We start from the raw sequence: 49,076 nt of genomic DNA, 5'->3' as shown, positions 1-49,076 counted from the left end.
TGCGGGCCCCGCACCCGCCCGGCGGGCCCCGCCGCCCCAGCGCCCTGCGCGGGGCCGCAGCGGCCTTCGAGAAGGCGAAGCAGGCCTGGGACCGCCCCCTGACGGCGTACTACGTGGTGCTCGGCAGCAGCCTGCTGATCACCGCGCTCGGCCTGGTGATGGTCTTCTCGGCCTCGCAGATCAAGGCCCTCGAATACGGCTTGCCGTCCACGTACTACTTCCGCAAACAGCTTTTCGCAGCTTTCCTGGGCACCGGCCTGCTGATCACAGCCTCGCGGTTCCCGGTCCGCCTGCACCGGGCCTTCGCGTATCCGCTGCTGCTGGGCTCGGCCTTCCTGATGTGCCTGGTCCAGGTGCCGGGGATAGGGCAGTCGGTCAACGGCAACCAGAACTGGCTCTACCTCGGCGGCCCCTTCCAGCTCCAGCCCAGCGAATTCGGCAAGCTCGCGCTCGTCCTGTGGGGCGCCGACCTGCTGGCCCGCAAGCACGCCAGGAATCTGCTAGTGCAGTGGAAGCACATGCTGGTGCCGCTGGTCCCGGTCGCCTTCATGATTCTCGGCCTGATCATGCTCGGCGGCGACATGGGCACCGCCATCATCCTCACCGCGATCCTCTTCGGTCTGCTGTGGCTGGCAGGCGCCCCGACCAGGCTCTTCGCCGGCGTGCTCAGCGTCGCCGGCGTCATCGGCATCCTGTTGATCAAGACCAGCGGCAACCGCATGGACCGGCTCGCCTGTATCGGCGCGACCGAGGTGACTCCCGGTGGCGGATGCTGGCAGGCCGTGCACGGGATCTACGCGCTCGCCTCCGGCGGCTGGTTCGGTTCCGGACTCGGCGCGAGTGTGGAAAAATGGGGCCAACTCCCCGAACCGCACACCGACTTCATCTTCGCCGTGACAGGGGAGGAACTGGGTCTGGCGGGGACGCTGTCGGTGCTCGCACTCTTCGCGGCTCTAGGCTATGCGGGTATCCGCGTGGCCGGTCGTACGGAGGACCCCTTCGTCAGGTTTGCCGCGGGAGGCGTGACGACGTGGATCACGGCCCAGGCCGTGGTCAACATCGGTGCGGTGCTAGGCCTGCTGCCGATCGCCGGAGTCCCGCTCCCGCTGTTCTCCTACGGAGGTTCGGCTCTCCTGCCGACCATGTTCGCGATCGGGCTGCTGATCTGCTTCGCGAGAAGCGAGCCCGCGGCGCGAGCGGCACTGGCCGCGCGGGGACCCGGCTTCCTCACGGGAGCCATGAAACGGACGATGAGGCGGTTCGTCAGACGGCGGCCGTCCGGAGAGCGGTGAATTTCGGTGCATGTCGTACTCGCTGGTGGGGGGACCGCCGGCCACATCGAGCCCGCGCTCGCCCTCGCCGATGCCCTGCGCAGGCAGGACCCGACCGTGGGCATCACGGCGCTCGGCACGGAGCGCGGCCTGGAGACCCGACTGGTCCCGGAACGCGGCTACGACCTGGCACTCATCCCGGCTGTCCCACTGCCGCGCAGGCCCACGCCCGAGCTGATCACCGTCCCCGGGCGGCTGCGCGGCACGATCAAGGCCGCCGAGCAGATCCTGGAGCGTACGAAGGCCGACTGCGTCGTCGGCTTCGGCGGCTACGTGGCCCTGCCGGGGTATCTCGCCGCCAAGCGCCTCGGCGTGCCGATCGTCGTCCACGAGGCCAACGCCCGTCCGGGCCTCGCCAACAAGATCGGCTCCCGCTACGCCCACGCCGTCGCGGTCTCCACGCCCGACAGCAAACTGCGCGACTCCCGGTACATCGGCATCCCGCTCCGCCGCTCCATCGCCACCCTCGACCGGGCCGCCGTCCGCCCCGAGGCCCGCGCCGCGTTCGGCCTCGACCCGAACCTGCCCACGCTGCTGGTCTCCGGCGGCTCCCAGGGCGCCCGCCGTCTCAACGAGGTCATCGCCACGGTCGCTCCGCGACTCCAGCAGTCCGGCGTCCAGATCCTGCACGCCGTCGGCCCCAAGAACGAGCTCCCCCGGGCCGACAACATGCCCGGCATGCCGCAGTACCTGCCGGTGTCCTACCTGGACCGCATGGACCTCGCCTACGCCGCCGCCGACATGATGCTCTGCCGCGCCGGGGCCATGACCGTCGCCGAGCTCTCCGCGGTCGGCCTCCCCGCGGCGTACGTCCCCCTCCCCATCGGCAACGGCGAGCAGCGTCTCAACGCCCAGCCCGTCGTCAAGGCCGGCGGCGGCGTCCTCGTCGACGACGCCGAACTCACCCCCGAATGGGTCCTCTCCAACGTCCTGCCCGTCCTCACTGACCCCCACCACCTCTACGAAATGTCCCGCGCCGCCGCGGAGTTCGGCCGCCGCGACGCGGACGAGCTTCTGGTCGGCATGGTCTACGAAGCGGTAGCCGCGCGGCGGTAGCTGAGGGGGCGGTCTCCCACCCCGCTCCTTCCCGAAACCAGGGGCTCTCCCCCAGCCCTCGGCCGGGGGGACCCCCAGTCCTCAAACGCCGGACGGGCTGATTTTGCACAACCCGGCCACGGACCCGCACCCGGCAACGAAAACGGCGTGGGCGCGGTGCGACCGTGGTGCCCACGACAAGGGCTAACCTGCCCGGCAAAGGGCAGGCACCGCACGACTCGGAGGACGCCACGTGGCCGCACCGACCACCGCCGAGCGGCAGGCATCGCCAGACAGCGACGGGCCGCCGCCAACCGTCCGCCGGAGGCGGGCCGTGCTGGCGGCGCTGATCGCGGCGACGGTGCTGGTCGCGGGCGGGACGTGGTTGTTGTACGGCTCGTCGTGGCTGCGGGTCACGCAGGTGAAAGTGATGGGCACCAGGGTGCTGACCCCGGCGGAGGTGGAAGCCGCGGCGGCGGTGCCGCTGGGGGGTCCGCTGGAGTCGGCGGACACGGTCGGGATCGCGAGCCGGCTGACGAAGCGGTTGCTCCGGATCGACCATGTGGCCGTGGAACGGTCATGGCCGCACACGATCGAGCTGAAAGTGACCGAGAGAACTCCCGCCGCCCTTGTAGAAAGTAACGGAAAGTACGTCGAAGTGGACGCGGACGGAGTCCGCTTCGCCACCATCGAAAGCATCCCGGGCGGCATCCCGCTGGTGCAATTGGCGCCGGCTCAGGGCGCCAGCTACCGCTATTTCGGGACGAAGACACTGCTGCGGTCGGCCGTGAAAGTGGCCGGTGAGCTCCCGGACGCCGTACGCCGCCAGGCGCGCGTCATCCGGGTCACTTCCTACGACGGCATCAGCGTCCGGCTGTCGGGCGGCCGGACCGTCGTGTGGGGGAGCGCGGAGAACGGCGCGGAGAAAGCCGCCGCTCTCACGGCGCTGATGAAAGCAGCGAAAGGCGCCGATCAGTTCGACGTAAGCGCTCCCACTTCGCCTGCGGCGTCAAGTAGTTGACCAAACTGTTGACGGGACCCGTACCCTGGTTGGTCCGGCAGGTGCGTGATCACATAGGGTCAAAAGAAAAACGGGAGGGTTCGGCGTGTTCGTTGAACGCGAACCGCTTGTCGATTTAGTGTCCTGTCCCAAAGAAGAAAACCGCGGGACAGGCATACTGGTAACCCTAAACCTCAGGGTTAGGGTTCGGGTCGGCCGGCGTTGAACCGTCCCCGTCCCACAGGCATACGTAACTCGAGGCGAGAGGCCTTCGACGTGGCAGCACCGCAGAACTACCTCGCAGTCATCAAGGTCGTCGGCATCGGCGGCGGTGGCGTGAACGCCATCAACCGGATGATCGAGGTCGGTCTCAAGGGCGTCGAGTTCATCGCGATCAATACCGATGCGCAGGCCCTGCTGATGAGCGACGCCGACGTCAAGCTTGATGTCGGCCGTGAACTCACCCGTGGTCTGGGCGCCGGCGCGAACCCCGATGTCGGCCGCAAGGCCGCCGAGGACCACCGCGAGGAGATCGAAGAGGTGCTCAAGGGCGCCGACATGGTCTTCGTCACCGCGGGAGAGGGCGGCGGCACCGGTACCGGTGGCGCGCCCGTCGTCGCTCATATCGCTCGCTCGCTGGGCGCCCTGACGATCGGTGTGGTCACCCGGCCGTTCACCTTCGAGGGCCGCCGCCGCGCCAACCAGGCAGAGGACGGTATCGCGGGTCTCCGCGAGAACGTCGACACCCTCATCGTGATCCCCAATGACCGGCTCCTGTCGATCTCCGACCGTCAGGTCAGCGTGCTGGACGCCTTCCGTTCGGCGGACCAGGTCCTGCTGTCCGGCGTGCAGGGCATCACGGACCTGATCACCACTCCCGGCCTCATCAACCTCGACTTCGCCGACGTGAAGTCCGTGATGTCAGAGGCGGGTTCGGCCCTCATGGGCATCGGTTCCGCCCGCGGCGACGACAGGGCGGTCGCCGCCGCGGAGATGGCCATCTCCTCGCCCCTCCTGGAGGCTTCCATCGACGGCGCCCGGGGCGTCCTGCTCTCCATCTCCGGCGGCTCCGACCTCGGCCTGTTCGAGATCAACGAGTCGGCTCAGCTGGTGAGTGAGGCGGCCCACCCAGAGGCCAACATCATCTTCGGCGCGGTCATCGACGACGCGCTCGGCGACGAGGTCCGGGTCACCGTCATCGCGGCCGGCTTCGACGGCGGGCAGCCGCCGACCCGTAACCGCGACAAGGTGCTCGGCGCGTACAGCGGCCCCCGCGAGGACGCCTCGGCCTCCTCCGGCGCCCCGACCCCGCCCCGGATCGAGACCCCGCGCTCCACCTACAGCGGCCTCGGCAGCGTCACGCCTCGTGAGGAGGAGCCGGAGCCGGTCGCGGAGGTCGCCCCGGCCACCCCGATCACCCCGCAGGTTCCCCCGGCCCGTCCCTACCAGGACACCACGGCCGAGGAACTGGACGTCCCCGACTTCCTCAAGTAGACGCAGCCGCACGTGATAACGCAGAACCACGCAGTACCGGGCGGCGCGCACTTCGCCTTCACCGACAGGTGGGGAGGGGTGAGCGCCGCTCCCTACGACAGCCTCAACCTCGGCGGCGCGGTCGGCGACGACCCCGCCTCGGTACGGGCCAACCGCGAACTGACCGCCCGCTCGTTGGGCCTGGACCCGGCGCAGGTCGTCTGGATGCACCAGGTGCACGGCAACGAGGTCGTGATGGTCGCTCCCCCAGGCCCTAGGGGCCTGGGAGGTACCCCCACCCCCTGGGGTGACGGCCCGGTCCCGGAGGCCGACGCGGTGGTCACCACCCGGCCCGGTCTCGCCCTCGCCGTTCTGACCGCCGACTGTGTCCCCGTCCTGCTGGCCGATCCGGTCGCCGGGGTCGCCGCCGCCGCGCACGCCGGCCGCCCGGGTCTGGTCGCCGGGGTGGTGCCCGCTGCCGTGGAAGCCATGGTCGGACTCGGCGCCAGCCCGGAGCGGATCATCGCGGTCACCGGCCCGTCCGTATGCGGCAGCTGCTACGAGGTGCCGGCGGCGATGCGCGACGAGGTCGCCACCGTCGTCCCGGAGTCCCGGGCGACCACCAGCTGGGGTACGCCTTCGGTGGATGTCGCGGCAGGGGTGCACGCCCAACTCGCCCGGCTCGGTGTGCGGAACAGTGAGAAATCCGATATCTGCACGATGGAGTCCGGGGATCACTTCTCGTACCGCCGCGAGCGCAGCACAGGTCGGCTCGCGGGATATGTCTGGTTGGATGGCGGCATCTCGTGACCGATCGAAGAACCGATCTCGCCCGGAATCTTGCCCGAGTTGAACAGAGGATCGCCGACGCGTGCGCGGCCGCGGGCCGGGACCGGAGGGAGGTGACCCTGATCGTGGTCACCAAGACCTACCCCGCCAGCGATGTGATGATCATCTCGGAACTCGGCGTCCGCCATGTCGCCGAGAACCGCGACCAGGACGCCGCCCCCAAGGCCGCCGCCTGCGTGGATCTGCCCCTGGCCTGGCACTTTGTCGGCCAGTTGCAGACCAATAAGGTCCGTTCCGTGATCCGTTACGCCGATGCCGTGCACTCGGTCGACCGACTGAAGCTGGTCGACGCCCTGTCGGCCGCCGTACTGAAGTCCGACCGCGCCGACCGCGAACTGGGCTGTCTGGTGCAGGTCGCCCTGGATGCGGAGGCCGGGGCGCAGGGTAGCCGGGGCGGAATCGCACCCGACGCAGTCGAAGGGATCGCCGAAGCGATCGCGGTGGCCCCGGCGCTGCGCCTTGACGGGGTGATGACGGTCGCACCGCTGGCCGGACCGTATGCGGGTCAACCCCGGGCTGCCTTCGATCGGCTGGCGGAAATCTCATCCTTGCTGCGCGCGACGCATCCGACTGCGAACATGGTCTCGGCAGGGATGAGTGCGGACCTAGAGGAAGCGGTGGCTGCCGGTGCGACACATGTACGCGTCGGTAGCGCGGTACTCGGAGTCCGTCCCGGGCTCGGGTAACGTCACCAAACAAGTCGGACCACACCAAAAATATGGTCTTTCCCCGCTGAGAGGACGCAGAGCATGGCCGGCGCGATGCGCAAGATGGCGGTCTACCTCGGCCTCGTGGAGGACGACGGGTACGACGGCCCGGGCTTTGACCCCGACGACGAGTTCGAGCCGGAACCGGAGCCCGAGCGTCCCCGCCGACCGCACCAGTCCCATCAGACGACACAACCGGACGAACCCGCACGTATCGTGCACCCTCCCGCCCCCCGGGAACCTCGGATCGCCCCAGTGGCATCTATCACACAAGAACGCCATAGCCTGGAGAAGAACGCACCGGTGATCATGCCTAAGGTCGTGTCCGAACGAGAGCCTTACCGGATCACGACGCTTCACCCCCGGACGTACAACGAAGCCCGTACGATCGGGGAACACTTCCGCGAAGGGACCCCGGTGATCATGAATCTGACGGAGATGGACGACACGGACGCGAAGCGTCTTGTCGACTTCGCCGCGGGTCTGGTCTTCGGCCTCCATGGCAGCATCGAGCGAGTGACGCAGAAGGTGTTCCTGCTGTCGCCTGCTAACGTCGATGTCACGGCGGAGGACAAGGCCCGCATCGCGGAGGGCGGGTTCTTCAATCAGAGCTGATATACGGAACCGCATAAACCCGGCCGAAGGGCCACTGGACGAGCAGGGGAGAGGCAAGCGCGATGGACATCGCACTCCAGGTGCTGTGGATCGCGCTGATGTGCTTCCTGATTGTCCTGATTTTCCGGTTGGTGATGGACTACGTTTTCCAGTTCGCCCGTTCGTGGCAGCCTGGCAAGCCCATGGTGGTAGTCCTGGAGGCCACCTACACTGTCACCGATCCGCCGCTCAAGCTTCTGCGGCGGTTCATTCCGCCGCTGCGTCTCGGGGGCGTGGCGCTCGACCTGTCCTTCTTCGTATTGATGATCATCGTGTACATCCTGATCTCCGTAGTAGGGAGCTTGCGAGGATGAACGATGTGGGCTCCCGATATGCCGACGATCACGTTGAGGTGAAGAGATGCCGTTGACCCCCGAGGACGTTCGTAACAAGCAGTTCACGACCGTCCGCCTCCGAGAAGGCTATGACGAGGACGAGGTCGACGCCTTCCTCGACGAGGTCGAGGCGGAGCTGACAAGGCTCCTACGAGAAAACGAAGACCTGCGAGCCAAACTGGCCGCGGCCACCCGAGCCGCCGCCCAGAACCAGCAGCAGGGCATGCGCAAGCCCGAGCAGCAGGACGGCCGGGGCCCCGGCGCCCCCGTGCCTGCCGCCATATCAGGCCCGCAGCCGGTACCGCCGCAGCAGATGGGTCCGCCCCAGCTGCCCGGCGCCCCGCAGCTGCCTGCCGGCCCCAGCTCGATGCAGCAGGGCGGTCCCATGCAGCAGGGCCCCGGCCCGATGCAGCAGGGCGGCCCCATGGGGCAGATGGGCCAGGGCCCCATGGGTCAGGGTCAGATGGGCCAAGGCCAGATGGGCCAAGGCCAGATGGGCCAAGGCCCCATGGGCCAAGGTCAGATGGGCCAGCAGATGGGCCAGGGCCAGCTCGGCCAGGGCCCCGGCCCGATGGGCCAGCACCCCATGCAGGGCGGCCCCACCATGGGCGGCCACCCCATGCAGCAGCAGGGCCCCGGCGGCGACAGCGCCGCGCGTGTGCTCTCGCTTGCCCAGCAGACCGCTGACCAGGCGATCGCGGAGGCCCGTTCCGAGGCCAACAAGATCGTCGGCGAGGCGCGCAGTCGCGCCGAAGGCCTTGAGCGGGACGCCCGTGCGAAGGCTGACGCCCTCGAGCGGGACGCGCAGGAGAAGCACCGCGTCGCGATGGGCTCGCTCGAGTCCGCGCGCGCCACGCTTGAGCGCAAGGTCGAGGACCTGCGCGGCTTCGAGCGCGAGTACCGGACGCGACTGAAGTCGTACCTGGAGAGCCAGCTCCGTCAGCTGGAGAACCAGGCCGACGACTCGCTCGCCCCGCCGCGTACTCCCGCTGCTGCCTCGCTGTCCTCCTCCGCGGGCATGGGCGGCGGCACCATGGGCGGTGGCATGGCCTCCGCCGGTGCGGGTGCCATGGGTCACACCAGCGGTGCCGGACAGTCCTACGGCAGCCAGGGCATGGGCGGCCACGGCGGCCCCAACCCCACCTACGGTGGCCAGCAGCAGATGTCGCCCGCAATGACCCAGCCCATGGCTCCGGTCCGCCCGCAGGCGCCGCAGCCGCTGCAGCAGGCGCCCACGCCTATGCGTGGCTTCCTGATCGACGAGGACGACAACTAGTCGTCAGAGCGGGGTCGGTCGCGACGCGACCTGCCACATAGGGCCGGGCCTTGAGGAATCGCTTCCTCGGGGCCCGGCCCTTTTCCGCCTACGGCGACCCCTCTTTTCTGCGCCTCTCGCGCCGCTCGGCCCCGGGGGGGCTTTTCGGGCTTCGAGCCGCTGCGCCGGACTCTCCCCCAGACTCCGTCTGGGTGGGGGTCCTCCCCCTGGCTTCGCCGGGGGTACCCCCACCGGCCGAAGGCTGGGGGAGTGCCCCCGTCCGTCGGGCCGGGGTGCCGCCGCGCTCCTGCCTGGTGGGTGGCTGGGGTTGCGTTGTCGCCTGCGGGCGTGTGGCCGGGCCGTCCGGCGTTTGGGGACCTGGGGGTACCCCCTCTGGGGGAGGACCCCCACCCAAACGAAGGTTTGGGGGAGAGCCCGGTTTCGGGCAGGGGCGGGGTGGGGGAAGAAGCCCCGCCCCGCCCCCGGGGGTTAGCGCTTGCGGAGGTGGAAGGTGAGGCCCAGGGCCTCGTCGGTGAACGCCGCACCGTAGGAGTCGTCGGCCTCGCCTTCGGCGAAGTCCGTGGCGAGGACTTCGTCGGAGACGATAGCGGCGTGCTCGGTGAGGGCGGAGCCCAGCTCGGGGTCGGTGGAGTGCCAGCGAAGGGCGATGCGGTCGGCGACGTCGAGGCCGGAGTTCTTGCGGGCCTCCTGGATGAGACGGATGGCGTCGCGGGCCAGGCCGGCCCGGCGCAGCACCGGCGTGATCTCCAGGTCGAGGGCGACCGTGGCGCCCGTGTCGGAGGCGACGGACCAGCCCTCGCGCGGGGTCTCGGTGATGATGACCTCGTCCGGGGAGAGGGCCACCGCCTCACCGTTCACGTCGACCGAGGCCGTGCCGTCGCGCAACGCGGCGGACAGGGCGGCGGCGTCCGCGGCCGCGATGGCCTTGGCGACGTCCTGGACGCCCTTGCCGAATCGCTTGCCCAGGGCACGGAAGTTGGCCTTGGCCGTTGTGTCGACCAGGGAGCCGCCGACCTCGCTCAGCGAGGCGAGCCCGGCCACGTTCAGCTCTTCCGCGATCTGGGCGCGCAGTTCGTCACCCAGCGCCTCGAAGCCGGAGGCCGCGACCAGTGCACGGGACAGCGGCTGGCGGGTCTTGACGCCGGACTCGGCGCGCGTGGCGCGGCCCAGCTCGACCAGCCTCCGTACGAGCGCCATCTGCTCGGAGAGTGTCGGGTCGATCAGGTCCGGGTCGGCGGCCGGCCAGGCGGCGAGGTGTACGGACCCGGGGGCGCCCGGGTCGACGGGCACGACGAGGTCCTGCCATACGCGCTCGGTGATGAACGGCACCAGCGGCGCCATGAGTCGGCTGACGGTCTCGACCACGTCGTGCAGGGTGCGCAGCGCCGCCGGGTCGCCCTGCCAGAAGCGGCGCCGCGAGCGCCGTACGTACCAGTTGGACAGGTCGTCGACGAAGGCGGAGAGCAGCTTGCCGGCGCGCTGGGTGTCGTAGGACTCCAGAGACTCTGTCACATCACGTACGAGCGCGTGCAGTTCGCCGAGCAGCCAGCGGTCGATCAGCGGGCGGTCGAGGGGGGCCGGGTCGGTGTCGCCGGGCACCCAGCCGGCGGTGCGGGCGTAGAGGGCCTGGAAGGCGACGGTGTTCCAGTAGGTGAGGAGCGTCTTGCGGACAACCTCCTGGATCGTGCCGTGGCCGACCCGGCGCGCGGCCCAGGGGGAGCCGCCGGCGGCCATGAACCACCGCACGGCGTCGGCGCCGTGCTGGTCCATCAGCGGGATGGGCTGGAGGATGTTGCCGAGATGCTTGGACATCTTCCGGCCGTCCTCGGCGAGGATGTGGCCGAGGCAGACGACGTTCTCGTACGCGTTGCGGTCGAAGACCAGCGTGCCGACGGCCATGAGCGTGTAGAACCAGCCGCGGGTCTGGTCGATCGCCTCGGAGATGAACTGCGCGGGGTAGGTGCGCTCGAAGACCTCCTTATTGCGGTACGGGTAGCCCCACTGCGCGAAGGGCATGGACCCGGAGTCGTACCAGGCGTCGATGACCTCGGGGACGCGGGTGGCCGTGGCCGAGCACCCGGACTCGGGGCAGCCGAAGGTGACCGCGTCGATGTACGGGCGGTGCGGGTCCAGGCCGGCCTGGTCGGTGCCGGTGAGGGCGGAGAGCTCACTGAGGGAGCCGACGCAGGTGAGGTGGCCCTCGGTGCAGCGCCAGATGGGCAGCGGGGTGCCCCAGTAGCGGTTGCGGGACAGGGCCCAGTCGACGTTGTTGTTCAGCCAGTCGCCGAAGCGGCCGTACTTGACCGACTCGGGGTACCAGTTGGTGCGCTCGTTCTCGCGCAGCAGTGCGTCCTTGACGGCGGTGGTGCGTACGTACCAGGACGGCTGCGCGTAGTAGAGCAGCGCGGTGTGGCAGCGCCAGCAGTGCGGGTAGCTGTGCTCGTACGGAACGTGGCGGAAGAGCAGCCCGCGCTCCTGGAGGTCGGCGACCAGCTTCTCGTCGGCCTTCTTGAAGAAGACACCGCCGACCAGGGGCACCTCCTCCTTGAAGGTGCCGTCGGGGCGGACCGGGTTGACCACCGGCAGCCCGTACGCGCGGCAGACCTTCAGGTCGTCCTCACCGAAGGCGGGAGACTGGTGGACCAGACCGGTGCCGTCCTCCGTGGTGACGTACTCGGCGTTGACGACGTAGTGCGCGTCCGGGATCTCCACGAAGTCGAAGGGACGCCGGTACGTCCAGCGCTCCATGTCGCGGCCGGTGAAGGACTGCCCGGTGGCCTCCCAGCCTCCCCCTGGGCCTAGCGGCTGGGGGAGTGCCCCCACCCCGAGCGCCTTCCCGAGCAGCGGCTCGGCGACGACCAGCTTCTCCTCGCCGTTCGTGGCCACGACGTACGTGACGTCGGGGTGCGCGGCGACGGCGGTGTTGGAGACCAGGGTCCAGGGGGTCGTCGTCCAGACCAGCAGCGCCGCCTCGCCCGCGAGCGGGCCGGAGGTCAGCGGGAAGCGGACGAAGACGGAGGGGTCGACGATCGTCTCGTAGCCCTGCGCGAGCTCGTGGTCGGACAGGCCGGTCTCGTCGCGTGGACACCAGGGGGCGACGCGGTGGTCCTGGACCAGCAGGCCCTTGTCGAAGATCTGCTTAAGCGACCACCAGACCGACTCGATGTAGTCCGGGTCCATGGTCCGGTACGCGTCGTCCAGGTCCACCCAGTAGCCCATGCGGGTGGTCAGCTCGGTGAAGGCGTCGGTGTGCCGAGTCACGGACTCGCGGCACTTCGCGTTGAACTCCGCGATGCCGTACGCCTCGATGTCCTTCTTGCCGGAGAAGCCCAGCTCCTTCTCGACCGCAAGCTCGACCGGCAGGCCGTGGCAGTCCCAGCCGGCCTTACGGGTCACATGGTGGCCCTGCATGGTCTTGAAGCGCGGGAACACGTCCTTGAAGACGCGGGCCTCGATGTGGTGGGCGCCCGGCATGCCGTTGGCGGTCGGCGGGCCCTCGTAGAAGACCCACTCGGGCTTGCCCTCGCTCTGCTCCAGCGAGCGCGCGAAGATCTTGTTCTCCTGCCAGAACGCCAGCACTTCGTGCTCCAGCGCGGGCAGGTCGACCTGAGCGGGGACCTGGCGGTACTGCGTCATCGGATTCTGCCTCCGGCGGACATGTCATTTCCGTCCGGAGGGACGAAAGCCACTCGCTGCGCGCGCTGCTTCCGCGGTACCACCCTCCTTGACCGCGGACGGGTCCGTCCGCAGCCCCCTCATTGGGGTCGCGCTGCCGGCTCTACTCGCCCTCGCGGGCTTTCCTCCGGCGGCTCCGGGGTGATCTTCACGTCGCGCACACCCCCGGGCTTCCACCGTCCCCGGGTCGCTACTGGCTGCGTGCGGCGCTACTCGTCCCCTTCGACGCCTTTCGCTCCGCCCAGTGTACGGGCCCCGGGGGCGCGCCGTCGGCAGGTTTCCGGGCGGGCGGAGCGTGACCCGAATGGCCCGGTCAGCTTCGCCCCACCCGTAAGAACCGGAATACCTGGCGGTCAGCTGGGCACAACGGATGCAGACCTCCTCCCGACCGGGCATGGCGGGCGAATCCGGCGGCGAGCCCCGTTGCCGCGGCTCCGGAGTCGTTTTATCGTTCCGGCACGATTCGCGCGCAAGATCACCATATGTGAAGGGGCCGCGTCCATGGTGGCGAAGAGAACGGCTGCGCCGAGCAGACCGGTAAGCGGTGCGGCCAAGAAGGCCGTCCCTGCGAAGGCGGCCAACAAGACGGCGGCCAAGAAATCCGCGACCAAGAAAACCGCGCCGGCCAAGAAGGCGGCGGCGAAGAACGCCGCGACCAACAAGGCGGCGGCGAAGAAGACGGTGGCCACGAAGGCGGTGGCCAAGAAGACGGCGGCGACCAAGTCGCCGGCGAAGAAGACCACGGCGAACAAGAGCCCGGCCGCCGCCAAGCGCGGCGCCGCCGCGAAGCCGCCGACACCGGCTCCGGCATCCGGCTCGTCCGGCTCGTCCGGCTCGTCCGGTAAGGCAACCCCGGTCAAGAAGGCCGCGTCCGCCAAGAAGGCGGCGCCGGCCACCCGCAAGGCCTCGGAACCGGTGAAACCGGTGAAGAAGAGGGCGGCATCCGCCGTCAAGGCAGCGAAGTCGACGAAGACGGGAGCCCAGAAGGTGGTTGCTAAGAAGACCGCGGCCGGGACGGCCATGCCCAAGGCGACACCCGTGCCCACGGCCCGCATCGCGGTGCCCGGGGAACTGCCCGTACAGCCGGGCGAGGATCCGTGGACCGCGGAGGAGGTCGACGAGGCGCGCACCGAGCTGCTCGCCGAGGGCACCCGGCTCCGGGCTGAGATCGCGACCTCGGAGGCCGCGGTCGCCGGGCTGCTGCGCGACTCCGGCGACGGCGCCGGCGACGACCAGGCGGACACCGGTACGAAGAACATCACGCGCGAGCACGAGATGTCGCTGGCCGCCAACGCCCGCGAGATGCTGGCCCAGACCGAGCACGCGCTGGAACGGCTGGACACGGGCACCTACGGACTGTGCGAGTCGTGCGGCAATCCCATCGGCAAGGCCAGGATGCAGGCCTTCCCCCGGGCCACGCTGTGCATGGAGTGCAAGCAGAAGCAGGAACGCCGCTGACCGACCGCCGAACCGTACGCCTGTGCCGTAACGTAACCTCGTCCTCGTCAGGAAGGGACGTACGTACATGGCGAACGCGGAGCCCACCATCGGTATGCAGCAGGAGGCCACGGCCGAGCCCACCCGTAAGGGCTCGCGGCGGATCGCCGTGCTGCTCGGCGTGGCGGCGCTGGCGTACGTTCTGGACCTGGTCAGCAAGATCTGGGTGGTGACCAGCCTCGAAGGACACGACCCGATCGACGTCTTCGGCCAGTACCTGCGCCTGGAGGCGATTCGCAACGCGGGCGCGGCCTTCGGCTTCGGCCAGGGCATGACGATTGTCTTCACGATCATCGCGACCAGTGTGATCTTCGTGATCGCGCGGATCGCCCGCAAGCTCTACAGCGTGCCGTGGGCGATCGCGCTCGGTCTGCTGCTCGGCGGTGCCTTCGGCAACCTCACGGACCGGGTCTTCCGGGCCCCGGGCTTCCTGGAGGGGCATGTGGTGGACTTCATCGCGCCCGCCCACTTCGCGGTCTTCAACCTGGCCGACTCGGCGATCGTCTGCGGCGGCATCCTGATCGTGCTGCTGTCCTTCAAGGGCCTGGACCCGGACGGGACCGTCCACAAGGACTGAGTACCGCGCCGAGTCCGTCATACTCGATCGGGTGAGCACCCTTCCCCAGAGCACCCCCGAGATCCGCACCCTGCCCGTACCCGACGGCCTCGAAGGCGAGCGGGTCGACGCCGCCATCGCCCGTATGTTCGGATTCTCGCGGACCAAGGCGGCCGAGCTGGCCTCCGCCGGGAAGGTCACCATCGACGGCAGCACCGCCGGCAAGTCCGACCGCGTCAGCGGCGGCGCCTGGCTCGAGGTCGAGCTGCCCGCCCCGCCGCGGCCCGTCGAGATCGTCGCCGAGCCGGTGCCGGGTATGAAGGTCGTGTACGAGGACGATCACGTCGTCGTCATCGACAAGCCGGTCGGCGTCGCCGCTCACCCCAGCCCCGGCTGGACCGGCACCACCGTCATCGGCGGCCTGGCCGCCGCGGGCTACCGCATCTCCACGTCGGGTGCGGCCGAGCGCCAGGGCATCGTGCACCGGCTGGACGTCGGCACCTCCGGGCTGATGGTCGTGGCCAAGTCGGAGATCGCGTACACCCTGCTCAAGCAGCAGTTCCGCGAGCGGACCGTCGACAAGCGGTACCACGCGCTCGTGCAGGGCCACCCGGACCCGATGAGCGGCACCATCGACGCGCCGATCGGCCGGCACCCCACCCACGACTACAAGTGGGCCGTCGTCGCCGACGGCAAGGCCAGTGTCACCCACTACGACCTGGTCGAGGCCTTCCGGGCGGCCTCGCTGCTCGACATCAAGCTCGAGACCGGCCGCACCCACCAGATCCGCGTCCACATGTCCGCCCACCGCCACCCCTGCGTCGGCGACCTCACCTACGGCGCCGACCCCACGCTCGCCAAGCGGCTCGGGCTCACCCGGCAGTGGCTGCACGCCGTCCGGCTAGGCTTCGAGCACCCCGAGGACGGCCGCTGGGTGGAGTTCGAGAGCGACTACCCGGCCGACCTGCAGCACGCCCTCGACACGGTGCGCAGTGACGGTGCCTGAGCCCGAGCCCGAGCCTGGGCCGTACGACGTGCGAGTAGCCGAGACCCCGGCCGACCTGGCGGCGTGCTTCGCCGTACGGCGTGAGGTCTTCGTCGACGAGCAGAAGGTCCCCGCCGAGCTCGAGATCGACCAGAACGACGAGCCAGGCGCCAAGGCCGTCCACGTCCTCGCGACCGGCCCCGACGACCCGTTCGGCGCCGGCCGCCTCCTCCTCGGCGACGACGGCACCGGCATCCTCGGCCGCCTCGCCGTCACCCGCGCCGCCCGCGGCCTCGGCATCGGCGCCGCCCTGGTCCGCGCCATCGAGAACGAAGCCCTCCGCATCGGCCTCTCTACCGTCGAGCTGCACTCACAGACGCACGCGGTGCGTTTCTACGAGCGGCTGGGGTACGTGGCGTACGGCCCGGAGTACGAGGAGGCGGGCATCGCGCACCAGTCGATGCGGCGCGCGTTGAGTTAGCCCGCACCCGGTGACGGCGCGCACCACGACGGTGCGTGGCCAGGGCCGCGTCGGCGTCTGCACGCCCGTGGCCGGGTTGTGCCGGCCTCCCCGAGCTAGTGGCTCGTCGCGCAACCTCGACCGGCTCGCGCCGCGCCCCAGCCTTCGGCCGGCTGGGGGAGTGCCCCCAGGCACCGCACCTCGCTGCGTTGTCGCATCACCCGAGTACACCCGGTACGAGAGCGATCTCCTCCCCAGCCTTCGGCCGGGGAGGACCCCCACCTTGCTTCGCTCGCCTTGCGGAACGTTCTCCCGCGACCCGGATGAGCCCCCGGCAGGGCCGCCGCCAACCGGTCGGCGCGCCGCGGGCGCGTGGCAGGCTGTTCGGCGTGGATCAACTCGCGCTCTTCTTCGCCCTGATGCTGGCGGCGATCGTGATGGTGCCGCTGGGGGACCGGCTCGGGCTCCCGACGCCGGTACTGATGACGCTGCTCGGGATGGTGATGGCGCTGCTGCCGTTCGTCCCGAACGTGGAGATCAACCCGGACCTCATCCTGCCGCTGGTGCTGCCGCCGCTGCTCTACGCCGCCGTACAACGCACGTCGTGGCGGCAGTTCGCCGCCAACAAGCGGCCGATCTTCCTGCTCGCCGTCGCCCTGGTCTTCATCACCATGGCGGCCGTCGCCGCCGTTGCCCGCTCGGTTGTGCCGGGCATCACGCTCGCCGCGGCGGTCGCGCTCGGGGCGCTGGTGGCGCCGCCCGATCCGGTCGCGGCGACGGCGGTGGCGGGGAAGCTGGGGCTGCCGCGCCGGCTGATCTCGATCCTGGAGGGCGAGGGCCTGTTCAACGACGTCACGGCGATCGTGCTCTACAACGTGGCGATCGCCGCCGCCGTCACCGGCAGCTTCTCCTGGCCGAAGGCCATCGGCGAGCTGGTCCTGTCGGCGGTCGTCGCGGTCGCCGTCGGCGTGGTGCTGGGCAGGGCCTCACCCTGCCCTGGATCGTGAAGCGGCTCGGCGTCAGCAGCGACATCGAGGCCGAGCACGACCTGGAACGGATGCTCGCGCTGCGGGCCATGATGGCCGCCAAGCACCGCCTGAAGGAGATCGAGCAGGTGGAGGAGCTGCCGGAGGACCTGGCTGAGCAGCTGCAACGGCGGGCGGTGGACGTCGGCGTACGGATCTGCCCCGACATCCTGTCCGAGGAGCGGCGCGAGACCCACAGGAAGCGGGTCGGCCGGATCAAGACCGTCCAGCGGATCCAGAACGAGATGCTGTCCGCCGCGCGGCACGAAGTGCTCGCGGCCCGGAGCGAGCCGGGATACGACCCGGAGATCGTCGACCGTGTGCTGCGGCAGCTCGACCTGCGCAGCCTGCGGGGGACCGCGCGGCGAAGCGGGAGCACGAACACGTAGGAGCGGGTGCTCAGGGTGCCCGGGTGCTCAGTGGGAGCCGGGGCCCGGGCCCATGTCCTCGGAGCTGGGGGCGGCCTGCTTGCGGACCTACTTCTTTTGCGCCCCTCGCGGGCGCTTCGCTTGCTTCGGGTCGCTGGGCCGGACTTCGTCCGGCGGTTGGTGGGCGTCAGGAGATGTTGCCGGGGCCCGGGCCCATGTCCTCGGAGCTGGGGGCGGCCTGCTTGCGGTCGGGGGCCTCCGCGAGCCCGGGAGCCGGGGCGGTGTTGATGCGGGGGAGGGCGTAGGGGTGCTCGCGGCGGAGCCATTCGATGAGCTGCTCGCGGATGATGCAGCGTACGTTCCAGATGTCGTCGGAGTCCTTGGCCGTGGCCAGGGCGCGGACCTGGATGGTGGAGGGCGTGGTGTCGGTGACGACGAGGCCCCAAGCACGGCCGTCCCACTGCTCGCAGTCCTTGAGGACCTCGTGGAGGCGTTCGCGCATCAGGTCGATCGGGGTGGCGTGATCGAGGTGGAAGAAGACGGTGCCGGTCATGCGGGGGTTGCCGCGTGACCAGTTCTCGAAGGGCTTGCTGGTGAAGTACGAGACCGGCATGGTGATGCGCCGCTCGTCCCAGGTGTTCACGACCAGATAGGTCAGCGTGATCTCCTCGACCTTCCCCCACTCGCCCTCGACGACCACCACGTCGCCGATCCGCACCACGTCGCCGAAGGCGATCTGCAGCCCGGCGAAGAGATTCGACAGCGTCGACTGGGCGGCGACACCCGCGACGACACCGATGACGCCCGCCGAGGCCAGCATGGACGTGCCGATCGTCCGCATCGCGGGGAAGGTCAGCAGCATCGCCGCCACCGCCACCACCCCGACGATCGCGGAGACCACCCGCTGGATGAGCGTCACCTGCGTACGGACCCGCCGCACCCGCGCCGGGTCGTGCGTACTGGCGGCGTAGCGCGAGTACGTGGCCTCAACGACGGCGACCGCCACCCGCACCACCAGCCAGGCACAGGCCCCGATCAGCACCAGGGTCAGCGCCTGTCCGATCGCCGCGGTGTGGCGGCGGCCGACATGCGCGGCCTCGTACGAGCCCCGCAGCAGCGCTGCCAGCAGCACCAGCTGAAGTGGCAGCCGGCAGCGGCGCAGCAGGTCCCACAGTGGTGTCTCGGGGTGCCGGGCATCGACGCGGCGCAGCGCCTTGTCGACCACCCAGCCCACGGCCAGGGTCAGGACAACGGCGCCACCGGCCACGATGATCGGGCGGATGACGTTCTCCATGCTTTGAACGGTAGCTGGCACCATGGTCGCGTACCCGACCCCGAGCGAAGGCAGACCCGTGAATATCGTCCTCTTCCACTCGGCCTACGGCTTGCGTCCGGCCCTGCACGCCGCCGCTGACCGGCTGCAAGCGGCCGGTCACGAGGTGCATGTGCCCGACCTCTACGACGGCCGTACCACCGAGAGCCTGGAGGAGGGCCTGGCCATCCGCGAGGAGATCGGCCGCGACGAACTCCTCATGCGCGCCGTCACCGTCTCCGGACCCCTCTCCGAGCACGGCCTGGTCTACGCCGGCTTCTCCCTTGGCGGCTCCATCGCCCAGAACCTCGCCCTCGCCGACTCCAAGGCCCGCGGCCTGCTACTCCTGCACGGCACCTCCGACCTCGCCGACGACGCCACCGCCCCCGGCCTCCCCGTCCAGCTCCATGTCGCCGACCCCGACCCATTCGAATCCGACGACTGGCTCAACGCCTGGTACCTCCGTATGCGCAAAGCCGGCGCCGACGTCGAAATCCACCGCTACCGGGGCGCCGGTCACCTCTACACCGACCCCGCCCTGGACGACTACGACCCGGACGCCACCGAACGCACCTGGGCCATCGCCCTCGACTTCTTGGCGGACCTGGACGCCGAGTAGCCGCCCGCGGCGTCAGTCGGCGGTGCGGCCGGGCGAACGCCAAAAACTCTGCGGATGCCCGCTGCCGGAGAACCCTGGCGACTCCGCGCCGAGTTGGCCGCGCTCCGGTTCCTCTCCGATAACCTCGGACTCGCCGTCGCCCCCGGCGTCATCGCCGCCGACCTTCCAGACGGACTGGTCATCATGTCCCGGCCCGGGGTGGATGACCGCGGGGGACCCGATCGCCACTGGCCTTGCCGACCGCTACCGCCGCGCCCTGGCCGACGGCGTGCCCGAAGCCGAAGACGACCGGCGGTATGGGTTCGGACTGGCGGCGGCCTGTATTTCCTGGGCGATCGTCCATCTGCATCGGTTCGCCTGCCTCGACAACCGTGCGCCCGGTGACGGCAGCCGCCTCCAGCTCGTCGAGAGCTGGAGGCGGCAGCCCACACTTCGGATATCCACCCCGCCCTCCCCCACCTCGCCGCCTCGGTCCGTCGCAGCGCCGGCCAACTACATCGGCGCTGGTCCGATGCGGACCTGGACTTCACTGACCCGGCAGCTTTCCGCCGTACACGGCGCGACGTTGACCGACTAACGCATACTCAGCGGGCGGCCGCGCTGTCGATCCAGGCGACGACGGCGCTGACCGTGGCGTCATCGAGTCGCTGCGCGATGTTGTGCACCGCGGAGCTGTCCCCCGGCAGCGGGGGCACCCCTGCCGAAATGAGCGCGGCATGGAGCTCGACCCAGCGCGCGTCGGTGGCGGACAGGGCATGGGACACGCTCGGGGCGGCGGCGGGCGGGGCGAGGAAGTAGTCTCTGCCGACTGACTGCAGCGGAGTGTAGAGAAGGGTCATGGTGTTTCCTCTCGGATCTCGGACGATGTCGCCCGGACTTGCCGTGCAGGACAACCCCCGGCGGCCCGCCGGTTGCGTCCCGCCTCCGGCTTCACTCGTCCGGCCGCGCCTCGGGGCTGGACGGCAACGCGCAGTCTCCCGATGCCCGAGTTCAGGCAGCCCCCGATGATCAGTAGACCGATATGTGGACGTGGTCGTAGTGGTTGAGGGTGATTGAGCCGCGGTCCTCCATCAGTTTCCAGCCCTGTTGGGGGAGGCGGCTGGACCAGATGTGCTGTTCGTAAATGACGTACCAGATGCCGTACTGCGCGGCGTGTTCGCGGACCCAGGCGACGATCTGCTCGCCCAGGGTGTCGGCGTGGCCGGTGGCGCGTTTGCCGGCGGGGGTGAGCATGAAGTCGCAGGCGCGGCCGAGGGGGTGTTCACCGCCGCCGGGTATGCCGCCTTCCTCGCGGTAGCAGCCGGGGGTGCCGTTGAGGTGGAACTCCTTGACGACCGCGTCCCGGACCGCCTTCATGCGGGGGGTGATGTGGTCGGGGCCGGTGGGCTGTTGCTTGTCCCAACTGGCGGCCCGTACTTGTGCTTTGACTGTCGGCCAGGCGGCAGCGGCCAGCACCAGGCCGACGAGCAGCATGATCAGTACGCCGCGACGCCCGCGTCCCCGCCCCTTTGTTTTCTCCATCAGGACGGGAACGTGGGGGAGTCGGGATCAGTGCCCGGTCAGCCCGCGCGGTAGGCGGTCCACTGGTTCTGCATGCGGGTCACCTGGCCGGAGGTGAACTGGTACATGCAGGAGTCGTACGTGTAGTCCATGAAGTTGTGGATCGGGTCGACGCCGGTGGTGGTGCAGGTGTCACGGCCGGTGGGGCACTGGTACGCGGCGCTCTTCTCGGCGGGGGTGTCGGAGACCGAGTCGCCCGTGGTGCTGCAGCCGCCCTGGAAGGTGTGGTAGAGGCCGAGCCAGTGGCCGATTTCGTGGGTGGCGGTGTCGCCCTCGTTGTAGTTGGTGGCGGAGCCGCCGGGGATGGAGGTGTCGAGGATGACGACGCCGTCGTAGGTCTTGTTGGACGCGTACGAGCTCGGGAAGGTGGCCCAGCCCAGGAGGCTGTTCTGGAGGTTGGCGGAGTAGATGTTGAGGGCTCCGGCGCCGCCCTTGCGGAGGGTGGACTTCATGGTCTTCTCGGCGGACGAGCCGTCGGTGAGGTTGTACCAGGTGGAGTTGTTGGTGTAATCGGTGCCGGCGAGGCTGAACTGGAAGCCGGAGTTGACGTTGCCGGTGCCGGAGCCGCCGTAGGCGGCGTTGAGGACCGAGATCTGGCCGGCTATCTGGCTTGCCGTCAGGCTTCCGGCGGAGCCGCTGGTGATGACGTGCCAGTAGACCGGGATGGTCGTGGTGGCGGCGGCCGACAGGGTGGTCTTCTTGCCGGCGGCCTTGAGCGCCGAGAGCTTCTGCTTGAGGTCGGCGTTCATCCGGCCGACCTGGGCGGCGGTGAGGTCGTTGGGCTCCTTGGCGGTGGAGCCCTTGGCCTTGCGGGCGGCGGCGTCACTGTCGTCGGCACACTGTTGGGCGCCGGTTCTGGCGTGGTCGGCGGCGCTGCTCACGGTGGCGGTGGCGCCGGACATCGGGAGCATGGCGAATGTTCCGGCCACGGCGGCGAGACCGAGGAGACGGGAACGGGAGCGGGCGGGGCGGGGGGACATGGGCACTCCTTGTGGGGGGTCGGAACGAGAGGAACTTCCTCCTCGCCGTCCGGAGGTTATGTGTCCATGTCAGGTTCGGTGCAGATCCGAACCGGCCCATTGGCAAAGACAGGGTAATCCCTAGGTATGCAATGGTCCTGATACGCGGGACGGGCGATTTGCCGGATTTCGTACGCGGCAAACCTTTGTGTGCCCGTCCCGCGAGATCCTGGGTTAACGCGGAGATCGGCCGGAAATCGACGGCGTGGCCGTCAACCGACAGGCGAGTACACCCGTTCGACCTTCTGTGTGCCGGTCCTCGTGCGGTAGGAGCTCTTCCAGGTGGCGGTGGCGGCGGGATCGGTGCGGTCGGAGAGGACGTAGTAGTCCATCTGTGCCCGGGTGCCGGTGATGTCGAGGACCCCGTAGCCGTGGGAGTCGGTATCGAGCCACCTGACATGGCAGTTGGCGGCCTGGATGGCGGCCGCGGCGACGACGGAGACGGTGCCCGGCTCGACCTTGAGGATGTCGTCGAGGTTGTCGGAGGTCACCGAGGTGACGACGAACTCCGTGGCGGCGGAGGCGGAGAGCGGATAGGTGGCCGCCTTGACCGGCACATCGTTGACCCAGGCCATGTGGATGTCGCCGGTCAGGAAGACCGTGTTGAGGATGCCGTCGTCGTGGAGGTGGGCCAGGAGTTCGCGGCGGTCGTCGGTGTAGCCGTCCCACTGGTCGGTGTTGAGGGCCAGGCCGTCCTTGGGCAGGCCCAGCAGCTGAGGTCTGTGAGGGTACGGAGGTCTCGGTCACGGGCGCACAAGTTACGCGCCAGTAACCTCTGTGCGAAGGGCATTTCGCAGTGTTCGACGGACTTCGCCGGCCGGTCCCCAGGGCGATGCCAGGGACCGGCCGGGCGCGTCGGGCTGCTTGGGCCGTGGGGCCGCTGCTAGCCGATCTGCTTCTTGATCGCGTCCTCGAACTGGGCGGCCGTCATGGACTGCGGGTTCGCGATGGCGGTGCCGTCCAGCTTCACCGTCGGGGTGCCGGTGATGCCGTCGGCGCTGAACTGCTTGTCCATCGTCAGCGCCCACTTGTCGTAGGTGCCGTCCTTCACGGCCTTCTGAAAGGCCGTGTTGTTCTTGAGGGCAGGGACCTGCTGGGCGTACTTGATGAGGTTGGTGTCGCTGCCGAAGGCGTCGGTGGTCTCATCCGGGTGGACGGACTTGGAGTACAGCACCTTGTGGTACTGCACGAAGGCGTCCGTGCTCACGTTCAGCGCCGCGCCCAGCGCGCTCAGCGCGTTCTTCGAGCCCTGGCCCTGACCGAGGGAGTTGTCGAGGAAAGCGCCCATCGTGTACGAGAGCTTGTACGTGCCCGCCTTCACGTCCGCCTGGATCGTGTCGCCGGAGGTCTGCTCGAACTGCGCGCAGTAGGGGCAGCGCAGGTCCTCGTACACCTTGAGGGTGTGCTTGGCGTTCGCGTCGCCGACGACGATGGACGTGCCGTTCTTGCCCGACGAGTGTGCGGGCTGAACCAGCGTCTTGCTGGCGGCGGCCACCCAGTAACTGGGCTTGTTCATCTGCACCGCCGCGACCGCCACGCCGGCGACGATCGCCAGCGTCGCGACCACGCCACCGGCGACGAGTATCTGGCGGCGCAGCCTGTCGCGCTTCGCCTGCCGCTCACGCTCCGCGCGCAGCCGCTCGCGGGCGGCGGTCTTGGCGGCGAGGCTGTTTCTCTTGCTCATGATCTTCGTTCTCCGTCTGTGTACGTACGGGGTGGGGGGCTGTGCTCAGGTCGCTCGCTCAGGAAGCGGCCGGGCAGGGCGGCCCACGCCGTACGACGGAGTGCAGCAGCAGCGGTAGCCCCGGGGCGGCGGCCACACCCTGCCCCGGCCGGGCGGCCGGAAGGCGGCGGTCAGGGGCCGTGGAATTGCCCAGAGCCGCCGCCATGGCGACCGCCAGGGGCCGGAACGCCGTACGCAGCACCCGGTGCAGGGCGGCCTCGCCGCGCCGCAGCCACCAGGAGGCGGCCAGGCCGACCAGGAGGTGGACGGCGAGCAGCAGCCAGGGCGAGGCCGAGTCGGCGGGGCCGGTGCCGGTGGTGTGCGCCAGGGTGCCGCCGACGGCGCCGCCGTCGCAGGTCAGGGCGCGCCAGGAACCGGTGACGGGGCCGCCGCCGGGGCCGTAGCAGGTGTGCTGGCCGGCGGTGAAGGCCGTGTCGGCGGCCAACTCCAGCGGGACCAGGAGGGCGGCGATCGCCCAGTAGCCGCGCTCGCGGCCGCCGAGCGCGTAGGCGGCCGCGAAGACCACCGCGTACGCACCCGCGACGGCCGTCAGCGGCAGCGGCATGCTGGAGAGCAGTACGTGGGAGGTGACGGACAGCGTGACGCAGAGCGCGGCGAACAGCGCCGCGCGCAGTGCCCTCAACTGTGGTTCGGTCCCCTCCATGGCGGAGAGTGTCGCACGAACGGATGTATGAGTTGCCTAAAGGTCGGCTAATAGCACGCTGAAGTGGCCGGGCGCCTGATAGCGAGCACACAGACGCGTCAGAGCATCCGCACAGAGCGACAGGCGATGATTCCCGTAACGGCGGCAACGCACCGAGTCAGAAGGGGAGATCGCCATGCGCAGGACAACCATCACGCGCGGTCTCGGAATCATTGCCGGGGTCCTGGCCACCGTCGTCGTCGGCCCCTCCGTCGCTGTCGCCGCCGCCCTGGACGAGGCCAACAAGGCGCCCGTACACGCCTCGACGCACCACGTCGTCGCCAAGGACGAGCGGAAGTAAGGCTCAGGACTGCGGCGGTGGCGCCGGGGTGTCCCAGCGCGGGGCGGGCTGCGCGTCGCGGGGGCCGAAGGTCGAGATGAGGCCGAGGTGGACCAGGGTGGCCGCGATGGGCCAGATCAGCAGGGCGCCCTTGGCACGCAGCTCCAGCGGGGCGTCGAAGACCTTCTTGGTGCCGACCGCCTTGGCATGCGCGACCAGGTCCTGCGTCGGCCCGAGCCAGACCCCGAGGCGCCACGCCAGCAGCGAACCGAGCACGGCCCCGACCGCCAGGCCGAGCACGATGCCCACCCCGCCGCGCCGGCAGCGCCAGAAGGCGACGGCCCCGGTGACCACGCCCATGCCTAGGGCGATCAGCACGAAGGTACCGTCGCTGCCGGCTGCCTGCTCGCCTTCGGAGTCCTTGAGGTAGACCGCCTTGCCGTCGGAGATCAGCGGAATGCGCGGCGCCAGCCACAGCCACAGCAGCCCGAGCACCACCCCGGACACCGCGACGAGCAGAGCCGTCAGCGCACCGCGCCTGAGCTCCTGGCCGAGGGCCATGCGCTCCTCCTCCGGCACCCCGTCATTCGGCGCTTCGGGCGCCGGGTACGGCGGCGGCGTGGACGGCTGGTCATGCGGCGTCAGCGGTGCGGTCACATTGCCATCGTGCCAGGTGCGGCTGTGCCGCGCGTCATCGGCGGTCACCGGCAGGCGGCCCGGCGGTACGCCCACGTGGCCACGGCCAGCGACACCGCGCCCACCGCCGCGCACACCGACAGGTCCCCGCACAGCGCCAGCCAGTCCGGATGCGCGTCGAAAGCGCGGGCCAGTGCCTCGACGCCGTACGTGGACGGCAGCAGATCCCGTACGTAGCCGATCGGGCCCGGCAGGTTCGCGGCCGGCAGCACACCCAGCAGCAGCGCCGCCGACATGCCCAACTGGCCGAACAGCGTGGCCAGTTCCTGGCGCGGCGCCAGCAACCCCAGGGCCGCGCCGAGGCCCGACAGGGCGGCGCCGGCCAGCGGGATGACCGCCGCCAGCACCCACAGGTTCGCGAACGGCAGCTGGAACAGCGCGCACCCCATGACCGCCGTCGCCAGCGTCCCGGGCACGGTGAAGGACGCGTACGCGCCCGCCGCGCCCAGCACCACGGCGGCGGGCGGCACCGGCAGCGTCGCGTAGTGGTCCAGGCCGCCGGAGGCACGGAGCTGCCCGAAGTACTGCGCCAGCAGATTCAACGCGACGAAAGCCACGACCAGCACGGTCGACCCGGCGACCACAGAACGGGCGGCGGGGCCCTGCGAGCCGCCGTCCACGACGCCGCGCATCAGCACCATGATGCCGACCGACTGGAAGGTCGCCACGAACAGCAGCGGGATCCGTGCCACCTTCGCCCGCGACAGCTGAGCCCGGTACACCGCGCCGAGCGCGGGCAGCAGCCGGGCGCTCGGCGCGAGCGCGGCGGCCGCTTCGGCGGTCCCGACCGCGTAGGGCTCGGCCGCGCGGCCGGGTGTGGCCTGCGCGACCGCGTTCATTTCCGCTCCTGCGGAGGCGACACTCATGCTGCGCCGCTCCTCCTTTGCGCCGGGTACACCCTCACGCCTTGACCAGTCCCTTCTGGCGGCCGCCGAGGGCCAAGTACACATCCTCCAGGCTCGGCGTGGCCAGGGTGAAATCGTCCAGCGCGGCGAAGGCCGGTCCGCCGGTCACCTCGGCCACCACCGCGCGGGCCCGTTCCTGCGGCAGCCGCAGCGTCCACCGCCGGCCGGCGATGATGGCGGTAGCGCGCAGCGCCGCGATCTCCGGTACGTGCAGCGGTGGCTCGTCCCGCCACACGAGGTCGAGCCGGACCTCGTCCGCGACCAGCGCCTTCAGCCCGGCAGGGGTGTCGCACGCGATCACCCTGCCGCCGTCCATCACCGCGACCCGGTCCAGCACGGTCTCCGCCTCGATCACGTTGTGCGTCACGAGCAGCACCGTCGCTCCGTGCTCCGCCCGGCGCCGGTCCACCGCCGCCCACACCGCGCGGCGCGCCACCGGGTCCATGCCGGTCGTCGGCTCGTCCAGCACCAGCACCGGTCGCTCGCCCACCAGCGTCGCCGCGAAGCAGGCCAGCCTGCGCTGGCCGCCCGACAGCCGCTTGATGGGGCGCCCGGCGATCTCCGTCAGGCCCAGCTCCTCCAGTACGGCGTCCCGCTCGGCCCGCGCCGTCCGCGTGTCCAGGCCCCGTAGCCGTCCCGTCGTCTCTGCCGCGAGTCCTACCGTCAACTCGTCCAGGGCGGTCGACTCCTGGCCCAGGTAGCCCAGCAGCCGCGCCGCGCGCTCCGGGTGCCGTACGAGATCGTGGCCGAGCATGGCGATCGCCCCGGCGTCCGGGCGCAACAGCCCCGTCAACTGCCGTACGAGCGTCGACTTGCCGGCTCCGTTCGGCCCCAGCAGCCCGAAGATCTCCCCGCGCCGCACGTCCAGGTCGATCCCGTCGCTGGCCCGCACGGCGGCCGTTCCTTTGCCGCTGCCGCGGCGTCCGCGCAGGGCCGGGTAGCTCTTCACCAGCCCGCGTACACGGATCACTGCCGTGTCGCGCGCGGCGGTTGCCTGGTCCGTGCCCGTACTCACGAGACCCGAGACTACGCGCTCTGCGGCCGAGGCCGACTCCCGGGTTGGGGGTAGGCCGCCCGCCAGAGGCGGGCGGCCTACCCCCAACCCGGTGGGGGCGGAGCCCCTACTCGGCGGCGGGGGTGGGCTGGCGGTCGGCTACGGAGCGGGCGTCGATTTCGCGCCAGAAGCCGGCGCGGATGGCGTAGCGGTCGTGCTCGTCGATCTGGTCGTCCTTGTGGGCGAGGAGGCCGAAGCGAGCGGCGTAGCGGAGGAGTTCGCCGTCGATGCGGTGGGGGACGCGGGGGTATTCGACGGAGAGTTGCTGGATGTTGGCGGGGTCGGCGAGGCGGGCGATCCAGCGGCGGGCGAAGACCTGGCCGACCTCGAAGGGGTCGCCGGAGACGGTGGTGATGTCCTCTTCGCGGTCGGCCCAGCGCTGTTCGGCGGTGGTGAGCTGGGCGAGGGTCGGCAGGGTGCTCTCGGCGGTTTCGGTGGCGCCGACCATGCCCTTGTCGGAGGACCAGCGGAGCGTGGCGCTGGGGGCGGGGTGGGGCGCCGGGTGGGCGGGGGCGCGGAGGCCGGCGAGGTCCTTGGGGGTGGGGACGAGTTTGCCGGGGGCGGCCGGGGGGTGGGTGTCGGCCGTGGTAGCGGAGCCGTTCTTGCCGGCGGCGGCCGGCTCGTCCGGCACGGGCTGCGGCTTCGGCGCCGACTCGGGCAGCGGCGCGGACAGGATCGCCGCGATCTCGGGCCGGGGGCTGAGCGGGGCGCAGACGCCGGCGATCTCGCGGACCCGGATGGCCCGGGTGATCCACTCGCGGTCGAGGACGCGCCGTTCGTCCGCCTCGGCAACGAGGTCCTCGGACTGGTTGTAGTCGCCGTCGGCGGCCTGAACGGCCCACAGGTGCACCGCGACGCCGTGTTCCTTGGCGGACATCATGCCGGGCAGCAGATCGCCGTCACCGGTCACCAGGACGACGTCGGAGCAGGCACGATTCCGCGCCAGCTCGGACAGCTCGGCATGCATGGCCGCGTCGACGCCTTTCTGCGCCCAGCGACCGTCCGTACGGGTGAGCGCGCCCAGCCGGACCGTGACGCGCGGCATGACCCGCAGCCGGCGGTGCTCGGGCTGCGGTACGCGGTCGGGGGCGCCGTCGAACCAGTAGATCCGTAGCAGTGGCTGGCCGGTCTCCAGCTCGGCGCGCTCGCGCAGACCGGCGACGACGGCGGAGTGATCGACGGCGATCCGGGACCGGGAGGGGTCTCCGGCGAGGAGGCTCGCGGCGGCGCCCAGCAGGTAGCCGGCATCCACCAGGACGACGCAGCGGTCCATCGGTCTCACCCTCTTCTCCGGTGTCCTGACGTCCCCCCGGTATGGATATTCCTCCGAGTCTGCCCGAACCCGGGGAGGTTAGGAGCCGGAACTCGATCACCGGCGTGGCGATCCAGCCCTTTACGGTCGTCACACTCTGCAACTGCCCGAAATGCGACCTTCGTACTCCCATGGAAACGTGAGTGCTGCCCGACGTCCAAGGTTTCCTACAAGGAGGAACGATCGTGGGCAAGAACAAGAACCGCGGCGAACGCACCGGACAGCGTCATGAACGCCATGCGACGGCCACCATGCCCGACGACGACATGGCCAGGACCTCCGCCGCTTCGGAGCAGACGATGCCCGTCCCCGGAGCCGAGCAGCACGTGTCGCACAAGCGCGGAAAGAAGTTCGGCCACAACTGAGGCCGGTGAGGCGTAACGCACGGAGGGGCACACCCGCCACGTGTGTGCCCCTCAGCCGCGTCAGTCACATTGCGGCGCGGCTCAGCCCGCCTGTTGCTGCTGTGCCGCCACGCCGAGGCAGGCCGGCCCGAGCAGCGCCTTGAGGTCGCCGAAGAGGGCGGGGTCGGCGGTGACCCGGTGCCGGTCGAGGCGCAGCACTGTGGTCTTGCGGGCGCCCTGGAGCTTGACGCGGACCTCGGTATTGCCCTTGTGGCTGGCGAGGACTTCGCCGAGCCGGGCGACCAGCGGCGGGGTGACCTTGACCGTCGGGATGGAGATGGTCACCGGGGCGTTGGTGCCGGCGTCGGTCAGGTCGGGGACCATCAGCTCCATGGCCACCAGCCGGGGGATGTCCTCGCGCTTGTCGAGGCGGCCCTTGACGAAGACCACCGCGTCCTCGACCAGTTGTGTGGAGACCAGCTGGTACGTCGCCGGGAAGAACATGCAGTCGATCGAGCCGGCCAGGTCCTCGACGGTGGCGATCGCCCACGCGTTGCCCTGCTTGGTCATCTTGCGCTGCAGGCCGGAGATGATGCCGCCGATGGTGACGATCGAGCCGTCGGAGTAGTCACCGCCGTTGAGGGCGGCGATCGCGGCGTCCGTCTTGTCGTTGAGGATGTGCTCGATGCCGAAGAGCGGGTGGTCGGAGACGTACAGGCCGAGCATCTCCCGCTCCTGGGCGAGCAGATAGCCCTTGTCCCACTCGTCCTCGCCGATCGGGGTGTCGAGGCCGAAGGTGGTATCGGAATCCGCCGTGTCCCCGCCGAGGTCGCCGAAGAGGTCGAACTGCCCCTCGGCTTCATTCCGCTTGACCGCCACCACGTTGTCGATCATCGACTCGAAGACCGCCGACAGGCCCTTACGGGTGTGCTTGAGCTCGTCGAAGCCGCCCGCCTTGATCATCGATTCGACGGTCCGCTTGTTGCAGACCACCACGTCGACCTTGTCCAGGAAGTCGGGGAAGGAGGTGTACTTCCCCTTCGACTTCCGGCACCGCACGATCGAGTCCACGACATTCGTACCGACGTTGCGCACGGCGGTCAGACCGAAGACGATCGTGTCGTCACCGCGCGGCGTGAAGTTGGCGTCCGACTCGTTCACATCCGGCGGGAGCACCTTGATGCCCATGCGACGGCACTCGTTGAGATAGAGCGCCATCTTGTCCTTGTCGTCCTTGACCGAGGTCAGGAGTCCGGCCATGTATTCCGCCGGGTAGTTCGCCTTCAGATAGGCGGTCCAGTACGAGACCAGTCCGTACGCGGCCGAGTGGGCCTTGTTGAAGGCGTAGCCGGCGAAGGGGACCAGCACGTCCCACACGGCCTTGACCGCCTCGTCGGAGTACCCGCGCTCGCGGCAGCCCTTCTGGAAGGGGATGAACTCCTTGTCGAGGACCTCCTGCTTCTTCTTGCCCATCGCGCGGCGCAGCAGGTCGGCCTGTCCGAGCGAGTAACCGGCGAGCACCTGGGCGGCCTTCTGCACCTGCTCCTGGTACACGATGAGGCCGTAGGTGACGTCCAGGACCTCCCGGAGCGGCTCCTCCAGCTCCGGGTGGATGGGGGTGATCTCCTGCTGCTTGTTCTTGCGCAGCGCGTAGTTGATGTGCGAGTTCATGCCCATCGGGCCAGGCCGGTACAGGGCCGAGACGGCGGAGATGTCTTCGAAGTTGTCGGGCTTCATCATGCGCAGCAGGGAGCGCATGGGACCGCCGTCGAACTGGAAGACGCCGAGGGTGTCACCGCGCGAGAGCAGGGCGTACGTGTTCGGGTCGTCCAGCGGGAGGGAGAGCAGGTCGATGTCGATGCCCTTGTTGGCCTTGATCGACTTGACCGCGTCGTCCATGATCGTCAGGTTGCGCAGGCCCAGGAAGTCCATCTTCAGCAGGCCGAGCGACTCACAGCTCGGGTAGTCCCACTGCGTGACGACCGCGCCGTCGTTCTTGGGCGAGAAGATCGGCACGTGGTCGATCAGCGGCTCGCTGGACATGATCACGCCGGCCGCGTGGACACCCATCTGCCGCACCAGGCCCTCGATGCCCCGGGCGGCGTCGATGACCTTCTTCACGTCCGGTTCGTTCTCGTACATCGCCCGGACCTCGCCCGCCTCGCTGTAGCGGGGGTGGTCCTTGTCGGTGATGCCGGACAGTGGGATGCCCTTGCCGAGGACGTCGGCGGGCATCGCCTTGGTGATCCGGTCACCGACAGCGTACGGATAACCCAGCACGCGGGCCGAGTCCTTGACCGCGTTCTTGGCCTTGATGGTGCCGTAGGTCGCGATCTGGGCGACCTTGTCGGAGCCGTACTTCTCGGTGACGTACCGGATCACCTCGGCGCGCCGGCGTTCGTCGAAGTCGATGTCGACGTCGGGCATGGACACGCGCTCGGGATTGAGGAACCGCTCGAAGATCAGACCGTGCGGGACGGGGTCGAGGTCGGTGATGCGCATCGCGTACGCGACGATCGAACCGGCGGCGGAGCCTCGGCCGGGGCCGACCGCGATGCCGTTGTCCTTGGCCCACTTGATGAAGTCGGCGACGACGAGGAAGTACCCCGGGAACCCCATCTGGATGATGGTGTCCATCTCGTACTCGGCGAGCTTCTGCCGGTCCTCCGGGATGCCGTTCGGGAAGCGGAAGGCCATGCCGCGAGCGACCTCCTCGCGGAACCAGCTGACCTCGGTGTATCCGTCGGGCACGTCGAAGCGCGGCATGAGGTTCTTCGCCTCGAACATGCCGTCGGTCTCGACCCGGTTCGCGATCAGCAGCTGGCTGTTGCGGCAGCCCTCCTGCCAGGCGTCGGAGGAGTCGATCGCGTACATCTCGGCGGCCGACTTCAGGTAGTAGCCGGAGCCGTCGAACTTGAGGCGGCCGGGGTCGGAGAGGTTCGACCCGGTCTGGATGCACAGCAGGGTGTCGTGGGCCGCCGACTCGTGCGCGTACGTGTAGTGCGAGTCGTTGGTGACGACGAAGGGCGCGCCGAGCTTCTTGGAGATCTCCATCAGGCCGTCGCGGGCGCGGCGGTCGATGTCGATGTCGTGGTCCATGATCTCGACGAAGAAGTTCTCCTTGCCGAAGATGTCCTGGTACTCCCCGGCGGCCTTGATCGCCTCGTCCATCTGCCCCAGGCGGATCCGGGTGGACACCTCGCCCGAGGGGCAGCCGGTGGTGCCCATCAGGCCCTCGGCGCACTCGGAGAGGATCTCCCGGTCCATTCGGGGCTTGCGGAAGTACCCCTCGAAGGAGGCCCGGGACTGGGCGCGGAAGAGATTGTGCAGCCCCGTCCGGTTCCGCGCCCAGATCGTCATGTGGGTGTAGGCGCCGGCACCGGAGACGTCGTCGCCCTTCTGGTGCGGCGCGCCCCACTTCACGGGCTTGTTGTAGTGCCGCGACTCGGGCGCCAGGTAGGCCTCGATGCCCATGACCGGGGTGACCCCGGCGGCCTTGGCCTGATGGAAGAAGTCGTATGCCCCGTGGAGATTGCCGTGGTCGGTGATCGCCACGTGCGACATGCCCATCTCATTGCAGGCCTTGAACATGTCCTTCAACCGCGCGGCACCGTCCAGGAGCGAATACTGCGTGTGGACGTGCAAGTGCGTGAACGGCTGGTCTATCACGGAGAGTGACACCTCCGGCGGGGGTCGGTCCTATGAACTTCTCGGTGCTGAAGCTTCTCGGTGCGGCGATGGGAATCCTAATCCCCGGCACCGACAATCCGGGCACCTCCGCGCAGGGTCACGCGTAGGATCCGGCGATGCCCGTACGTACCGGCCCAGGAGGCACCCCACCCATGACTGACGACCAGCGCGGCGAGCAGATACTCGGCGTCTTCGACACCGCCTTCGGTGAGCTGCTGGCCAACGACCCGGCCGCATTCCGGGTCAAGTTCCGCAAGATGGCCTCCTCCGCCTTCGCCTTCTACCGGGGCACGGCCTGCCTCTTCTACGCCGACGTGGAGGGCGGGAAGGACAGCGGCCCGTTCCTGGACGAGCGCACCTCGCGGGTGTGGATCCACGGCGATCTGCACGCCGAGAACTTCGGCACCTACCTCGACGCCAACGGCCGGCTGATCTTCAACGTCAACGACTTCGACGAGGCCTACGTGGGCCCCTTCACCTGGGACCTCCAGCGCTTCGCCGCCTCCGTCGCCCTCATCGGCTACAGCAAGGCGCTCGCCGACGACGTCATCTCCGGCCTGGTGCGTACGTACGCGGCCGCCTACCGCGACCGCATCCGCGCCCTCGCGAACGACAAGACCGTGCCGGCCCTCACCCTCGATACCGCCCAGGGCCCGCTGCTGGACGCCCTGCGCAGCGCCCGCGCCCGGACCCGGGTCGGACTGCTGGACTCCATGACCGACATCCGCGACTGGGAACGCCGCTTCGCCCCGGGCGGCGGCGCCATCGAGCTGGACGCACCCACCCGCGCCAAGGTGCTCGGCGCCTTCGAGGCCTACCTGGAGACGCTGCCGGAGACGAGCCGCATCAACCCCGACAGCCACCGCGTCAAGGACGTCGTCGGCCGGCGCGGGATCGGCATCGGCAGCGCGGGCCTGCCCTCGTACAACCTGCTGCTCGAAGGGCACACCGACGCCCTGGAGAACGACGTCGTGATCTACATGAAGCAGGGACAGACCCCGGCCGTCTCCCGGCACATCACCGACCTGGCGGTGCGCGGCTACTTCCACCACGAGGGCCACCGCACGGTGATCTCCCAGCGTGCCCTGCAGGCCCACGCCGATCCGTACCTCGGCTGGGCCGAGCTGGACGGCGTCGGCCAGCTCGTCGCCGAGGTGTCCCCGTACGCCGTCGACCTCGACTGGTCCGACCTGGACGACCCCGCGCAGATCGAGGCCGTCGTCGCCGACCTCGGCCGGGCCACCGCCGGGATGCACGCCGCCGCCGACGACGAGAGCGGGCACTCGCTGGTGCCGTTCTCCACCGAGGACGCCATCGACGAGGCGATCGCGGCCGACGAGGACGGTTTCGCCGACATGCTGGTGGACTTCGCGCACTCCTACGGTGCCCGGGCCCGCGCCGACCACCAGATTTTCGTCGACCTGTTCCGGAACGGGCGGATCCCGGGTCTGTGAGTCAGCCCTTGGCGCGCGCGATGGGGGCCGTGACGGCTCCCGTCAGCGCGACCAGGTCCCCTGGCGCCAGCTCCACCTCGAGGCCGCGCCTGCCGGCCGACACGAACACCGTGTCGTGGTCCAGCGCCGTGGCGTCGACCACCGTACGCAGCCGCTTGCGCTGACCCAGCGGCGAGATGCCGCCCAGGACATAGCCAGTCGTCCGCTCGGCGGCGGCCGGGTCGGCCATGGCGGCCCGCTTGCCCCCGGCGGCCGAGGCCAGGGCCTTCAGGTCCAGCGAGCCGGCCACCGGCACGACCGCGACCGTGAGGGAGCCGTCGACATCGGCCACCAGGGTCTTGAAGACCCGCTCCGGCGCGGTCCCGAGGGCCTGGGCGGCCTCCTCGCCGTAGCTGAGGGCGGCCGCGGGGTCGTGTTCGTACGCGTGGACCGTGAAGGGCGCGCCCGCCCGTTCCAGGGCCACGGTGGCGGGCGTGCCGCCGGAGGTCTTGGTCTTCTTGGCCATGGGATGCGAGCTCCGTCATGTGGGGGGCATTTTGGCCCCGGGGCTGGTGGACCGGGATGCCCCCGGCCGAAGGCTGGGGGAGTGCCCCCAACGCGGCGGGCCGCGAAGCGGTGCGAGGGCGGCGTGAAGGAGAGGTCAGTTGGGGCTGGGGGCCTGCCGGGTGAGCTCGACAGCGGGCAGGGTCCGGAGCTTACCGATGACGGCGGCCTCGCGGCGCAGCAGGCGCAGCTCCTCGCGAAGGCGGGTGGCGGTGTCGGGTGCTTCGAGGAGCGCCTGCTTGACCGGGGTCTCCAGCACAGTCGCGGCGGCCACCAGATAGGAAAGCACCGACGGCTCGTCCGGCAGGTCCTGCCCGGAGCCCGAGGTGAGGGTCCGCTCGCGGGCGCCGGCGACCCGCTTCTGGTACGTACGGAAGGCCCTGGCCACCCCCGCGGCCAGCGCGCCCGAGCCCTCGCCGGGCTCTTCGGGCAGGTCCTCGGTCTCGCCGATCAGATAGGGGCCGCTCGGGTCCACTGACAGCAGGCGGAAGCGTGTGGTGCCGGTGGACACCAGCTCGAAGCTGCCGTCCTCGTGCTCGCCGATCGTCGCCGCCTCGGCGAAGCACCCCACCTCGAAGAACGCCTTCGCCGGGTCCGCACCGAACCCGGCCGCCGCGCCCTCGCCCTCCGAGATGCCCTTGGTGGTGGCCTCCAGCCCGTGGCCGTCCCGGATGGCGACCACGCCGAAGCGGCGGGGTGCCTCCTCGGGCAGCGCGATGAGGTCGCGTACGAGAGCGCGGTACCGCTCCTCGAAGACGTTCAGCGGCAGTACGAGGCCGGGGAAGAGCACCGAATTGAGCGGAAAGAGCGGGATGCGAGCGGTCACAGCCAGCAAGCCTATGTGTAGGGCCCGCCCGGTTTGGCCCAGAGGCGGACGCCGGATGCGAGCTGGACGCGTACGCCGGTGCGCATCTCCAGGAATTCGCGGCGGGGTTCGCCGGTGTGACGCCACGGAAAAGCCGTCGCGTGGATCCCGGTCGCGCGGAACTGGTCCAGGGCCTCGGCCCAGCGCTTGCGCAGGATCAGCATCTGGATCAGCACGTTGCGCACCTCGGCCGGCTCGCGGTCGCCGCGGCTGTGCCAGGCCGACAGCTCCTGGGCGGCGGTGATGGCGGAGTCCACGTAGGAGGCGGCGCCCGGGCGGCCGGAGAGGAGGCTTTCGTACACGGCGATCAGCGGCAGGCCGAGTACCAGTGAGCCGGGCAGGACGCTGTCGGCGGCGTCGGCCGCGAAGGCCAGGAACTCCTCCTGCCCGCATTGCTCGTCGTCGCGCAGGAAGCGCAGGGCGCTGACGTGGCAGCCGAAGTGGTGCGGGGACCGGGCGACCGCCTGCGCCCACAGGCCGTCGAAGTCCTCGCGCTGGGCGCGCAGCCCACGGGCGCGGGTGATGGCGGTGCGCCAGGGGACGGGATCACCGGTACTCGCCTCGGCGGCGTCGCGGACCAGGGGGCCGGCCTCGCGCAGCAGGGCGACGCGGTCGGCGGCGGAGGGGGCCCGCCAGGCGTGCCGTACGGCGGCCTCGGCACGGACGACGGCCACGTCGGGGCTGTCCGGGTCGGCGTCGAGCCACTCCCGCAGCCAGGTGCCGCCCTCGAGGTGGCGCTCGGCGAGCCAGGCGACGTGCCGGTCCCGGGTCTCCCACCAGGCGGCGTCGCGGGTCCAGGCCAGCAGCTCGGCGACCGGCTTGAAGTCGCCGTCGTCGAGGCGGGCGGTAGCCGCCGCGAGCCGGTCGTCGGGCGCGTCGAGGAGCACCGCGTCATCGGGCGGCAGATCGGCACCGATGTGCGGGACGTGCCGCAGCATGCGCGACATGGCGACCATGGAGCGGAGAACAGGCATGATGCGTTTATTGAACGGCCTTTTGCCGATCGGGTCCCCGTGCTTTCGATGAAGATTCGATATCTGTCCGAGACATGTGCATTCCGGTCAGCCGCGCCGCAGCAGCCGTGAGGCACCAGCCGCCACCGTGGTCGCCAGCACCCACCCCAGCACCACCAGCACCGCCGACGCCCACTGCCCGCCGCCGGCCGGTTTCCAGGCGCTGTCCTGGCCCAGGTCGATGACCGGCAGTAGCAGATCCAGCGCGTACAGGGCCGGGTTCCAGTTCGGGGCCTCGCCCGCCTTCAGCGGTGGCGGCGGATGGGCGGCGAAGAAGGTCGCGCCGATCGCCCACAGCACCGCCATCCACAGCGCGGCCCGCCCCGCCCGGTAGCCGTAGCCGACCGTGATGTCCTGGAGGTAGCCCCACAGCTTTCCGGCCAGCGGCAGCGTCTCGCGCCGTCGCCGCTGCTTGGCGAGCAGCACCTCGCGGGCGTCGGAGTCCTCGCCGCTGACCCGCAGCGCGGCCGCCAGGTGCTCGTACGGCTCCGGGCTGTACTCGGGGGTCGCCGCCGCCAGCCACGCGATGCGCTGACGCAGCGGGAACGGCCCCTCGGGGCTCAGCGAGCCGTACGTGAAACCGGTCAGGTCGACGCCCGCCGTTTCCGGCCAGCAGGTCTGCGCGTCGGTGAGGTTGCCGACCCGGGCGCCGGCCAGCGAGATCATCCCGCTCGGCGGCTCGTCCAGGGTCAGCCGCAGCTCGGGGGTCTGGACCCGGCGCAGGGACAGCTGCTGGGTGCCGGTGAGCCGGAAACGCGCCTGGTTGATGATCACGGCGTTGCCGAAGCGGCCGTCGTCCAGCCGCAGTCCGCCCTCGCAGGTGAAGCGCCGGGTGCGCACCCCGTTCGGCGGGGTGCCGCTGCTCTGGCCCGAGCCGAGATAGCCCGCGCTCAGATACAGGGTGTGCTCGACCTGGACCCGGGCGGCGTTGAGCGCGTAGCGCCCGTACGGATTGTGCAGCACGCTGCCGCGCAGGCTCAGCCGGCCGCCGATCCGGGCGCTGCGCAGGCTGATCTCGCCGGTGGCCTCGATGAGTTCGGCCTCGACGTCCTGGGCGACGTTGAGCCCGTCGGCGGCGATGGCGCGGCCGTGCCGGTCTCGGCGGACGGTGAGCTGGTTGAGCAGCAGGTCGGTGCCGATGTGGGCGTCGGTGAGCCGGATGCCGCCCTCGACGGTGCACTGCGGCAGATGCAGGTCGCCGGTGGTGTGCAGCCGGGCGGCCTCCAGGCGCGGTATGGCGCAGTGCACCATCCGTACGGTCGTGAACTGGCACTCGGACAGCATCACGACCTGTTCGAACCGGCAGTCCCGCAGCTCGACATACGGCACCACATTGCCGCCCGACAGCTGCAGCTCGCCGCTGATCTGGGCGCCCGACAGCTTGACGCACGACACCCGGCCCGGCACCGGGGGCGGCCCGTCGAGCAGCAGCCGGGCGATGGTCTCGGCGCGTACGGTGCGGTCGGGGCCCCAGAAGCGGTCGGCGGCCGGGTCGTCGCGCTCGGGGATGCCGGTGCGCAGGTCGTACCACTCGCCGAGGCGGTAGGCCTCCCACAGCCCCTGTTCCACAGGCGTCCAGTCCTGCGGCGGCTGATGCGGCTGCGGAGCGCCGTCCGACGGCTCGGTCACCGGTATCCCCTCCCGTGGCTCACAGGACAACCGAAGTTGCCTTGATCACCTTAGGAGAAGAAGTGCTTCTCCGGGGACTCCACCAGGATGCGGTGCCGGTTCTTCTCGTCGGGTGCCCAGTCCGCCAGCAGGTTAAGCAACTCACCGGTGTCCCGCTGCCCGTTGGGCAGGTGCGGCCAGTCGGAGCCCCAGATGAGCCGGTCCGGCCGTGCCGCCACCAGAGCGCGACCCAGGGGTCGACGGAGGACAGCGGCTTGTCCTTGGCGATCCGGTACGGGGCCGGACAGCTTGATCCAGCAGTTCCCCTGCCTGAGCACGTCCAGCAGGTCCTCGAAGTCGTCCTGGGTCAGCCCGTCCTCCTCCTTCATGTACGCCAAAAAGCGGGCGGCTCCGGCCGCTCCGGCAGGATGCGGCCGGTGACCTCACCGAGGCCGATCCGGGAACCGGAGGGCCCGGGGGCGGTGCCGGTCAGGGTGACCTCGTCGCCGTCCTCAAGAAATGTACGCCACGTCCCGTCGGGCAGTTCGAGCGGTTTCGCGCCGGCCGCCGTCAGCTCGATCAGCGAACCGTACTGGTCCTCCCTCGGGCCACTGACCGTGCCCGAGCCGTACAGGTCGCCGGTGCGGGTGGTGGCGCCGTTCGCCGACAGGTGGGCGAGCATCTGCGCGCCCGTCCAGTACATCGAGGTGTACGGGGGGTTGGAGATCCGGTGGCCGTTGAGGCGCACCTCCAGCGTCAGGTCCAGGCCCTGCTTGCCGGCGTCGGCCAGGTACGGCAGCGGCTCGGGGTCGCGCGGCGGCGGCGCCACCCAGGCGTGCGCCAGCGCGTCAAGCGGCACGATCCACGGGGACACCGACGTGGCGAAGGACTTGCCGAGGAACGGGCCGAGCGGAACGTACTCCCAGGCCTGGAGGTCGCGCGCCGACCAGTCGTTGAGCAGGCACACGCCGAACACCCGCTCCGCGAAGTCCGCGACGGCCACCGACTCCCCGAGCGCCGAGCCGGTGCCGACGACGTAGGCGACCTCCGCCTCGATGTCGAGGCGCACCGAGGGACCGAAGACCGGCGCCTCCGCGTCCGCGGGCTTGCGCTGGCCCTTCGGGCGGACGACGGGCGTGCCGGAGACCACCACGGTGCCGGCCCGGCCGTGGTAACCGATCGGCAGATGCTTCCAGTTGGGGGTGAGCGGCGGCGTCCCCGGCCGGAACAGCCGGCCGAGGTTGGTCGCGTGGTGCTCGCTGGCGTAGAAGTCGACATAGTCGGCGACCTCGATCGGCAGCCGCAGCGTCACCTCGTTCAGCCGGTGCAGATGCGGCTCGGTGGCGGCCCGGTGCCGGTCCTGTGTGAGCAGCTCGGTGACCCGGGCGCGCACCTCCCGCCAGCGCGCGACGCCCTGCGCCATGAAGGGGTTCAGTGAGGCCTGCGCGAAGACCGGGTCGTCCAGCGCGGCCGCGAGGTCGAGCACGAGGTCGCCCACGCGTACCCCGGCCCGTGGCGCGCCCTCCGCGGGTGAGAACACTCCGTACGGCAGGTTGTCGACGCCGAACAGGGAGTCGGCGGGCAGATCAAGCCACGTCATGGTCGGGCTCTCCTCCGGCGGGAACGGGTGCGATGGCGGGTGGGTGCAGCAGCCCGAGGTGGACCAGGTCCTCGACCGGCTCGTCGATACTGCACGAGCCGAACGAGGTGAAACGGGTGCGTGCGGCGGCGGCGCCGTCCGCCCCCAGGAAGGCGTAGTCGGACACCAGCCGGTCCGGGTCCCGCTGCGCCAGCACGGCGGCGACCGCCTCCGGCTCCTCCCCGTCGAGCGCGGCGGCCGTCGCGAGCAGCACATTGAGGAACCCGTGGTGCTCGAAGCCGGTCTCCGGATCGCGCCGCCGTACGGCCCGGTGCAGCCCTGCCGTGCACTTGAACGGGGTGCCCTGCCGTACGCAGGCGACGATCGCCCCGGCCAGCTCGCCCTCGTCGGGGAACGCCTCCGCGACGGTCCCCCCGGTGCGCAGCTTGGCGTGGTACCGGGTGCCCGCGAGCGCCCGCAGCACCTCGTCCCGGCGGGCCGACCTGGGCAGCTCGACGTACCCGCGCGCCTCGTCGGCCAGGGCCGTGTCGAGGGCGTCGACAAGGACCCGCGAGTCCAGGTCCTCGGGCACCACGACCTCCGCGGCCACCAGCCGTACCCGGCCGCTGTGCGCCAGGGCGGTCGCGGCGGGCCGGTACGTCGCCGGGCCGCCCGGCAGTGTCAGGCTGACGTCGAGCGTGCCGGGCGGCGCGGCGGTCGCCAGCTCCGCGGCCCGGGGCGCCGGGTGGACGAAGGCCCCCACCAACTCCGCGTACCAGGCGGCGCGATGGGCGGCGTGGGCCGGCAGCGCCTCCGGCAGCGGTGCGTCACCGGGCGGGAAGAGCGCGGCGTCGTCCACCAGCCCCGCCCAGACTCCGGCTCCGCAGCCCGCGTTCACCGTGCGCTCACCCCGGCCCAGCTCCAGGCGTATCCCTCGGCCTCGGACGCGCTGCGGGCCTCGCCGATCCGCAGCGGCCGGAAGGTGTCGACCATCACGGCCAGCTCGTCGAAGAACTCGGCGCCGATGCTGCGCTCGTACGCGCCCGGCTGCGGGCCGTGCGCATGGCCGCCCGGGTGCAGCGAGATCGAACCGGGCCCGATGCCGGAGCCCTTGCGCGCCTCGTAGTCCCCGCCGCAGTAGAACATGACCTCGTCGCTGTCCACGTTGGAGTGGTAGTACGGCACGGGGATCGCCAGCGGATGGTAGTCGACCTTGCGCGGGACGAAGTTGCAGATCACGAAGTTCTGCCCCTCGAAGACCTGGTGCGCCGGCGGCGGCTGGTGGATCCGGCCGGTGACCGGCTCGAAGTCCGCGATGTTGAAGGTGTACGGGTACAGGCAGCCGTCCCAGCCCACCACGTCGAAGGGGTGGTGCGGATAGACGTACCGGGTGCCGCTGATCCCGTCCGGCCCCCGGTGCTTGACCAGCACGTCCACTTCTCCGTCCTCGCCCGGCTCCGGCTCCGGCAGCCACGGGCCGTGCAGGTCCCGCTCGCAGAACGGGGCGTGCTCCAGCAGCTGCCCGTACTTCGACAGGTAGCGGCGGGCGGGCGTGATGTGGGAGTTCGCCTCGATCACGTACGCCCGCAGCAGTTCGTCGCCGGTGGGCCGCCACTGGTGGGTGGTGGCCCGGGGCAGGACGACGTAATCGCCCTGCCGTGCTGTCAGGGTGCCGAAGACCGTGCCGATCTCGGCGGACCCCGACTCGATGTAGACGCATTCGTCGCCGACCGCGTTGCGGTACAGCGGCGACGGCTGCCCGGCGACGACGTAGGCGATCCGTACGTCCTCGTTGCCCAGCAGCAGCCGTCGCCCGGTGACCACGTCCTGCGCCTTGGCATCCGGTCCCGAGAACAGCTCGTGCGTGCGGAAGTGGCGGGGGACCAGCGGATGGTTGGGGGTCAGCGTCTGGTCGGGAAGCTCCCATGGCTCGGCGGCGGAGATGGCCGACGGGATGAGCCGGTGGTAGAGCAGCGAGGAGTCGGAGGAGAAGCCCTCCTCGCCCATCAGCTCCTCGTAGTACAGGCCGCCGTCGGGCGCGCGGTGCTGGGTATGGCGCTTGGGCGGGATCCGGCCCGCCTGCCGGTAGTACGCCACGGGATCCTCGATCCGTCAGAAGTTGCCGCGCCTGGCCTGCTCGCGCTCGATGGCCTCGAAGAGGGCCTGGAAGTTGCCCTTGCCGAAGCCGAGTGAGCCGTGCCGCTCGATCAGCTCGAAGAAGACGGTCGGCCGGTCGCCCAGCGGCTTGGTGAAGATCTGCAGCAGGTAGCCGTCCTCGTCGCGGTCGACCAGGATGCCGCGCTTCTGCAGCTCCTCCACCGGCACCCGGACCTTGCCGATGCGGGCCCGTAGCTCGGGGTCCTCGTAGTACGAGTCGGGGGTGGCCAGGAACTGCACGCCCTCTTCGACCAGCGCGTCGACGGAGGCGATGATGTCGTTGGTCGCCAGCGCCAGGTGCTGGGCGCCCGGGCCCTGGTAGAACTCCAGGAACTCGTCGATCTGCGACTTCTTCTTCCCCGGCGCCGGCTCGTTGAGCGGGAACTTCACCCGGTGGTTGCCGTTGGCGACCACCTTGCTCATCAGGGCCGAGTACTCCGTGGCGATGTCGTCCCCGACGAATTCGGCCATGTTGGTGAATCCCATGACCCGGTTGTAGAAGTCGACCCACTCGTCCATCTTGCCGAGCTCGACGTTCCCCACGACATGGTCCAGCGCCTGGAAGACACGCCGCGGCGCGCCCGGCCGCTTGGCGTAGGAGGACGAGCGCGTCACATAGCCGGGCAGGTACGGGCCCTCGTACTGGGAGCGGTCCACCAGCGTGTGCCGGGTGTCGCCGTACGCGGCGACGGCCGCGACGCGGACCGTGCCGTGCTCGTCGGTGATGTCGTGCGGCTCCTCCAGCACGGTGGCGCCCTGCGCGCGGGCGTGGGCGATGCAGCGGTCCACGTCGGGCACCTCGAGGGCGATGTCGACGACCCCGTCGCCGTGCCGCCGGTGCGCCTCCGCGAGGGGGCTCGCCGGGTCCACCACGCCCTGGAACACGAACCGGATCGCCCCGCTGCGCAGCACGTACGAGACGTGGTCGCGGTTGCCGGTCTCCGGCCCCGAGTAGGCGATGAGCTCCATGCCGAAGGCCGACTGGAAGTAGTGGGCGGTCTGGGTCGCGTTGCCGACCGCCCAGACCACCGCGTCCCACCCGGTGACGGGGAAGGGGTCCGTCCCGCTGTCGTAGTCGACCAGACCGACGAGCTGCTGAAGCTGTGGGAGATCCAGTTCGGCCAGTCGCTCCTGGCTGGTGAGGGTGTCCTCGATGGTCATCGTTGCAACCTTCCCTCGTGCTGGGAAACCGTGCGGAACGTGCGGTTATGCAGATAGCTAAGGCGAGGTGGGAGAAACTGTGCAACAGTGAGATTTTTTGCTGTGCAGCCTGCTCTGTTTGCGTAGCGCCCGGCCTTGATCGCTGTACAAGATGTTTAGCCCTTTCGGGTACGGCGCGCCGTATCAGGGACTGATACTCGGAGCAGGGCGTCAGTGGCTTTCTCTACACTTGGGAGGGTGATCTCCCGAATCGATCTGCGCGGCGATGCCTTCCCCACGGGCGGGATCGACCGCGACCTGCTGCCCCGCGCCGAACTCGACGTCGAGGCCGCGCTTGAGAAAGTGCGCCCGATCTGCGAGGACGTAAAGCATCGTGGCACGGCGGCGCTGATCGACTACGCGGAGAAGTTCGACGGGGTCACCATCGACCGGGTCCGGGTGCCGGTGGACGCGATCAAGCGCTCCCTGGCCGAGCTGGACCCGAAGGTGCGCGCCGCCCTGGAGGAGTCCATCCGCCGCGCCCGGCTCGTGCACGGCGAGCAGCGCCGCACCGACCGCACCACGCAGGTCGTGCCCGGTGGCACCGTCACCGAGCGCTGGGTGCCGGTCGAGCGCGTCGGCCTGTACGTGCCGGGCGGGCGGTCCGTCTATCCGTCGTCCGTGATCATGAACGTGGTGCCCGCGCAGGAGGCCGGCGTCGCCTCCATGGCCGTCGCCTCCCCGCCGCAGAAGGAGTTCGGCGGCCTGCCGCACCCCACGATCCTCGCCGCGTGCGCGCTGCTCGAGGTGGACGAGGTGTACGCGGCCGGGGGCGCCCAGGCCATCGCGATGTTCGCCTACGGCACCGAGGACTGCCGCCCGGCGGCCATGGTGACCGGGCCGGGCAACATCTGGGTCGCCGCCGCGAAGCGCCTGCTCAAGGGCCGGATCGGCATCGACGCCGAGGCCGGGCCGACCGAGATCGCGATCCTTGCCGACGCCACCGCCGACCCCGTCCACGTCGCCGCCGACCTGATCAGCCAGGCCGAGCACGATCCGCTGGCCGCCGCCGTCCTCGTCACCGACTCGCCCGACCTCGCCCAGGCGGTCGAGAAGGAGCTGGAGACCCAGGTCGCCGCGACCAAGCACATCGAGGACCGGATCGTTCCGGCGCTCGCCGGCCGTCAGTCCGGCATCGTGCTGGTCGACGGCATCGACGAGGGCCTCGCGGTCGTCGACGCCTACGCCGCCGAGCACCTGGAGATCCAGACCGAGAACGCGGCCCAGGTCGCGGCCAGGGTCCGCAACGCCGGCGCGATCTTCGTCGGCGCCTTCGCGCCCGTCTCGCTCGGCGACTACGCGGCCGGGTCCAACCACGTGCTGCCCACCGGCGGCTGCGCCTGCCACTCCTCGGGGCTGTCCGTGCAGTCGTTCCTGCGCGGCATCCATGTCGTGGACTACACCCGCGAGGCGCTGGCCGAGGTCGCCGGGACCATTGTCACCCTCGCCGACGCCGAAGACCTGCCCGCACACGGGGCCGCTGTCAGGGCACGTTTTGCCGGAGGCGAACAGATGAACGCAGACGATTGGACGGTACCGGGTTCGTGACCGGCATTGACGACCTCCCCATCCGGGACGAGCTGCGCGGCAAGTCCCCGTACGGCGCCCCCCAGCTCGACGTACCCGTACGCCTGAACACCAACGAGAACCCGTACCCCCTGCCCGAGGCCCTGGTCGAGCGCATCGCCGAGCGGGTCCGCGAGGCCGCCCGGAACCTCAACCGCTACCCCGACCGGGACGCGGTGGAACTGCGCACCGGGCTCGCGGAGTACCTCACCCGCACCGCCGGGCACGAGGTCGGCGTGGCCAACGTCTGGGCCGCCAACGGTTCGAACGAGGTCATCCAGCAACTGCTGCAGACCTTCGGCGGCCCGGGCCGCACCGCGATCGGCTTCGAGCCCTCGTACTCCATGCACGGGCTGATCTCGCGCGGCACCGGCACCCAGTGGCTCTCCGGCCCGCGCAACGAGGACTTCACGATCGACGTCGCGGCGGCCGCGGCGGCCATCGCCGAGCACCGCCCGCACGTGGTCTTCATCACCTCCCCGAACAACCCCACCGGCACGGCGGTCGACGCCGACACCGTCCTCGCCCTGTACGAGGCCGCCCAGGCCGCCCGCCCCTCCCTCGTCGTCGTGGACGAGGCGTACGGCGAGTTCAGCCACCGGCCCTCCCTGCTGCCGCTCATCGAGGGCCGCCCCAACATGGTCGTCAGCCGCACCATGTCCAAGGCCTTCGGCGCGGCCGGGCTCCGGCTCGGCTACCTCGCCGCCGACCCGGCGGTCGTGGACGCCGTGCAGCTCGTACGCCTGCCGTACCACCTGTCCGCCGTCACCCAGGCCACCGCGCTCGCCGCGCTGGAGCACACCGATACGCTGCTGGGGTACGTCGAACAGCTGAAGGCCGAGCGGGACCGCCTGGTCGAGGAACTGCGCGCGATCGGCTACGAGGTCATCGACTCGGACGCCAACTTCGTCCAGTTCGGCCGCTTCGAGGACAGCCACCAGGCCTGGCAGGCGATCCTCGACCGCGGTGTCCTGGTCCGCGACAACGGCGTACCGGGGTGGCTGCGGGTCACCGCGGGCACCCCGGCCGAGAACGACGCGTTCCTGGAAGCGGCGCGTGACCTCAAGAAGGAGAGCTGAGCACATGTCCCGCGTAGGCCGCGTGGAACGCACCACCAAGGAAACCTCGGTCCTGGTCGAGATCGATCTCGACGGGACCGGCCGGACCGACATCTCGACCGGGGTCGGTTTCTACGACCACATGCTCGACCAGCTCGGCCGCCACGGCCTCTTCGACCTCACCGTCAAGACCGAGGGCGACCTGCACATCGACTCCCACCACACCATCGAGGACTCCGCCCTCGCGCTGGGCGCCGCCTTCAAGCAGGCCCTCGGCGACAAGGTGGGGATTTACCGCTTCGGCAACTGCACCGTCCCGCTGGACGAGTCCCTCGCCCAGGTCACCGTCGATCTGTCCGGCCGCCCCTACCTCGTGCACACCGAGCCCGAGAAGATGGCGCCGATGATCGGCGAGTACGACACCACGATGACCCGGCACATCCTGGAGTCCTTCGTCGCGCAGGCCCAGATCGCGCTGCACGTCCACGTCCCGTACGGGCGCAATGCCCACCACATCGTGGAGTGCCAGTTCAAGGCCCTGGCCCGGGCGCTTCGGTACGCGAGCGAGCGCGACCCGCGCGCGGTCGGCATCCTCCCGTCGACGAAGGGCGCCCTCTGATGAACACGAGCGCCGCCGTCTACATCTTTCTGGGGATCTTCCTCGCCAGCGGGGTCTACTCCTTCTGGAAGCAGAAGCTGCCCAAGAGCGTCATCCTTCTGCTGGGCCTCAGTGCCGCCGCGTCGCTGACCGCCGGGTTCCTGAACCTTTAGGGAGGGCCGTCTTGAGCACGTCCGCCAAGAACGTCGTCGTCCTCGACTACGGCTTCGGCAACGTCCGCTCCGCCGAGCGCGCTCTCGCCCGCGCCGGGGCCGACGTCGAGATCACCGCCGACTTCGACAAGGCCATGAACGCCGACGGGCTCCTCGTCCCCGGCGTCGGCGCCTTCGCCGCCTGCATGGCCGGGCTGAAGTCCGTACGCGGTGAGTGGATCATCGGCCGCCGGCTGGCCGGGGGCCGCCCGGTCATGGGCATCTGCGTCGGCATGCAGATTCTCTTCGCCCGGGGCGTCGAGCACGGCGTCGAGACCGAGGGCTGCGACGAGTGGCCCGGCACGGTCGAGCCGCTGCGCGCACCCGTCGTCCCGCACATGGGCTGGAACACGGTCAAGGCGCCCGAGGACACGAAGCTCTTCGCCGGGCTTGACCCCGACGAGCGCTACTACTTCGTGCACTCCTACGCCGTACGGCATTGGGAGCTGGAAGTCGGCAACGCCCACATCCGCGCCCCCAAGGTCACCTGGGCCACCCACGGCGAGCCCTTCGTCGCCGCCGTGGAGAACGGCCCGCTGTGGGCCACCCAGTTCCATCCCGAGAAGTCCGGCGACGCCGGCGCGCAGCTGCTGACCAACTGGCTCGACACCCTCTAGGACGCCCTCACATGACCCACCGCCTCGAACTCCTTCCCGCCGTCGACGTCCGTGACGGCCAGGCCGTCCGCCTCGTCCACGGCGAGTCCGGCTCCGAGACGTCCTACGGCGACCCGCTTGCCGCCGCCCTCGCCTGGCAGCAGTCCGGTGCGGAATGGCTGCACCTGGTCGACCTCGACGCCGCCTTCGGCACCGGCGACAACCGGGCGCAGATCGCCAAGGTCGCCCGCACCATGGACATCAAGGTCGAGCTGTCCGGCGGCATCCGCGACGACGACACGCTCGCCGCCGCCCTCGCCACCGGCTGCACCCGGGTCAACCTCGGCACCGCGGCCCTCGAGACCCCCGAGTGGGTCGCCAAGGTCATCGCCGAGCACGGCGACCGCATCGCCGTAGGCCTGGACGTACGCGGCACGACCCTGCGCGGCCGAGGCTGGACCCGCGACGGCGGCGACCTGTACGAGACGCTGGCCCGGCTCGACAGCGAGGGCTGCGCCCGTTACGTCGTCACCGACATCGCCAAGGACGGCACCCTCCAGGGCCCCAACCTGGAACTGCTGAAGAACGTCTGCGCGGCCACCGACAAGTCGGTCGTCGCCTCCGGCGGCGTTTCCTCCCTTGACGACCTGCGTGCGATCGCGACTCTTGTCCCGGAAGGTGTCGAAGGCGCCATCGTGGGCAAGGCCCTTTACGCCAAGGCGTTCACCTTGGAAGAGGCGTTGGAGGCCGTATCACGATGACTGACACCCCTGCCGTTCAGCGCGTCCACAGCGAGAGCCCCTGGGAAGAGACCATGGGCTTCGCCCGCGCCGTCGCGGCAGGGGACCGGGTCCTTGTCCCCGGCACCATGCCGCTGGTCGGCGGAGAGGTGAGCGGTGAGGGCAGCCCCTACGAGCAGGCCCTGCTGGCCTTCGGTAACGCGCTCGCCGCGCTGGAGAAGTTCGGTCTCGGGCCCGAGAGCGTCATCCGCACCCGCATGTACATCAGCCACACCCGCGACGCGGAGGATGTCGGCCGCGCGCACAAGGAGCTTTTCGGCGCCGTGCGCCCGGCCGGGAGCATCGTCGTGGTCGCCGGCTTCGTCGACTCGCGTGTCCTGGTCGAGGTCGACGTGGAAGCATTCCGAGGAGCCCCTGAATGACCCTTGCGGTCCGAGTCATCCCCTGCCTCGACGTGGACAACGGCCGCGTCGTCAAGGGCGTCAACTTCCAGAACCTCCGCGACGCCGGTGATCCCGTGGAGATGGCCAAGCTGTACGACGCCGAAGGCGCCGACGAGCTGACCTTTCTGGACATCACGGCCTCGTCGGGCGACCGCGAGACCACGTACGACGTGGTGCGCCGGACGGCCGAGCAGGTCTTCATCCCGCTGACGGTGGGCGGCGGGGTGCGTTCTGCCGACGACGTCGACAAGCTGCTTCGGGCCGGCGCCGACAAGGTCGGCGTCAACACGGCTGCCATTGCCCGGCCCGAGCTGATCCGGGAGATCGCTGAGCGTTTCGGCAGCCAGGTGCTGGTGCTTTCTGTTGATGCCCGGCGTACGGCGGAGGGTTCGTTTGAGGTCACCACGCATGGTGGTCGGCGTGGGACGGGTATCGACGCGGTGGAGTGGGCGCAGCGGGCTGCTGAGTTGGGCGCCGGTGAGATTCTGCTCAACTCGATGGATGCCGACGGCACGAAGGACGGCTACGACGTGGAGATGATCGGGGCGGTCCGCAAGCACGTCACCGTCCCCGTGATCGCGAGTGGCGGTGCGGGCAAGCTCTCCGACTTCGCCCCGGCGGTCGCTGCGGGGGCGGACGCGGTGCTGGCCGCTTCGGTCTTCCACTTCGGCGACCTGCGGATCGGTGAGGTCAAGGGCGCCTTGCGGGGGGCCGGTCACCCGGTGAGGTGACGGTCCGGGGCCTCCGGGGCTGGGGGTCCTGGACCGATATATTTACGTGCGTGACGGGCCGTCCGATTCCCTATCCGGCATGCCGCACACAAATATACGTAAGCGTCCAGAACCCCCACCCCTCCGACCCCTGACCTCCCGCCGCATCGGGTTCCGCCTCGCCAACGCCGCCTCTGGCCCGGTTGGCGGCTCTCTGTCTCGCCCCGGGTTGGGGGTAGGCCGTCCGCCGCCCTCAGAGCCTGTCGGGTGACCTTCGATCGGAGAGCGGAT

The 49,076-nt window shown here is 70.2% G+C and carries 47 protein-coding genes and 2 pseudogenes; 27 read left to right on the top strand and 22 right to left on the bottom strand.

The genetic code is table 11. The features are described from left to right. The 9 genes from ftsW to EFK10_RS43980 form a co-directional block, all read left to right on the top strand. Positions 1 to 1,292 (top strand): putative lipid II flippase FtsW (ftsW, locus tag EFK10_RS44020; RefSeq protein WP_127361242.1); only part of this gene is annotated, 1,292 nt, incomplete at its 5' end. Between the two features lie 6 nt (positions 1,293 to 1,298). Further along, positions 1,299 to 2,387: an undecaprenyldiphospho-muramoylpentapeptide beta-N-acetylglucosaminyltransferase gene (gene murG, locus EFK10_RS44015; protein WP_127361241.1), complete on the top strand. Its 1,089-nt coding sequence runs from the start codon at positions 1,299 to 1,301 to the stop codon at positions 2,385 to 2,387. Positions 2,388 to 2,619: 232 nt separating this feature from the next. Next, positions 2,620 to 3,387, top strand: coding sequence for a cell division protein FtsQ/DivIB (locus EFK10_RS44010; RefSeq protein WP_127361240.1), 768 nt, complete (start codon positions 2,620 to 2,622; stop codon positions 3,385 to 3,387). 255 nt (positions 3,388 to 3,642) lie between these two features. Next, the gene (ftsZ, locus tag EFK10_RS44005; protein WP_127361239.1) at positions 3,643 to 4,860 is read left to right on the top strand and encodes a cell division protein FtsZ; all 1,218 of its coding nucleotides are present in this window, start codon (positions 3,643 to 3,645) and stop codon (positions 4,858 to 4,860) included. Between the two features lie 15 nt (positions 4,861 to 4,875). Continuing rightward, the gene (gene pgeF / locus EFK10_RS44000) at positions 4,876 to 5,649 is read left to right on the top strand and encodes a peptidoglycan editing factor PgeF (RefSeq protein WP_407647261.1); all 774 of its coding nucleotides are present in this window, start codon (positions 4,876 to 4,878) and stop codon (positions 5,647 to 5,649) included. Continuing rightward, on the top strand, positions 5,646 to 6,374 hold the full coding sequence (locus EFK10_RS43995; RefSeq protein WP_127361237.1) for a YggS family pyridoxal phosphate-dependent enzyme: 729 nt from the start codon (positions 5,646 to 5,648) through the stop codon (positions 6,372 to 6,374). Before pgeF ends, EFK10_RS43995 begins: the two co-directional genes overlap by 4 nt. A 63-nt stretch (positions 6,375 to 6,437) precedes the next feature. Continuing rightward, a complete protein-coding gene (locus tag EFK10_RS43990) occupies positions 6,438 to 7,010 on the top strand; it encodes a cell division protein SepF (RefSeq protein WP_127361236.1) in 573 nt (190 codons plus the stop codon). Positions 7,011 to 7,072: 62 nt separating this feature from the next. Then, positions 7,073 to 7,363, top strand: coding sequence for a YggT family protein (locus tag EFK10_RS43985; RefSeq protein ID WP_127361235.1), 291 nt, complete (start codon positions 7,073 to 7,075; stop codon positions 7,361 to 7,363). 46 nt (positions 7,364 to 7,409) lie between these two features. Then, on the top strand, positions 7,410 to 8,660 hold the full coding sequence (locus tag EFK10_RS43980; RefSeq protein WP_127361234.1) for a DivIVA domain-containing protein: 1,251 nt from the start codon (positions 7,410 to 7,412) through the stop codon (positions 8,658 to 8,660). A 468-nt stretch (positions 8,661 to 9,128) separates the two neighbouring features. Here the strand turns inward: EFK10_RS43980 and ileS are convergent, their stop codons facing one another. Further along, positions 9,129 to 12,296 carry an isoleucine--tRNA ligase gene (gene ileS, locus EFK10_RS43975; RefSeq protein ID WP_127361233.1) on the bottom strand — a complete coding sequence of 1,056 codons (3,168 nt, stop codon included), beginning with the start codon at positions 12,294 to 12,296 and terminating at the stop codon, positions 9,129 to 9,131. A gap of 540 nt (positions 12,297 to 12,836) precedes the next feature. On the opposite strand from ileS, the gene EFK10_RS43970 reads away from it, so the two are divergent. The 5 genes and pseudogenes from EFK10_RS43970 to EFK10_RS43950 all read left to right on the top strand — a co-directional run bounded on the left by EFK10_RS43970 (position 12,837) and on the right by EFK10_RS43950 (position 17,247). Then, positions 12,837 to 13,793, top strand: coding sequence for a TraR/DksA family transcriptional regulator (locus EFK10_RS43970; protein ID WP_127361232.1), 957 nt, complete (start codon positions 12,837 to 12,839; stop codon positions 13,791 to 13,793). A 67-nt stretch (positions 13,794 to 13,860) separates the two neighbouring features. Further along, positions 13,861 to 14,409, top strand: a complete 549-nt coding sequence (gene lspA, locus EFK10_RS43965; RefSeq protein ID WP_127361231.1) for a signal peptidase II — start codon at positions 13,861 to 13,863, stop codon at positions 14,407 to 14,409. A gap of 31 nt (positions 14,410 to 14,440) precedes the next feature. After that, complete coding sequence (locus EFK10_RS43960) at positions 14,441 to 15,394, top strand: RluA family pseudouridine synthase (protein ID WP_127361230.1); 954 nt, start codon at positions 14,441 to 14,443, stop codon at positions 15,392 to 15,394. Continuing rightward, complete coding sequence (locus EFK10_RS43955) at positions 15,381 to 15,854, top strand: GNAT family N-acetyltransferase (RefSeq protein WP_127361229.1); 474 nt, start codon at positions 15,381 to 15,383, stop codon at positions 15,852 to 15,854. Before EFK10_RS43960 ends, EFK10_RS43955 begins: the two co-directional genes overlap by 14 nt. A gap of 368 nt (positions 15,855 to 16,222) precedes the next feature. Continuing rightward, a pseudogene (locus EFK10_RS43950) lies at positions 16,223 to 17,247 on the top strand (cation:proton antiporter domain-containing protein). A 166-nt stretch (positions 17,248 to 17,413) separates the two neighbouring features. Here the strand turns inward: EFK10_RS43950 and EFK10_RS43945 are convergent. Further along, entirely contained in the window at positions 17,414 to 18,520 is a 1,107-nt protein-coding gene (locus EFK10_RS43945; RefSeq protein ID WP_127361228.1) for a mechanosensitive ion channel family protein, read from the bottom strand. Between the two features lie 22 nt (positions 18,521 to 18,542). Between EFK10_RS43945 and EFK10_RS43940 the strand changes: the two genes are divergently transcribed. Then, a complete protein-coding gene (locus EFK10_RS43940) occupies positions 18,543 to 19,157 on the top strand; it encodes a dienelactone hydrolase family protein (RefSeq protein WP_127361227.1) in 615 nt (204 codons plus the stop codon). A 202-nt stretch (positions 19,158 to 19,359) separates the two neighbouring features. Beyond that, positions 19,360 to 19,734 carry a hypothetical protein gene (locus EFK10_RS43935; protein WP_240677846.1) on the top strand — a complete coding sequence of 125 codons (375 nt, stop codon included), beginning with the start codon at positions 19,360 to 19,362 and terminating at the stop codon, positions 19,732 to 19,734. 7 nt (positions 19,735 to 19,741) lie between these two features. Here the strand turns inward: EFK10_RS43935 and EFK10_RS43930 are convergent, their stop codons facing one another. The 6 genes and pseudogenes from EFK10_RS43930 to EFK10_RS43905 all read right to left on the bottom strand — a co-directional run bounded on the left by EFK10_RS43930 (position 19,742) and on the right by EFK10_RS43905 (position 24,123). Next, positions 19,742 to 19,996, bottom strand: a complete 255-nt coding sequence (locus EFK10_RS43930) for a hypothetical protein (protein ID WP_127361226.1) — start codon at positions 19,994 to 19,996, stop codon at positions 19,742 to 19,744. Positions 19,997 to 20,165: 169 nt separating this feature from the next. Continuing rightward, positions 20,166 to 20,678 carry a hypothetical protein gene (locus EFK10_RS43925; protein ID WP_127361225.1) on the bottom strand — a complete coding sequence of 171 codons (513 nt, stop codon included), beginning with the start codon at positions 20,676 to 20,678 and terminating at the stop codon, positions 20,166 to 20,168. A 38-nt stretch (positions 20,679 to 20,716) separates the two neighbouring features. Continuing rightward, complete coding sequence (locus EFK10_RS43920) at positions 20,717 to 21,697, bottom strand: zinc metalloprotease (protein ID WP_127361224.1); 981 nt, start codon at positions 21,695 to 21,697, stop codon at positions 20,717 to 20,719. Between the two features lie 251 nt (positions 21,698 to 21,948). After that, positions 21,949 to 22,452 (bottom strand): annotated as a pseudogene (locus EFK10_RS43915) (alkaline phosphatase D family protein); the annotation flags it as partial. A gap of 167 nt (positions 22,453 to 22,619) precedes the next feature. After that, positions 22,620 to 23,420 (bottom strand): thioredoxin domain-containing protein, encoded by an 801-nt coding sequence (locus EFK10_RS43910; RefSeq protein WP_127361223.1) that lies wholly within the window; start codon positions 23,418 to 23,420, stop codon positions 22,620 to 22,622. 58 nt (positions 23,421 to 23,478) lie between these two features. Further along, positions 23,479 to 24,123 carry a hypothetical protein gene (locus EFK10_RS43905; protein ID WP_127361222.1) on the bottom strand — a complete coding sequence of 215 codons (645 nt, stop codon included), beginning with the start codon at positions 24,121 to 24,123 and terminating at the stop codon, positions 23,479 to 23,481. Between the two features lie 175 nt (positions 24,124 to 24,298). On the opposite strand from EFK10_RS43905, the gene EFK10_RS48240 reads away from it, so the two are divergent. After that, positions 24,299 to 24,463, top strand: coding sequence for a hypothetical protein (locus EFK10_RS48240; RefSeq protein WP_164836421.1), 165 nt, complete (start codon positions 24,299 to 24,301; stop codon positions 24,461 to 24,463). 3 nt (positions 24,464 to 24,466) lie between these two features. Here EFK10_RS48240 and EFK10_RS43900 read toward each other — a convergent pair whose 3' ends face one another. The 4 genes from EFK10_RS43900 to EFK10_RS43885 form a co-directional block, all read right to left on the bottom strand. Continuing rightward, positions 24,467 to 25,099 (bottom strand): ABC transporter permease, encoded by a 633-nt coding sequence (locus EFK10_RS43900; protein WP_240677845.1) that lies wholly within the window; start codon positions 25,097 to 25,099, stop codon positions 24,467 to 24,469. A gap of 44 nt (positions 25,100 to 25,143) precedes the next feature. Then, positions 25,144 to 25,977 carry an ABC transporter permease gene (locus EFK10_RS43895; RefSeq protein ID WP_127361245.1) on the bottom strand — a complete coding sequence of 278 codons (834 nt, stop codon included), beginning with the start codon at positions 25,975 to 25,977 and terminating at the stop codon, positions 25,144 to 25,146. A 61-nt stretch (positions 25,978 to 26,038) separates the two neighbouring features. Next, a complete protein-coding gene (locus tag EFK10_RS43890) occupies positions 26,039 to 27,058 on the bottom strand; it encodes an ABC transporter ATP-binding protein (protein WP_407647260.1) in 1,020 nt (339 codons plus the stop codon). Between the two features lie 106 nt (positions 27,059 to 27,164). Then, entirely contained in the window at positions 27,165 to 28,370 is a 1,206-nt protein-coding gene (locus tag EFK10_RS43885) for an NYN domain-containing protein (protein ID WP_127361221.1), read from the bottom strand. A gap of 224 nt (positions 28,371 to 28,594) precedes the next feature. Here EFK10_RS43885 and EFK10_RS43880 point away from each other — a divergent pair, with 224 nt between their 5' ends. Then, positions 28,595 to 28,774 (top strand): hypothetical protein, encoded by a 180-nt coding sequence (locus EFK10_RS43880; protein WP_127361220.1) that lies wholly within the window; start codon positions 28,595 to 28,597, stop codon positions 28,772 to 28,774. A gap of 81 nt (positions 28,775 to 28,855) precedes the next feature. On the opposite strand, the gene dnaE is transcribed toward EFK10_RS43880, so the two are convergent. Next, positions 28,856 to 32,422, bottom strand: coding sequence for a DNA polymerase III subunit alpha (gene dnaE, locus EFK10_RS43875; protein WP_127361219.1), 3,567 nt, complete (start codon positions 32,420 to 32,422; stop codon positions 28,856 to 28,858). 173 nt (positions 32,423 to 32,595) lie between these two features. On the opposite strand from dnaE, the gene EFK10_RS43870 reads away from it, so the two are divergent. Then, positions 32,596 to 33,897, top strand: a complete 1,302-nt coding sequence (locus tag EFK10_RS43870; protein ID WP_127361218.1) for a DUF2252 domain-containing protein — start codon at positions 32,596 to 32,598, stop codon at positions 33,895 to 33,897. A gap of 1 nt (position 33,898) precedes the next feature. On the opposite strand, the gene ybaK is transcribed toward EFK10_RS43870, so the two are convergent. From ybaK to hppD, 9 genes are all read right to left on the bottom strand, one after another. After that, the gene (gene ybaK / locus EFK10_RS43865) at positions 33,899 to 34,402 is read right to left on the bottom strand and encodes a Cys-tRNA(Pro) deacylase (protein ID WP_127361217.1); all 504 of its coding nucleotides are present in this window, start codon (positions 34,400 to 34,402) and stop codon (positions 33,899 to 33,901) included. A 135-nt stretch (positions 34,403 to 34,537) separates the two neighbouring features. Then, the gene (locus EFK10_RS43860) at positions 34,538 to 35,275 is read right to left on the bottom strand and encodes an LON peptidase substrate-binding domain-containing protein (protein WP_127361216.1); all 738 of its coding nucleotides are present in this window, start codon (positions 35,273 to 35,275) and stop codon (positions 34,538 to 34,540) included. 2 nt (positions 35,276 to 35,277) lie between these two features. Then, positions 35,278 to 36,279, bottom strand: a complete 1,002-nt coding sequence (locus EFK10_RS48235; protein WP_164836419.1) for a hypothetical protein — start codon at positions 36,277 to 36,279, stop codon at positions 35,278 to 35,280. A gap of 87 nt (positions 36,280 to 36,366) precedes the next feature. Then, complete coding sequence (locus EFK10_RS43850) at positions 36,367 to 37,947, bottom strand: oxidoreductase (RefSeq protein WP_407647259.1); 1,581 nt, start codon at positions 37,945 to 37,947, stop codon at positions 36,367 to 36,369. Between the two features lie 50 nt (positions 37,948 to 37,997). Next, positions 37,998 to 38,315, bottom strand: a complete 318-nt coding sequence (locus EFK10_RS43845) for an amidohydrolase family protein (RefSeq protein WP_240677849.1) — start codon at positions 38,313 to 38,315, stop codon at positions 37,998 to 38,000. Next, complete coding sequence (gene fahA / locus EFK10_RS43840) at positions 38,312 to 39,526, bottom strand: fumarylacetoacetase (protein WP_127361214.1); 1,215 nt, start codon at positions 39,524 to 39,526, stop codon at positions 38,312 to 38,314. Before fahA ends, EFK10_RS43845 begins: the two co-directional genes overlap by 4 nt. After that, positions 39,513 to 40,403: a hypothetical protein gene (locus EFK10_RS43835; RefSeq protein ID WP_127361213.1), complete on the bottom strand. Its 891-nt coding sequence runs from the start codon at positions 40,401 to 40,403 to the stop codon at positions 39,513 to 39,515. The genes fahA and EFK10_RS43835 overlap by 14 nt, the downstream gene beginning before the upstream one ends. Next, a complete protein-coding gene (locus tag EFK10_RS43830) occupies positions 40,400 to 41,602 on the bottom strand; it encodes a homogentisate 1,2-dioxygenase (protein WP_127361212.1) in 1,203 nt (400 codons plus the stop codon). The genes EFK10_RS43835 and EFK10_RS43830 overlap by 4 nt, the downstream gene beginning before the upstream one ends. A gap of 15 nt (positions 41,603 to 41,617) precedes the next feature. Continuing rightward, a complete protein-coding gene (gene hppD, locus EFK10_RS43825; RefSeq protein WP_127361211.1) occupies positions 41,618 to 42,823 on the bottom strand; it encodes a 4-hydroxyphenylpyruvate dioxygenase in 1,206 nt (401 codons plus the stop codon). 237 nt (positions 42,824 to 43,060) lie between these two features. Between hppD and hisD the strand changes: the two genes are divergently transcribed. Genes hisD through hisF form a run of 8 tightly spaced genes read left to right on the top strand, consistent with a single transcriptional unit; the run spans position 43,061 to position 48,806 of the window. After that, a complete protein-coding gene (gene hisD / locus EFK10_RS43820) occupies positions 43,061 to 44,410 on the top strand; it encodes a histidinol dehydrogenase (RefSeq protein ID WP_127361210.1) in 1,350 nt (449 codons plus the stop codon). Further along, the gene (locus EFK10_RS43815; protein WP_127361209.1) at positions 44,407 to 45,507 is read left to right on the top strand and encodes a histidinol-phosphate transaminase; all 1,101 of its coding nucleotides are present in this window, start codon (positions 44,407 to 44,409) and stop codon (positions 45,505 to 45,507) included. The genes hisD and EFK10_RS43815 overlap by 4 nt, the downstream gene beginning before the upstream one ends. Before the next feature lie 4 nt (positions 45,508 to 45,511). Beyond that, the gene (gene hisB / locus EFK10_RS43810) at positions 45,512 to 46,105 is read left to right on the top strand and encodes an imidazoleglycerol-phosphate dehydratase HisB (RefSeq protein ID WP_127361208.1); all 594 of its coding nucleotides are present in this window, start codon (positions 45,512 to 45,514) and stop codon (positions 46,103 to 46,105) included. Next, positions 46,105 to 46,257, top strand: a complete 153-nt coding sequence (locus EFK10_RS48230; protein WP_164836418.1) for a hypothetical protein — start codon at positions 46,105 to 46,107, stop codon at positions 46,255 to 46,257. Before hisB ends, EFK10_RS48230 begins: the two co-directional genes overlap by 1 nt. A gap of 11 nt (positions 46,258 to 46,268) precedes the next feature. After that, positions 46,269 to 46,913: an imidazole glycerol phosphate synthase subunit HisH gene (gene hisH, locus EFK10_RS43805; protein WP_127361207.1), complete on the top strand. Its 645-nt coding sequence runs from the start codon at positions 46,269 to 46,271 to the stop codon at positions 46,911 to 46,913. Positions 46,914 to 46,924: 11 nt separating this feature from the next. Then, positions 46,925 to 47,653 (top strand): bifunctional 1-(5-phosphoribosyl)-5-((5-phosphoribosylamino)methylideneamino)imidazole-4-carboxamide isomerase/phosphoribosylanthranilate isomerase PriA, encoded by a 729-nt coding sequence (priA, locus tag EFK10_RS43800; RefSeq protein WP_127361206.1) that lies wholly within the window; start codon positions 46,925 to 46,927, stop codon positions 47,651 to 47,653. After that, the gene (locus tag EFK10_RS43795; protein WP_127361205.1) at positions 47,650 to 48,054 is read left to right on the top strand and encodes a Rid family hydrolase; all 405 of its coding nucleotides are present in this window, start codon (positions 47,650 to 47,652) and stop codon (positions 48,052 to 48,054) included. Before priA ends, EFK10_RS43795 begins: the two co-directional genes overlap by 4 nt. Next, on the top strand, positions 48,051 to 48,806 hold the full coding sequence (gene hisF, locus EFK10_RS43790) for an imidazole glycerol phosphate synthase subunit HisF (protein WP_127361204.1): 756 nt from the start codon (positions 48,051 to 48,053) through the stop codon (positions 48,804 to 48,806). The genes EFK10_RS43795 and hisF overlap by 4 nt, the downstream gene beginning before the upstream one ends. Positions 48,807 to 49,076 lie beyond the last annotated feature (270 nt).

Source organism: Streptomyces soli, assembly GCF_003999195.1.
Lineage (GTDB): Bacteria > Actinomycetota > Actinomycetes > Streptomycetales > Streptomycetaceae > Actinacidiphila > Actinacidiphila soli.
The sequence above is the reverse complement of the archived record's forward strand: the minus strand, read 5'-3'. Positions and strand labels throughout refer to the sequence as shown.

Excerpts from the sequence above, each read along its gene's own strand:
- EFK10_RS43990 (WP_127361236.1), top strand. The coding sequence starts at position 6,438 with ATGGCCGGCGCGATGCGCAAGATGGCGGTCTACCTCGGCCTCGTGGAG.
- EFK10_RS43905 (WP_127361222.1), bottom strand. The coding sequence starts at position 24,123 with ATGGAGGGGACCGAACCACAGTTGAGGGCACTGCGCGCGGCGCTGTTC.
- EFK10_RS43945 (WP_127361228.1), bottom strand. The coding sequence starts at position 18,520 with ATGGAGAACGTCATCCGCCCGATCATCGTGGCCGGTGGCGCCGTTGTC.
- EFK10_RS43845 (WP_240677849.1), bottom strand. The coding sequence starts at position 38,315 with ATGAAGGAGGAGGACGGGCTGACCCAGGACGACTTCGAGGACCTGCTG.
- EFK10_RS43885 (WP_127361221.1), bottom strand. The coding sequence starts at position 28,370 with ATGGACCGCTGCGTCGTCCTGGTGGATGCCGGCTACCTGCTGGGCGCC.
- EFK10_RS43925 (WP_127361225.1), bottom strand. The coding sequence starts at position 20,678 with ATGGAGAAAACAAAGGGGCGGGGACGCGGGCGTCGCGGCGTACTGATC.
- ybaK (WP_127361217.1), bottom strand. The coding sequence starts at position 34,402 with ATGGCCAAGAAGACCAAGACCTCCGGCGGCACGCCCGCCACCGTGGCC.
- EFK10_RS43985 (WP_127361235.1), top strand. The coding sequence starts at position 7,073 with ATGGACATCGCACTCCAGGTGCTGTGGATCGCGCTGATGTGCTTCCTG.
- EFK10_RS43910 (WP_127361223.1), bottom strand. The coding sequence starts at position 23,420 with ATGAGCAAGAGAAACAGCCTCGCCGCCAAGACCGCCGCCCGCGAGCGG.
- hisF (WP_127361204.1), top strand. The coding sequence starts at position 48,051 with ATGACCCTTGCGGTCCGAGTCATCCCCTGCCTCGACGTGGACAACGGC.
- EFK10_RS43870 (WP_127361218.1), top strand. The coding sequence starts at position 32,596 with ATGACTGACGACCAGCGCGGCGAGCAGATACTCGGCGTCTTCGACACC.
- ileS (WP_127361233.1), bottom strand. The coding sequence starts at position 12,296 with ATGACGCAGTACCGCCAGGTCCCCGCTCAGGTCGACCTGCCCGCGCTG.
- EFK10_RS43795 (WP_127361205.1), top strand. The coding sequence starts at position 47,650 with ATGACTGACACCCCTGCCGTTCAGCGCGTCCACAGCGAGAGCCCCTGG.
- EFK10_RS43940 (WP_127361227.1), top strand. The coding sequence starts at position 18,543 with ATGGTCGCGTACCCGACCCCGAGCGAAGGCAGACCCGTGAATATCGTC.
- hppD (WP_127361211.1), bottom strand. The coding sequence starts at position 42,823 with ATGACCATCGAGGACACCCTCACCAGCCAGGAGCGACTGGCCGAACTG.
- EFK10_RS43980 (WP_127361234.1), top strand. The coding sequence starts at position 7,410 with ATGCCGTTGACCCCCGAGGACGTTCGTAACAAGCAGTTCACGACCGTC.
- EFK10_RS43895 (WP_127361245.1), bottom strand. The coding sequence starts at position 25,977 with ATGAACGCGGTCGCGCAGGCCACACCCGGCCGCGCGGCCGAGCCCTAC.
- priA (WP_127361206.1), top strand. The coding sequence starts at position 46,925 with ATGACCCACCGCCTCGAACTCCTTCCCGCCGTCGACGTCCGTGACGGC.
- EFK10_RS43920 (WP_127361224.1), bottom strand. The coding sequence starts at position 21,697 with ATGTCCCCCCGCCCCGCCCGCTCCCGTTCCCGTCTCCTCGGTCTCGCC.
- hisB (WP_127361208.1), top strand. The coding sequence starts at position 45,512 with ATGTCCCGCGTAGGCCGCGTGGAACGCACCACCAAGGAAACCTCGGTC.
- EFK10_RS43930 (WP_127361226.1), bottom strand. The coding sequence starts at position 19,996 with ATGACCCTTCTCTACACTCCGCTGCAGTCAGTCGGCAGAGACTACTTC.
- lspA (WP_127361231.1), top strand. The coding sequence starts at position 13,861 with ATGGCGAACGCGGAGCCCACCATCGGTATGCAGCAGGAGGCCACGGCC.
- EFK10_RS43935 (WP_240677846.1), top strand. The coding sequence starts at position 19,360 with ATGACCGCGGGGGACCCGATCGCCACTGGCCTTGCCGACCGCTACCGC.
- EFK10_RS43970 (WP_127361232.1), top strand. The coding sequence starts at position 12,837 with ATGGTGGCGAAGAGAACGGCTGCGCCGAGCAGACCGGTAAGCGGTGCG.
- EFK10_RS48240 (WP_164836421.1), top strand. The coding sequence starts at position 24,299 with ATGCGCAGGACAACCATCACGCGCGGTCTCGGAATCATTGCCGGGGTC.
- EFK10_RS48235 (WP_164836419.1), bottom strand. The coding sequence starts at position 36,279 with ATGCCTGTTCTCCGCTCCATGGTCGCCATGTCGCGCATGCTGCGGCAC.
- fahA (WP_127361214.1), bottom strand. The coding sequence starts at position 39,526 with ATGACGTGGCTTGATCTGCCCGCCGACTCCCTGTTCGGCGTCGACAAC.
- EFK10_RS48230 (WP_164836418.1), top strand. The coding sequence starts at position 46,105 with ATGAACACGAGCGCCGCCGTCTACATCTTTCTGGGGATCTTCCTCGCC.